Below are 54,882 nucleotides of genomic sequence, written 5' to 3' on the forward strand. Positions count from 1 at the left end.
AGCGACGGCACGAAGAACGCGTTCATCACCGAAGTGGCGGTGATGTGGAAGGCAATGGGCCGGTCCACCGGCGCCGCAACCTCGTTGACCGTGGCAATGCCCTGCTCCGGATACAGGAACAGCCACTTCCAGTCCATGGCCACCACCTGCACCGGCAGCGGCTTGACGTCGGCGGAAACGGGCCGGTTGGCATCGATGCGCGTGAGCGGGCGGTAGGGATCGAGCTGGTGGGTGCTGACCCAGGTCACCGCGCCCAGCGCGATGATGATCAGCAGCGGCGCGGCCCAGATTGCCAGTTCCAGCACCGTCGAATGGTCCCAGTCGGGGTTGTAGGGCGCGTCGGTCGCGCTTTCGCGGTAGCGCCACGCGAACGCCAGCGTGAGGATGATCACCGGCACGATGATCAGCAGCATCAGGCAGGTGGCGATGATGATCAGGTCGCGCTGTCGCACGGCCATGTCGCCGGATGGCGAAAGCAGCACTGCATGACAGCCGGACAGGCATGCCAGCGCGACTACCGCGCCACATCCTTGCAGTAGTCTTCTCGGCGCACGGGAATGCAGTACTGCAGTGTCGAAGTGGCCCATAGTCACAGAAGTGGCGTCTGAGGGATATCGGCATGCACCGATGAATCCACCTTTCGATTTTCTATGGCAGTTTAGGCGCTATTCTTGTGACTGTGCGAGATTAAGTGCAGTATCGAAGCACTCCTGTCGAGAGGAGACTGACGATGGCCAGCCTGTCCCACCAGCACCGAGCGTCGCCGACTGCACCTCCGGCCCCCGGCCACCATGACGTGGCACCTGCCGAAATCGCCACAGGCGTGGTGATCGGGCGGGCATCGGAGTATTTCGATTTCTTCGTGTACGGCATCGCTTCCGTGCTTGTCTTTCCGGCGGTCTACTTTCCGTTCGCGAGCGAGCTGGCCGGGCTGCTGTACAGCTTCACGATCTTTTCCTTCGCGTTCATCGGGCGGCCGTTCGGCACGGCGCTGTTCATGCGCATCCAGCGGCGCTGGGGCCGCGGCATCAAGCTGACGGCGTCGCTGTTCCTGCTTGGCACCGCCACGGTGGGAATTGCGTTCTTGCCGTCGTACGCGTCGATCGGGACCGCATCGATCTACCTGCTGGCGCTGTTCCGCTTCCTGCAGGGCATTGCCTTCGGCGGTTCATGGGACGGCCTGCCGTCGCTGCTGGCGCTGAACGCGCCGGAAGACAAGCGTGGCTGGTATGCGATGGTGGGCCAGCTTGGCGCGCCCTCCGGCTTCATCATCGCCGGGGCGCTGTTCCTGTTCCTGCATACCAGCCTGACGGCGCAGGAATTTATCGAATGGGGCTGGCGCTATCCGTTCTACGTGGCCTTCGCCATCAACGTGGTGGCGCTGTTCGCGCGGCTGCGGCTGGTGGTCACGCACGAATACACGCGCCTGCTCGAAGAAGACGAACTGGAGCCGATCAGCACGCTGCAGATGGTCAATGCGCAGGGCTTCAACATCTTCCTGGGCGCGTTCGCGGCCCTGGCCAGCTATGCGCTGTTCCACCTGGTCACGGTGTTTCCGCTGTCGTGGGCGGTGCTGCACCAGGAGCAGAGCATTTCCGAGGTACTTGCCGTGCAGATCGCCGGCGGCTTTATCGCGTTTATCGGCACGTTGATTTCGGGCTGGCTGGCGGACCGCATCGGCCGCCGCACGACGCTGGCGACGATGGCGGTGCTGATCGGCGTCTTCAGCCTGGTCACGCCATGGCTGCTGGGCGGCGGCGCCACTGGCCAGAACATTTTCATCCTGGTCGGATTCGGCCTGCTGGGGCTGTCGTACGGGCAGGCGGCGGGCGTGGTGACCTCCAACTTCGAACCCCGCTTCCGCTACACCGGGGCGGCGCTGACCACGGACTTCGGCTGGTTGTTTGGTGCCGCTTTTGCGCCGCTGGTGGCGCTGGGGCTGTCCTCGCTGTTCGGACTGGTGGCGGTCAGTCTCTATCTGCTGTCTGGAGTGATCAGCACGCTGGCGGCACTGCGCATCAGCCGGGCGCTGGGGACGCCGGAGTTGTAAGGGCGCGCCCGGTACGCGCCCCCTTTCAGGACAAATCAAAAATCGGCGCTGCGGACGCGGCGACGAACCGCGGCAGCACCAGGCGATTGTCAGTTGCCGATCAGCGCAGGCCGAAGAAGCTGAGCACCGCGAGGATGATGACAACCGCGCCAACTAACCAGACGATATTCATGGCGGCTCCTTGGTGATGTCCATAGGGACGTGGGCGAGGTGACGGGCCGGATGGCTCACCTGCCCTTGTCCAGCAACAAACGTGCCGTAGATCCGTACGCACTTTTCCATGGGGCGGAGGCAGTATGCTGCCCCGCGTTGCGGAGAGCCGCCCGGCGGGCCATGAGCCCGTGCCATTGCGCTGGGTGGTTATTACAAAAAATTTTCAATGCGCGTAACGCTGGAAGGCGATGCCGATCGGCACCAGCGACAGCCGCCTGCCCGAGGCCTTGCCGGCTTCCCATTCGCGTTCCATGGCGTTGTCGAACCGCCGGCGGTTGCCCACACCGCTCGCTATGCCGCCCGCTATACCGCCCGCTATACCGCCTGCGATTCGACACCGCGCGCCAGGCGCCGGATCGCCTGCGGCGGCTGGCCAAAGGCCCGCAGGAACGCACGCCGCATGCGCTCGCGGTCGCCAAATCCGGTATCCCGTGCCACCACGTCGATGGCATGGCGCCCGCTCTCCATCATCAGCCTCGCTGCTTCGACGCGCAGGTGCTCGACGGCCTTCGCCGGCGTCTGGCCGGTCTCATCCCGGAATGCGCGTGCGAACTGCCGCGGGCTCAGGTGCGCCGCCTCGGCCAGCTGCTCCACGGAGAGTTCGCTTTGCAAATTCTGCCGCGCAAAGTCGAGCGAGGCACGGATGCGGTCGGAGCGCGGCTCCAGGTCGAGCAATGCCGAGAATTGCGATTGCCCGCCGGCACGGCGGTGGTACACCACCAGCTTTTTCGCCACGTCGCGCGCGACCGCACCGCCTGCGTCCTTCTCCACCAGCGCCAGCGCCAGGTCGATGCAGGCCGACATGCCGGCCGACGTCCACACCGGGCCGTCGATGATGAAGATGCGGTCCTCTTCCACGCCCACGTTGGGGAAGCGCCGCCGCAGCTGCTCCGCGTAGTACCAGTGCGTGGTGGCGCGGCGGCCATCCAGCAGCCCGGCCTCCGCCAGGTTGAAGGCACCGGTGCAGGTGGCCCCGATGCGCCGCGAGGTGCGCGCCGCACGTTGCAGGAACCTGACCAGCGCCGGCGGCGTGGGCGTGATGTCGTTGTCGCCGACCACCAGCACGGTATCGAAGCGGCGCCTGCCGAATGGCTCGGTGCTGACGGCAAAGCCGCCGGAGCACATCACCGGCCCGCCCTGCTCAGACAGCAGGTGGACCTGGTACAGCGGCGTGCCGAGCGTCCGGTTGGTGAACTCCAGCACCGTGGAAACCGCCAGGTTCATCGCCTGGAAGCCGGGGTACAAGGCGAGGGCTACGTGATGCATGATGGGCGTCCTTGCATGGCAGGAAAGGTGGCATCTATGCCATTAGTGCCGCATCATTGTGCACCGGATTCTGGTTTCAGGCAGGCGGCCAGACAGGCCCAGAGCAAAGTGATTGCCCTGTCATTTTGTACCGCTTTGTATCCGACAGGGGCAACGATACGTGTCTTGACAGTATCGCCGTCAAGTCGCTACAGGGCAGATACACCGGTCTCCTTTAATGCCTCTCATGGCCCGGCGGCGAACGTCAGCAAAACGAAGTCCCGGCCGCGCAGATACACAACCCCAGGCAGATCCACTGAGACATAAAGGAACCGATCATGGCTACCCAATTCACGCAACACATCGTCTTCGCCATCGCCCTCGCCGCTGCCGCCGGCGCACAAGCCGCGCCCGGCGCGCGGGACCCGTTCAGCGAAGGCGCACGCGCCGTCCAGGACGCACGCAACCCCTTTGCCGATGGCGCACGCGGCGTGCAGGACGAACGCTCCCCGTTTGCCGACGGCGCACGCGGCGTGCAGGACGCGCGGTCCCCGTTTGTTGACGGCGCGCGCAATGTCGATCCGTACACCGACGGCGCACGCACGATCGCCGGCCTGGACCGCACCGGCCCCTCCGCCGATCCGGCGCGCGCCATCGATCCCTACCTGGACGGTGCGCACGCTTGAGGGCGCGCATCGCTTGCCGCAGTCGCGGCCCCGCACTACTGCGCGGCCAGGCTCAGTGCCCGCTTCCAGGCATGACAAGAAAGCAGGCTCTCCGTTGCATCCGATGCAACGATGCCTGCGCTGCCCGCTCAGATCATGGGGAATGCCTTCATCACATGCCGCAGCATGCCGCTGGCCACCGGCGACAGGTGCCTGCCCGCCCGCGTGATGATATGGATGCGGCTGTTGTTCAGGATCGGATTGGCGAGCGGCAGCGACACCAGTTGCCGGAACTGCGCCCCCTTCAGCGGCACCGAGCGCGGCGTCAGGATGTAGCCCAGACCCATCGCGGCGAATTCCCACAGCACCTTGAACGAGTTGGTCACCAGCATCGGCTTCAGCGTGATGTGCTCGTCCAGCTCTGCCGCCTGCACGTGCTTGCGCACGCCGAACGACTCCGCCAGCGCCGCGCCCTGATGCGCGGCCAGGTCCGCCAGCGTCAACGCGCGCCGGCGCCGAGCGAGCGGATGGTCCTTGCGCACATGCACGCGGATCGGCGACAGCCGCGAATAGTGCGAGCGCAGGCGCACATCATCGGGCGGCTGGAAGGCGAAGCCAATATGCGCCAGGTCTTCCAGGATATGGCGGACGGTTTCGTCGGTGCCCGCCACCTGGATGCTGCAGGTGACGTCCGGGTGCTTGCCGAGGAACCCTTGCAGCACCGGCTCGAGCACCAGGTCGACAAAGCCTTCGCCGAAGACCAGCTCGACGTGGCCGCGCCGGGCGTTCTTCAGGTTGTTGACCTCGGCCAGGAAGGTGTCGTTGAGATCCTGCTGCCGCCGCGCGAACAGCGCCAGCAGGCGTCCCGCGTCAGTGGCGACCACGCCGCGCCCGCGCCGCTCCAGCAGCGTCAGTCCCGTGTCCTGCTCCAGCCTGGCCACGGCGCGGCTTACCACGGAGGGATCCAGCTCGAGTACCTCGGCCGCGCCGCGCACCGTGCCGGTTTCAATAATCTGCAGCAGGCACATCGCCCGCTTGCGGTCCAGCACGTCATCCATGTTGTTGCTCCCCCTTTCCCTGTTCATGCCGCCGGTCCTGCCGGGGCGTTTTTGGATTGTTGCTATTTATACAACGTTTCTGCCACAACATTGTCATGGATGCGACGACCAAGGGCGTAGAGAATAGGCCGCAAGACTACGCACGCCGACAACCATGACCCAGTCCCCCACCGCCAGCCTGCGGCAGGCCGTTCAGGCCATCGCGCCCGAGTTTGTCCAGATCCGCCACCAGATCCACGCCCATCCCGAACTCGCCTTCGAGGAGCGCTGCACAAGCGACCTGGTGGCCGAACAGCTGGCGGCGTGGGGCTACGCGGTGCATCGCGGCCTGGGCACGACCGGTGTGGTCGGCACCCTGCGCAAGGGCGACGGCAGCAAGGCAATCGGCATCCGCGCCGATATGGATGCACTGCCGATCCAGGAGCAGACCGGCCTGGCCTACGCCAGCACCATCGCCGGCAAGATGCACGCCTGCGGCCATGACGGGCACACGGCGATCCTGCTGTGCGCGGCGAAATGCCTGGCCGAGTCGGTGGATTTCAACGGCACGCTGAACCTGATTTTCCAGCCGGCCGAGGAAAATGAAGGCGGCGCGCTGCGCATGCTGGAGGATGGCCTGTTCGAGCGCTTCCCGTGCGACGAAGTCTACGCGCTGCATAACTCCCCGGGAATGCCGGTCGGCCAGATCGGTGTGATCGCCGGCCCGGCGATGGCATCGTTCGACCGCGCCACGGTCACGCTGCGCGGCCGCGGCGCGCACGGCGCCATGCCGCACCACGGCATCGACCCGATGCAATGCGCGGCCAGCATCGTGCTGGGCCTGCAGTCGATTGTCAGCCGCGAGATCGATGCGTTGAAATCTGCGGTCATCACGGTTGGCTCGATCCAGGCCGGCAGCACCTACAACGTCGTGCCGGAAAGCGCAACCATCAAGATCGGCGTGCGCACGCTGGATCCCAAGGTGCGCACCCTGGTGGAAACGCGCATTCGCGAATTCGTCACGACACAGGCGCAGAGCTACCAGCTCCAGTCCGAGGTAGTCTACGAACGCAAGTACCCGGTGCTGGTCAACCATGCCGCGCAGACTGAATACGCGCGCGAAGCAGCCATCCGGCTGGTGGGCGCCGACAACGTGGTCGAGCGCCCGCCGGTGATGGGCAGCGAAGACTTCGCCTACATGCTGGAGCAGCGGCCCGGCGCCTATGTCCGGCTCGGCAATGGCCTGGGCGAGGACGGCGGCTGCATGGTCCACAACCCCTTGTACGACTTCAATGACAAGGCCTTGCCCGTGGGTGCCGCGTTCTGGGCGCACCTGGCGCAGAGCTATCTGGTTTGAGCATCGCTATTTTCGGGAGTCTTCATGCATTCACTGAACCGCCGCCGCTTCCTGCAACTGGCCGGCTGTGCCGCCGGCAGCCCGGCACTGGGCGCACTCGGCGCATTCGGCACACTACCCGCGCTTGCCGCTGAAACCTTCCCCGCCCGGCCACTGGCGCTGGTGGTGCCATATCCGGCGGGCGGGGCCAGCGATACCTCGGCCCGGATCTTCGGCGAATCGATCAGCAAGAGCGTCAGGCAGCAGGTCGTGGTCGAGAACTACGGCGGCGGCACCGGCCTGATCGGCGCCAACAAGGTACTGGCCGCACCGGCCGATGGCTACACCTTCTTCCACGGTTCGATCAATGAAGTGTTCCTGGCGCCGCTGCTGAACCCGGCCGCGCGCTACAAGCCGCAGGACTTCATGCTGGCCGCGCCGATCAGCGATGCCAATATCGTGCTGATGGCCAGGAACGGCCTGGCCGCCGACAGCCTGGACAAGTTCCTCGACCTGGCGAAGCAGAGCAAGGCCAAGCCGCTGACCTATGCGACCGTGGGCATCGATTCGATCTATCACCTGATGGGCGACGCGCTGGCCGCCAGGCTCGGCGTACCGCTGCTGCACGTGCCGTACAAGGGCGGCGCGCCGGCGCTGCAGGGGCTGGCCGGCGGCGAAGTCGACTTCGCCATCCTGCCTTACCAGTCGAGCTTCGACGCCATGCAGCAGCAAGGCCGGCTGCGCATCCTGACCTGCTTCTCCAGGTCGCTGCCGCCGGCGCTGAAGCATATCCCGCTGATCTCGCAAAGCAAGCAGATTCCCGACTTCGAATACACCATCGGTGGTGGCTACTTCGTCAAGGCCGGCACGCCGGCGGAGCGTGTCACGGTCCTGCGCAAGGCGATCGGCGAAGCGCTGGCCAAGCCGGATATCCTGGGCAAGCTCGAGGCGGAAGGACGCACCGTCGCCAAACCCATCGACAGCCAGGCTCAGGCGGACCAGGCGTTCGACCAGTACATGACGCGGGTTACGCAGTTGATCCGCAGCGTGGGGCGCAAGACCAACGCTTGATTTGCGGCCCCGCCGCTGCGGACCATGGTGGTGTTGGCGGATAATGCGCGATTCGCCAACACCTCTTTCGCCATGCAAGCAAGCCGCGCCGGCTCCGGACGCATTGACTGGGCCACCCTGTTCCTGCTGACCTTCCCGCCGCTGAGCTGGGCCGGCAACGCCATCGTCGGCCGCATCGCCGCCGGCACGATTCCGCCGGTCACGCTGAACGCCGTGCGCTGGGTGCTGGCCGGCCTGCTGCTCGCACCATTCGCCTGGCGCGGTGTGCTGGAACATCGTGCGGCACTGCGCCGGCACGCCGGCGTCATCCTGGCCATGGGCGTCCTGTCCATCGGCAGCTATAACGCGCTGCAGTACCTGGCACTGACCACGTCGACGCCGATCAACGTGACGCTGATCGGTGCGTCCACGCCGCTGTTCCTGATCGTGATTGGCGCCCTGTGCTTCCGCGAGCGGGTCAAGCCGCTGCAAGTCGCCGGCGCGCTGCTGTGCCTCGTCGGCGTGTCCTTCGTGCTGGTGCGGGGCGAGCCCGCGCGGCTGGCCCAGCTCGACCTCGTGCCTGGCGACCTCTACATGCTGGCCGCCACCGTTGCCTGGAGCGCCTATACCTGGCTGCTGCGCAAGCAACGTCCCGATGTACCGCTGCCGGTCCTGCTGTTTGCCCAGATCGTCGCCGGCGTGCTGGCGAGCGCACCGGTGACGGCATGGGAACTCATGACCCAGGACCAGCCGCTGCCATGGAACGGCAAGGTTGCCGCGATCCTGCTCTACGTGGCGACGATTCCGTCGCTGCTCGCCTACTTCGCCTGGGACCGCGCCATTGCTCGCGCTGGCGCGCAACTGCCGGTGTTCTTCATCACCCTGACACCGGTGTTCGCGGCGCTGCTGTCCTCGCTGCTGCTGGGCGACTGGCCGCGGTGGTACCACGGCGTGGGGCTGGCCGCGATCGGGGCGGGGATCTGGCTGGCGCAGCGGCGATAGGGACTGCGTGCCGATTGCGCCAGGACCCATGGCCTGACGTCTATCGACCGCTGGCCTACAGGTGCGCACGGGAAAAGCCGTAGAATTCGCGGTGACCTATCGATCCCACACCGTGAATCCGTTCAGCACCCTGAAGATGAAGAAGGCTCTCCCTCACTGCGCCGCGCTGCTGGCCACCTTTGCAGCAGTTGCCGCGCAAGCCGCGCCGCAGGCAACGGCCAATGCCACCGCCACCACGGCCACCATCACCGCCGCCGCGGCCAACACGGCGGCACCGCTCGGCCTGGAGCTAGGCAAGTCGAAATGCGCGCGGCTCGCCCCAGCCGAAAACCACGCCCGCACCGGCAAGTCTGAATGGGCCGGCGGCGATACGGTGGAACTCAAGCGCCTGGAGCGCTTCCACCTGTCCGGCCTGACACGCGTGACGCTGAACTGCGACACGCAGGATACGGTGGCGTTGATCACCATGACCTTCGACCGTTCGGCACTGGAAGACGTGCGCGGCAAGCTCGACGCGCGCTACGCCTCGCTGCGCAAGACCGAAGCCTCGGCAGAGAACGGCTATGCGGAATGGGCCGCAGCCAATGGCAGCCTGGAACTGCTGTACGGCCGTGACGGCAGGCACTTCACCGTGGCCTACTGGGCCCGCAACGCCAAGGCAAAGTACTTCTCCTACAGCGGCGCCGGCAGCAAGCCGGCTGCGGCGGCCGCTCCTGCCGCGCCGGCAGCGCCGCAGCCCGCGCCGCTGTAACGCAACCCGGGCGCGCGCTCGCTCAGTAGCCGGCCTGCCGGTCCACCCGGTTCAGCAACGGACGCCCGTCGCGCGCGCGGCGCAGGTTTTCGATGCACTGCTGCGCTACCAGCTCATACGAAGGATCGGCGGCGATATGCGGCGTCGCTTCGATGCGCGGGTGGGTCCAGATCGGGTCGTCCGCTGCCGGCGGCTCCTTGGCGAACACGTCCAGCGCCGCGCCGGAAAGATGGCCTTCGTCGATCAGCGCGAGCAGGTCGGCTTCGACCATATGCTCGCCGCGCCCCACGTTGATGAAGTAAGCGCCCTGCGGCAGCCGCGCCAGCGTTTTGCGGTCGAGCATGCCGTTGGTGTGCGGCGTCAGCGGCAGCGTGCAGACCAGGATATCGGTCTGCGCCAGCATGGCAGCCAGCCCGTCGTCCCCGGTAAAGTCCGCCACGCCGGGAAGGTGCTTGGGGCTGCGGCTCCAGCCCGCCACCGGAAAGCCGATGGCCGCGAACATGCGCGCCACCTCACTGCCGATCTCCCCCAGCCCCAGGACGCCCACGCGGCAGCGCGACAGCGCGCGCCCACGATGACGCTTCCATTCGCCGCGGCGCTGCTGCTCGGCATACACACCCAGTTCACGAGTATGGCGCAGCGCCATCGCTAGCACGAAGTGGGCGATGCCGGTCTGCTGGCCGGGATCGACAATGCGCGTGACCGGCATGTCCTGCGGCAGGTCCGGCGCGGCCAGCAGCTTGTCGACGCCGGCGGTGGCGGCGCAGACCAGCCGCAGCTTCGGGTAGGCCGGCAGCACGCCCGGCTTCAGGCCCCAGGCAACGATGGCCTCGACCGCTTCCGGCACGGCGGCTTCGCGGCCGTTCCAGACGGTGATATCCGGCGCCGCCTCGCGCAGCAGGCCGGTGATGGGGACCGCCATGAACGACGGCAGGTGAACAAGGATGGCCATGGTCAGTTTCGGCTCAGTTGCGATAGTCGGGGTTGATGCGATCGAGCCGGCGCAGCAGGCCCGGCCAGGCCAGGTTGGAGCCCTTGCCCTTGGTGGCCTGGCGCGCCTGCTGGCCCATGTTGGCGCTGGCGGATTCCGGCACCCTGGTCAGTGGCGTGCCACCGCTCTGCGCCAGGATCTGGATGCGGCAAGCGGACTCCAGCGTGTACATGGTCAGGAAGGCATCGGACACGGTGCGCCCGCACGTCAGCAGGCCATGGTTGCGCAGGATCATCTGCTTGCAGCGGCCCAGGTCGGCCACCAGCCGTGCCTTCTCGTCCTCGCGCAGCGCCACGCCTTCATAGTCGTGATAGGCCAGGCCGGTCAGCGCGAACATCGACTGCTGCGAGATCGGCAGCAAACCCGCCTGCTGCGCCGAGACGGCAACGCCGTGCGAGGTGTGGGTGTGCATCACGCAGCCGACCTCGGGACGTGCCTCGTGGACCGCGCTGTGGATGATGAAGCCGGCCGGATTGACGTCGTAAGGCGTCTCCAGCACGGGCTGGCCCTCATGGTCGACCTTGACCAGGCTCGAGGCCGTGATCTCGTCGAACATCATGCCGTACGGATTGATCAGGAACTGGTCCGGCGCATCCGGCACCCGTGCCGAGATATGCGTGAAGATCAGGTCGTCCCAGCCGAAGTGGGCCACCAGCCGGTAGGCCGCGGCGAGGTCGACGCGCATCTGCCATTCCGCGTCGGAAACGCGGTCCCTTACTGAATCGACGAGCTGGATCTGCGCCATCTGCGTGGTCTCCCGGGGGTGAGTTCTGTGAAGTAGCCCGGGCATTGTCGCGGCGCATCGTGCCAAAGTCTGTTAAGTATTAGACAATCTCGGCTCTACCGGAACGGCAATGAGAAAGCAGGTGGCCAGCAAAGTGAAGCGCATCGAACCCGTGCGGGCGCTGCCGCGCAGCGTGCTGGCCAGCGGCTGGCTGCGCAATGCGCCGCCGGGCGTGCTCGATGCCGTGGCCGGCGCGGCACGCCGGCTGCGCTTTGCCGATGGCGAAATGATCTTTGCGCGCGGCGATCCGCCGACTTACTTCTGCATGGTGGTGGCGGGGCGCGTGCGCATGAGCCGGGTCAGCAGCGGCGGGCGCGAGTCGGTGTATTCGGTGATCGGGCGCGGCCGGTGGTTCGGCGAGATTTCGCTGCTCGACGGCAAGCCGCGCACGCATGATGCCTTCGCCGTGGGCAATACCGAGTTGCTGGTGCTGGACCGGCGCGCATTCGACCAGATCCTGGCGCAACACCCGGAGGGGATGCATCTGATCGTGCAGCAGATCTGCGCACGCTTGCGCGTCGCCTTTGACCATGCCGAGAGCGCATCGCAGGCACCCGTTGACGCGCGCATGGCGGCGCGGCTGCTGGAACTGGCCGACCGCACCGACCATGTCGTGCATATCAGCGCCGAAGACCTGGGCGACATGGTCAACCGCTCGCGCCAGACCGTGGCCAAATACCTGCAGGCATGGGAAGACGCCGGATGGATCCGGCGCCAGTACCGGCAGATCGAACTAGTGGAGCCGGGGGCGCTCAAGCGGCTGGCGCGGGGCTGAGTATTGCAAACGGATTGGCGCTTGCTGCCGCCCGACATGCATGCCTTCGTGCAAACCCTCGCGCCGGCATTCGCCTTTCTCCCCGGCAAACGAAAATCCTCCCTGCGATTTCAGATTCTTCTATTTCTGATTGCGAACAAAACGAGTCTTTCTTTGGATTCGTCTGATTTACCCAAAAAATCGTCGTTCATACCATTCGACATGCATTGATGCGTCTTAAATGCGGGCGCAGCGATTGCTTTGCAAAATAGCCAATTCTTGGCTGTTTGCGGCAGCCACCAATCCATTCTCGCGGAGCGTGTTCGCATGGGTCACCGATTGCGGTTTTCCATTCGTACCGTCACGGTGTCCGGCGACGGCCTGCCGGAATGGCTGGGACAGCCCCTGCTGGTGTTCTCAAGACTGTCCGGCACCGAAGGTATCAATTCCCTGTTCGAATATGAACTGGAACTGAAAACTCCCGACGACCGCAACGCGCTGTACGGCCCGGCGGGCGACTTCGACATGGAGGCGGCCCAAGGCAAGGAGGTGACCATCAGTATCGAGCTGGATGGCTCCGGCAGCGGCCTGGCTGGCGGCATCGGCAAGGGCAAGCGGGAAATAACCGGCCTGGTGACGGAAGTGCGTGGTCCTTTCCACGAGAACGAACGGATACGCTATCGCCTGACCCTGCGCCCGTGGCTGTGGCTCGCCACCCTCACCAGCACCTTCAGGCGATACCAGAATATGAATGTCCTGGAAATCGCGGAAGCAGTGTTAAGCAACTACACCTTCCCGATCGAGCGCCGCCTGCTGGATATCCAGTACCCCAAGCGCGAATATCAACTGCAGTCCGGCGAGACCGACTACCAGTTCGTGCGGCGCGTTCTCGCGGAATGGGGCATCTCGTTCTTCTTTGAGCATTCGAACGGCCATCACCGCATGGTGCTGACCGATGGCAACGGCGCCTTTCAGAACATCCCCAGCCCCGCCTATCACACCATTCCCTGGTATCCCTCCTCGGACCGGGTCGACGAGGAACACCTCTACCAGTTCGAGACGCAGGACCGCTTAACCACAGGAAAGTGGGCGCATGGCGATCACGACTTCAAGCAGCCGCGCGCCAACCTGAATGTGTCCGCCGACGACCCGCGCAACACCAGTCACGCGAACTATGAACGGTACGCCTGGCCGGGTGACCACGCCGAGCCCATGGCCGGTAGCGAGGCCCGGGCCGAAGGCGACATGCTCGCGCGCATCCGCATGGAAGCCATCCGACAGCACGGCCATCGCGTGCGCGGCAAGGGCAACGTGCGCGCGATGGCGCCCGGCCACACCTTCACGCTCGCCCGCTTCCTGCGCAAGAAAGCCAATTGCGAATACCTGATTTACGATACGCGCCTGCAGATCGATGACGTGGGCGAATTTGCAGGCAGCGGCCAGCAATGGCGCTGCGAGGTCGAATTCGAGGCACAGCCTGCCAGCGAAATTTTCCGGCCGGAATGGATCAAGAAGCCCTACATCGGCGGCTATCACATTGCCAGGGTCACCGGTCCGACCCAACAGGAAATCTGGTGTGACAAATGGGGCCGGGTGTGCTGCGAATTCGCCTGGGACCGCTTCGGCAACAATGACGAGAACAGTTCCTGCTGGATTCGTGTGTCCAATTTTGCCTCGGGCGACCGTTTCGGCAATACGCACCTGCCGCGCATCGGGCAGGAGGTCATCGTGGCCTACCTGGGCGGCGACCCGGACCGCCCCATCATCGTCGGGGTGGTCAACAACCAGCTCAACCTGCCGCCGTGGGACCTGCCGAACCAGCTTGCCCTGTCCGGCTACCAGAGCAAGGAACTGTTCGGCGAAGGCCGCAACCAGACGCTCTATGACGACACGCAGGGCCAGCAGCAGGTTCAGGTGGCCTCAGATCACCAGAACAGCCTGCTGGCGCTCGGTCACAACGTCCGGGTCAACGACTGGGAGGGCCGCAAGGACAAGCGGGGCGAGGGCTTCGAGTTGCGCACCGATGGCAAGGGTGCCATCCGCTCGGACGGGATGCTGATTACTACCGAGGCCCGGCGCAAGGCCGACGGACACGTCCTGTCGATGCAGGAAACAATCCGACGCCTGGAGCAGGCTCTGGCCGACGCGCGCAATGTGCTCGATGCCAGCGTCGCAGCGCTCGCGCAGACCAGCGAGCAGCAGGACGTGGCCGAAGCCATTGCCGCGCAGAACGATGCGATCCGGGGCTCCGGCGAGGCGCTGGGCGAACTGAGCGAACCTCTGTTGGTCATGGCGAGTCCGGCCGGCATCGCCAGCACGACCCCGAAGACAACCCATTTGCACAGCGGCGATCATACGGCATTCACCTCTGGCAAGCACCTGTCGTTTTCCAGCGGGGCCAGCATCGTCGGCAGCGCGGCCAAGGGCGTCTCGCTGTGCGGCCACACCGACGATGTGAAGGTGATTGCGCGCAAGGGCAAGCTCATCGCACAGGCGCAGAACAATGAAATGGAACTCGTGTCGCGCGATACGCTGCGCGTGACCAGCACCGAAAAGAAGGTCGAGATAACCGCCGCCGAAGAGATCCTCTTCAATGTGGGCGGCACCTACTACCGTATGACGCCCAGCGGCATCGAGAGTGGCACCAGCGGGTCGTGGGTGGTGCATGCCGGCAGCCGCGTACTGACCGGTCCGGCAACCAGTTCCGTGCCGATGCCAAGTTTCGGCAAGGGCTACTCGGGCCTCTACAAGCTGCATTGGAAAGGCAGCGACCAGATTGCGCCCTACCACCCGTACCGCATCACGCGGGCCGATGGCAGCGTAATCGAAGGCGTGACCAATGCCGATGGCGAAACTTCGCTGCGCCTGGCCGAATTTGGTGAAACCTTGAAAATCGAACTCCTCTAAGCACCGTATGGCAACCAAGCCCAATACCAAGCCAGCCGCCAAGTCCACCCCCACCCCCACCCTGACCCTGAAGCCGGGAGGTGCCGTGTGCAAGGTAGAACTGCCGCTGCGACCTCTGCGTATCTACTTCCAGCGCTACCCCGGCATGAGCGGCCAGCAATCCGAGCGCGCGCTGGCCGGCATCCCATACAAGCTACGCATCCTCGGCCAGCCCGAGGTCGAAAGCCAGACCGAGCCCAACGGACAGATTTTGCTGCCGGGACTGCGCCCCGGCATCATTGGCGAGCTGGAGATACTTGGCACGCTGATCCACCTGATCCCGCGCGACTACAACGTGAAGGAAATGACGGACGGCAAGACCTTGATGAGCATTGAGGGTGCCAAACGGAGATTGATGATTCTCGGCTACTACGACAGGCCGTACCACTACTTCGCGCCTAACACACGCGTGGAACCCCAAACGCCGAATGACAACCTGGACCATCTGGAAGTTGAGGATGCCATCCTGCGCTTCCAGGTGGATAACGGCCTCATGCCGACCGGCGAAATCGAGCGGCACGAAGTGGTGGGCGGCAAGATCGACCCAAGCCAGAGGTATGGCTTCCATACCGACACGGCAAGCTCAACCATCAAACAGTTTCATCCCGATTTCGTTGCCAAGCTGGCGGCAGGTGGCGCCAGTGCCCCGCCGGACACGATGACGCCGTGCACCGTGCCACCGCCCGCGCAGAGCAAGGTCCAGCCGAACGCCTCGCCGCCGCTGGCTCGCGAAATCTATGAAGGCCACCGGTTTGTGCCGGTACGCTTCATCCGGCAGAACTACAACAAATTCGACCCGCAGTACCCAGAACTGGATGATCGCGGCTATGTCGATACCGGCCTGGGCCGGTCGTGAGCCTAATGAAGGGGCAGACGATTCAGGTCTATCTCCAACGCCTGCACCTGTTCAAGGCCGTGCCATTGGCCGTTATCAGCATGGATGAAAGCGTGGTGACAGTGACCCAGGGTTCTGGTGACCTCTGGAAATTTACGGGCGTCCAAGGTGGAAAAGGAGAAAGTCCGCAAGGCGCCATGATTGAAGTGCATTACCGCAATGCAAGTGGCCCACTTCTGCATCGCCTGTATGTCGAGGTCTATAACCGCATCACGGTCGCGGTGGTGGTGCATGCGATGACGATCGGCCAGATAGATGACGCGTCCATTGCACCAGCCGGACCGAGTTTGTCACGCAGTGACATCGAGACACTGTTCAATGGCGTCAATGATATATGGCGCGCAGCCGGCATTCAGTTCGAGGTCGAAAGCTGGCTGACCGAGCAAATCGAGCTCAGGCAGGCTGGCACGATGGATGCCAGCGAGTTTTCCGCCCTTACAAGCACCAATCGAGTGCCAGATAAGCTCAATATGTACCTGGTGCGGTCCATGACCGGGGCAGGCATTGGCTGGGGTGCACCCAGCACCGCGCTGGTAGTGGGCGAAATGATGGCTGGCGCAACCTATCATCAGCAACCGCCAGAGGTAGTGCAAGCAATCGCCCACGAAATTGGGCATTTCCTGAGCCTGATGCACCCCGGCACATTAAGCTCGAACGGAGACAACTTGCCAAATCCCGCGGCAGGGCAAACAGAGGACTATGCCATGCAGGATTACTGGTCGCGCCGCAGTCTGATGTATGTTGCCACCGCGTTGTGGCCGACTGGCAGCTCACTGCAACCCACCGTTCGTCAGCGGGGGCGCCAAAGCGACGTTGGGTACGGCAACATTCCGTACCCTAGTGGCGGCTTTAAACGTAGCGGGGGAAAAATGTTGTGCTGCAAGATTGTCGGCAGTATCAAATCAAGCGGGAAACTTTCAGAAATTTCCGCCGCGCGTAAGATCGCATTTCAGCACCGATCCAAGTCAAATGAAAACAACAACACCGCATGGAACCAAAACATAGATTCAAAACCGGGGCATGGCGTGTTCGCCTGACTATCGCCTGCGGCATTGTCATGATGCTGCCTACCTTTTTCACTACCCAAGCCGCATCCGCTCAGGAGGTGCAAGCCATGCCAACTCTGGCTCAACTGATTCGCCAGGAAAAATGGGACGAAGCCAATACCTACTGCCGCCTTCAACAGAACGAGGCCATCCCTGAAATCAAGGCGATTCTTGCCAATCCTGATATCTCTGACACCACGGAAAATTTCATCTATGGCTGCCTGAGGCAGTTTCGTACCCTGGAATCGGCCCAGTTACTGGCGAAAGGGCTCACTGAGGGAGGCGCGTACAACAGCGCGTATGGGCTGGTTGAAAACCCTCGCCCTGAGATCTACCCCATACTCAAGGCTCAGCAAAAACCCGTTTCATCGGCAAAGGGAGGCGAACAAGCCAGATTGCTGCTGACGATGGCGCAAATACTGGTGCCCGCTGAGCAGCGTATCGCCGACATCCAGCCATACCTGGGTGCGAAGGACTATGAAGTTCGAACTAGTGCCATCTTTGGTCTCGCATTGCTGGATCAACCCGGCAATATGGAGAGGCTGACACATGAACTTGGCACGGATTCCAGGCAAGGCAAATGGATTCTGCTGCAAGTCTTTTACCAGTTCCGCGCCTGGCGCATTCCCAAGTTCGTGCCGTTGCTGATCCCCGTGCTGAACGACCCGCAGCCGCTGGAGGATATCGGTGTCCGTCTGTACCTGCCGGACGGCAGCGAGCAGTCCATGACGCCCGAGGAACTGCGCTATTGCCGCGCCCGCGACTACGCGCTGAACATCATCGCCAAGACCCTGAAACTCGACCTGCCGTTCAAGCTTGAAGAACATGTCACCTACAACGAGGAGCAGCGCGAATTGGTCAAGCAGAAGCTGCGCGACCTGGGCTACACAGTGACCAATGAACCGTATCCGGTGACGCCGGAAAGTTGAGGAAGCATGACTATGGACCCTCAACAGAAGGCCGAGCCAAGCCTGGCCAATCCATCGGCAGCCAATGAGCCGCAGGCCGGGCCGAACAAAGCGGCCACACCCGCCGCTACGCATTCACCTGTGAGCAAACCGAAGCTGCGCCCCGTTCCGCCGCCCAAGACCTTTGAGCAACGGCTACAGGAAATACTGGCGGCGAAGAACCCGCTGGAAGAAGCGGCCTATCCCCTCATCCGTGCCTACACGGAAATCCCCGCGGAGCTGGACCATGAAGCGGTTCCCCGCCTGCACGAACTGATCTCAGAGGAACTGAGGCGATTCAAGGAACTCACGGAGCGCGCCAACCTCAAGCGCGAGCACATTCTCGCCGTGCAATACTGCTTGTGCACGGCAATCGATGAAGGCGTGCTGCAGTTCGACTGGGGCCAGGGCTGGTGGGCCTCCAACAGCCTGCTGGTGAAATTCCATCAGGACTCCAGGGGCGGCGAGAAGTTCTTCCAGGTGCTGGGGCGGCTCGTGGAGAACCCGGCGGAGAACATCGATGTCATCGAGGTCATGTTCATCCTGCTATCGATGGGGTTTCAGGGCCGCTACCGCAACCATCCGGACGGCGACCGCACCCTCACTGCGGTTCGCCAGCGGCTGTATGACATCCTGCTGAAGAAGCTCGGCCCCGTCCCCAAGGAGGTTTCGCCAAACTGCAAGGCCGCCGCGCCTGGGCGCTTCCATCACCTGCGCGGCATTCCTGTCTGGATGAGCTGGGTCTTGGCTGCGCTGGTGCTAGCCGGCTTAGCCGGCTGGTACAAATACCAGTTGCTGCTCAAAGAGCACGACCTGTTGCAGGAGATTGCCGCCATCGGCAACCTGGCGCGGCCCCCGTCACCCAAGGCGCTGCGCCTCGAAGCCATCGGCAAGGGCGACAGCGAGCCCGTCAACGACAACAAGACTCCCGCCGCACGCGCCTCGAACCGGCGCGTGGAAGTGGTGGCAATCCAGTAACGCAGAAGCTTTCCCGATGCCAGGCACACTGATCAAGAAGGGCGATGCGACCAGCCACAAGGGCGTGGTCATCACCGGGTCCGGAGACGACCTGCTCGACGGCCAGCCGATGGCGCGGCTCGGCGACCTTGTGGACTGCCCCGAGCACTACCCTGACGGACGGCCGCACGGTATCAATCCAATCATCACCGCGACCTCGGGCCTGATGCTGGGAGACCGTGAAGCCGCCTGTGCCGGCGACATGACCGAATGCGGCTGCGTGCTGATAGGCAGTTCCGGCACGCGCGCCGAGTAGCAAATTGATGCGTGTTCCGCTATTTGGGCTGGATTGGCATTGAGTAATTTTGTGGGTAGACCGTGGCATTTTCCAGTTAATCGCCACCAGCAAGACCTTACGGTTTGCTGTTGCGGAACAAGCCGGCAGTGCGCGCAGCGTTGGCGCGTACTGCCGTCCCTTCCATCACTGACCCACTCCCGCAAAGTGGAAGAGTGCCAGCGGAGCTCCTTGATCAACGGGCTCAATCAGCCGTGATCTTGCCCACCTCGATCACCTTCTTCCAGCGCGCATACTCTGACGCCTGGAACGCCGTGAACTGCTCCGGCGTATTGGCGACGATCTCGAAGCCCAGGTCGAGCAGCTTGGGCTTGACTGCCGGGTCATTGAGCGCCGCGACCACGGCGGCATGCAGCTTGGACTTGATCTCGGGCGGCAGCCCCTTGGGCGCGGCGACGGCCTGCCACGAGTAGACCGTCACACCCTTCACGCCCGCCTCATCCATGGTCGGCACGTCAGGCAGGATCGGCGAGCGCTTGCTGCTGGTGATGGCCAGTGCGCGCAGCTTGCCGGCCTTGATATGCGGAATCGCGGTGTTGATGTTCATGAAGGTGGCATCGACCTGCCCGCCGAGCAGGTCGTTCAGCGCCGGCGCGCCGCCCTTGTATGGCACGTGCAGGCCGGTGGTGCCGGTCTGCTGCCAGAACAGCTCGGCAGTCAGGTGGTCGCTGGTGCCGTTGCCCGCCGAGGCGAAGGTCATCTTGCTGGGATGGGCCTTCTCGTAGGCAATCACGTCTTGCAGGCTCTTGTGCGGCGAGCTGGCGGGAACGGCCAGCACATTGGGCGCCTGCACTGCCACGCTGATGTAGTCGAAGTCCTTTAGCGGATCGTAGCCGGCGTTCCTGGTCAGGTGCGGCCCGATCACAAACGGGCCCAGCGACGACACGAACACCGTGTAGCCGTCGGCCGGCGCGCGCTTGACCATGGCGGCGCCGATCATGCCGGCCGCGCCCGGCTTGTTGTCGACAACGAAGCTGCCGCCGAACTGCGACTGCATCCTGGCGCCCAGGATGCGGGCGACGTTGTCGCTGGAACCGCCCGCGGGGAACGGCACCAGCAGCGTGACGGGTTTTTCCGGCCAGGCGGCGTGCGCGGTGGCCATGGCTGCGCCGAGCAGCAGGGATGCGATCAGCTTTTTCATGGGTTGTCTCCTGTATTGCTGTGTGGCTTGTGTCTGGTTAGTCCGGGGTTACGGCTGCTGGCCGAATTCAGCCTGCTGGCGCGTCCAGGCCCTGGCCTGCTCGCTGAGGCTCAGGCCCAGCCCCGGCGCGGTCGGCACCTGGATGCGGCCGTTGCTGATCTGCAGGCGCTCGTTGAAGAGCGGCTCGAGCCAGTCGAAATGCTCGACCCAAGGCTCGCGCGGATACGCGGCGGCAAGATGTACGTGCAGTTCCATCGCAAAATGCGGCGCGAGCATCAGGCCGGCATGCTCGGCCAGTGCCGCCACCTTGAGGAAGGGTGTGATGCCCCCTACCCGCGGCGCATCGGGCATCAGGTAGTCCGCGGCGCGATGGCGGATCAGGTCCCAGTGCTCGGCGGCGCTGGTCAGCATTTCGCCGGTGGCGATCGGGGTGTCGAACTGCGTCGCCAGTGCGGCGTGGCCTTCGTGGTCGTAGGCGTCGAGCGGCTCTTCGATCCACACTAGGTTGAACGATTCAAAGGTGCGGCACATGCGCTGCGCGGTCGGACGGTCCCATTGCTGGTTGGCGTCGACCATGATCGGCACCGTGTCGCCCAGGTGCTCGCGCACCGCGGCCACGCGCTTGATGTCGAGCGCGCCGTCGGGCTGCCCCACCTTCAGCTTGATGCCGCCGATGCCGCGCTCGACCGACGCCGCGGCATTGACCATCAGCTGGTCCAGCGGCGTATGCAGGAAGCCGCCCGAGGTGTTGTAGCAGCGCACCGCATCGCGATGCGCGCCCAGCAGCTTGGCCAGCGACAGGCCGGCGCGCCGGGCCTTGAGGTCCCACAGCGCCACGTCGAAGGCGCCGATGGCCTGCGTCGACAGGCCGCTGCGGCCGACCGACGCGCCCGCCCAGCACAGCTTGTCCCACAGCCGCGCGATATCGCTGGGATCCTCGCCGATCAGCGCCGGCGCGATCTCCGCCGCGTGCGCGAACTGCCCGGGGCCGCCCGCGCGCTTGCTGTAGCTGAAACCCAACCCCTCGTGGCCGTTGGCGGTGCGGATCTCGGCGAACAGGATCGCCACCTCGGTCATCGGCTTCTGCCGGCCGGTCAGCACCTTGGCGTCGCTGATCGGCGTGGCCAGCGGCAGGTAGCTGGAAGACAGACGGATCCAGGCGATGCTGTCGGCGGGCTGGGTGGACGTTGTGGTTGCAGTCATGTTCAGGATCCGATTTCGTGGTTGGCCAGCAGCTCCAGCGCGCGCACCAGCGCTGAATGGTCCCAGCCCGCGCCGCCGTGGCTCGCGCAGGCGTTGAAAAGTTCCTGGCAGGTCGCCGTGTTGGGCAGCGACAGGCCCATTTCGCGCGCATTGGACAGCGCGAGGTTCAGGTCTTTCTGATGCAGCCCGATGCGGAAGCCGGGCTCGAAAGTGCGCCGGATCATGCGCTCGCCATGCACCTCCAGCACCTTGGACGAGGCAAAGCCTCCCATCAGCGCCTGGCGCACGCGCGCCGGGTCGGCGCCGGCCTTGGCGGCGAACAGCAGCGCCTCGGCCACGGCCTCGATGTTCAGCGCCACGATGATCTGGTTGGCGACCTTGGCGGTCTGGCCGGCGCCGTTGTCGCCGACCAGCGTGATGTTCTTGCCCATCAGCTCGAACAGGGGCCGCACCGTCTCGAAGGTGGCTTCGGGCCCGCCCACCATGATCGAGAGCGTGCCGTTGCGCGCGCCGACCTCGCCGCCGGACACCGGCGCATCGAGGTACCGGCAGCCCAGCGCGTTGATGCGGCTGGCGAATTCCTTGGTGGCGATCGGCGAGATCGAGCTCATGTCGACCACGATCTTGCCCTCGGTCAGGCCGGCGGCCACGCCGTCTTCGCCGAACAGTGCCGCTTCCACGTGCGGCGTGTCCGGCACCATCAGGAAGATGATGTCGGCGCCCTGCGCCACTTCGCGGCCCGACGCGCAGCCGATGCCGCCCAGGTCGACCAGGGCCTGCGGCGCGCCGCTGCGGCTCGACAGCCTGACTTCATGCCCGCCGGCGATCAGGTTCTGCGCCATGGGGCTGCCCATGATGCCAAGACCAATGAATCCGAGTTTCACGTTTCGCTCTCCTTGCGTTCGGTACGGTTCGGTGTTGTTTGCAGCCAGGCGCGTTCAGTAGCCGCCGCTGTCGGGCGCCGGCGCTGCGGTCTGCCGTGACTGTCCGGCGCGCATCTCGGCCATGACCTGCTGCGCCCCCGCGGCCATCAGCCGCGCATCGGAACTCACGGTGACAAAGCTGAAGCCTTGGCCGATGCGGCGCAACGCGGCCGTCGGCGCGCCGTTGTGGACGCCCGCGACACGCCCATGCGCTTTGGCACGGGCAACCACGTGCTCGATCGCCTGTGCCACGGGCGGGTCGACGTCGTCGAAGGTGGGCCGGCAGCCAAGCGCGAGCGACAGGTCGGACGGGCCGATATAGACGCCGTCGAGCCCGTCGACCGACAGGATCTCGTCCAGGTTTTCCAGCCCTTGCCGGGTCTCGATCATCGCCAGCACCACCACGGTGTCGTTGGCGTGCTGCGCGTAGTCGGCGCCGCCGTACAGCAGCCCGCGGATCGGCCCGAAGCTGCGCGTGCCCAGCGGCGGGTAGCGCGTGGCGGCCACCAGGCGCTCGGCATCGGCGCGGGTGTTGACCATCGGGCAGATCACGCCGTACGCGCCGGCATCGAGCACCTTCATCAGGATGCCGGGCTCGTTCCACGGCACGCGCACGACCGGCACGGTGTTCGTGGTCGAGATGGCGGTCAGCAGTGCCAGTGCATCGGCGTAGTCGAGCGCGCCGTGCTGTAGGTCGATGGTGAGCGAGTCCCAGCCCTGGTGTGCCATGGTCTCGGCGGCAAAGGCGCTGGGGATGGACAGCCAGCCATTGACCACCGCCTGGCCTGCCGCCCACATCTTTCGGATCCGGTTTTCGCGCATATTGGCTCTCCGCTGACTTTGTGTAATACGTTGTCGTACAACATTTTACGAGGTTGCGGCAAAGATTGTGCTGGGGATTACCCCGGGGGCCGGCAGGCAAAGATGGCGTAATGTGCCATACATTGCCCTTGTTCGCCGCAGCAAGGTCGGGTGTAAACCCTTAACCCAACCAGAATCTTCTTGGCGCGAGTTCTGGCCATGTCATAGGATGACTGATGACAAGCGACGCATCTATCTCTGTCCACGGCCCGTCCTCCTCGCCAGCCATCACTTCCCTATGAAGCCAGACATCCTCCAACTGAACCCGATCCTGATCCCCGCCATCAATGACAAGCTGAACACGCTCTACACCGTGCACCGGCTGTTCGAGCAAGCCGACAAGGACACCTACCTGCGCGAGCACGGCGCGAAGATCCGTGGCGTGATCACCGGCGGCCATACCGGCATCACGCGCGCGATGATGGAACTGCTGCCAGCGCTGGAGGTAGTGGCCGTCAACGGTGTCGGCACCGATGCGGTTGATCTGGAATATGCCCGCTCGCGCGGCTTGCCGGTGACCGGCACCTTCGGCGCGCTGACCGAGGACGTGGCCGACCTGGCCGTAGGCCTGCTGATCGCCACCTGCCGCGGCATGTGTTCGGGCGACCGCTTTATCCGCGCCGGCGACTGGGTGCGCAACCCGCAGCCGGGCGCAATCCCGCTGGCGCGTCGCGTCAGCGGCCTGCGCGTGGGCATCGTCGGCATGGGCCGCGTGGGCCGGGCCATCGCCACGCGCCTGGCCGCATTCGGCTGCCCGATTGCCTACACCGACTTGCGCAGGATGGACGACGTACCGCACGCCTTCGTGCCGGAACTGATCGGGCTGGCGCGCCAGAGCGACGCGCTGATCCTGGCCGCTGCCGCGGACAAGGCCGAAGGCATCGTCGATGCCGCGGTGCTCGATGCGCTGGGCAAGGACGGCTACCTGATAAACGTCGCGCGCGGCCGCCTGGTGAAGGAAGCCGACCTGGTCGCGGCGCTGCAGGCCGGCCGCATCGCCGGCGCGGGGCTGGATGTGTTCGTCGACGAGCCCAACGTGCCCGAAGCGCTGTTCGGCATGGACAACGTCACGCTGCAGGCGCACCGCGCCAGCGCCACGCACCAGACCCGCGCCGCGATGGGCGAGATGGTGCTGCACAGCCTGGCCCAGGCACTGGCCGGCAAACGGCCCGAGTTCAGCCTGACCACCTGATCCCCCAGCCGCCCGCCTGGCGCGGGCGGCCCGCGGCAAACCCACATAACAGACGCATAACAGACGCATAACAGACGCATAACAGACTCATAACAAACACAGGAGACATCATGCGCATTACCCACGTTACCCGCCTTGCGGCCCTTGCCGTGGCGCTGCTCGCGCCCTCCCTGGCCGGTGCACAGACTTACCCGTCCAAGCCCATCACCATCGTGATCGGCTCCAGCCCCGGCAGCACCACCGACGGCCTGGCGCGCGCCGTGGGGGCGCAGATCACCAGGGAAACCGGCCAGCCCGTCGTCGTCGACAGCCGCCCCGGCGCCTCCGGCGGCATCGCCGCGCAGCAGGTCGCGCGCGCGGCGCCCGACGGCTATACGCTGTTCATGACCACCAACACCACGCAGGCAGCCAACCCCCACCTGCTCAAGTCCATGCCCTACAACCCGATCAAGGATTTCACGCCGATCGGCCAGCTGGTGCAGGGCTACATGCTGATGGTGGTGAACCCCAGCGTACCGGCCAAGACCGTGCCGGAATTCGTCGCCCTCGCCAGGAAGGAGCCGGGCAAGCTGACCTTCGGCTCGGGCTCGTCGTCGGCGCGCGTCGCGACCGAGAAGTTCCAGCACATGACCGGCACCAGGCTGACCTACGTGCCGTACAAGGCCAACCCGCCCGCGGTGATCGACCTGGTGGCGGGGCAAACCGACGTAATGATCGTCGACCTGACCACCAGCCTGCCGCAGGTCAAGGCCGGCAAGCTGCGCGCGCTGGGCGTCAGCAGCCCGCAGCGTTCGGCGCTGCTGCCCAACGTGCCGACGATCGGCGAGCAGGGCGTCGCGGGCTACGAGTTCGGCTACTGGAATGCGCTGTACGCACCGGCCGGCACGCCGCCAGCCGTGGTCAACCGCGTCTACGAACTGATGCACAAGGCCATGGCCACCGAGCAGGTCAAGCAGTTCGTGGCCGAGAACGGCATGGAGGTCAGGGTCTCGTCGCCGGCCGAGTTGGCGCAGTTCCAGCTGGCGGAGCTGGACCGCTGGGGCAAGATCATCAAGACCGCCGGCATCCAGCCCGAATGAGAGGCGGCTGATGGCCGCCGAATAACAATCGATTACACCCATGGCCCGGGAGCTCGGCTATGCTCCCGTGGCCCGCACGAAGCCGCGACACATCCGTCTGCCGCGTGCCGTACGGCACCGACGACCGGAACCTTCCATGCATCGCCTCCCCGCCCTTCCCCTTGTTGCCGCCGCCCTGCTGGCCACGGCCTCCGGCATCGCCCATGCGCAGCACGTCACCGGCGGCATGGGCGAGCCCGTCAGGATCGGGGCATTCTCCGCGCCGGCGGAGCGCATCGACGGCGACCGCCGGCTCGCTGCGCCTCGCGCATCCGGGCAGGCCAGGGCCGGCATGACGCGCCGGCAGGGCTCGGCGGGCCAGGCGGCGCGGCCCGGCGGCGCGCCGGCGGCCCCGCTGCCCGGCCGGCACCTGCCGTAGCATCGCGCCTGGGGATGTCCCCGCACGCATCTGCAGCACCCTTCCGGGCGCCACGCGCGGCTTGCCTGCTCACGATTACTTACAATTGACGACAGGCCGAAGCTTTATCCTCGGGCGCATCCAGATCCCCACAATAAGGAGAACTCAATGAAACCAGTCCTGGCCTTGCTCGCTGCCTGCAGCGTCCTGCTTGGCGGCTGCGTGGTTGCCCCGTATGACACCTACGGCGGTGGCGGTCCCGGCTGCCCGCCGGGCCAGGCCAAGAAGGGCAATTGCCGCGTCGATCCGTACGGCAACGAATCCTTCTGTCCTCCGGGCCAGGCCAAGAAGGGCCGCTGCTGATCGTCCTGCGGCACCCGGCGTCCCGGCACGCCGGGGCGCCTGTTGCACCGGCCATCGCACTAGTCGGAGAATGGCGGATGCGGGCATGACACCCGCAGGAGAACGCCATGGAGCTTCGCATGCAACTTCGGCTGGCCGGCCGCCTGTGCGCGGCCGCATGGCTGGCCGGCACGCTCGGGGGCTGCGCCACGCTGCAGCCTTTTCAGACCGGCCAGAAGCTGATCGGCAGCCCGGAAAGTGCCGTGCGCGATACTTTCGGGCCACCCACCGAGACTTTCCGCCTGGCCGACGGCACCACCCGCTGGCTGTGGTCGCGCCAGCCCTTCGGGCATGAGGTCTACGCCGCCGATTTCGATGCCGGCGGCAAGCTCACCAACTACCGCCAGATGCTGACCGAAACGGAGGTTTACCGTGCCCAGGTCAATGTCTGGACCAAGAAAGACATGCAGGAGCATTTCGGCCTGCCCCGCGAACCCATCCAGTACTATCCCCTGATGAAGCGCGAAGCCTGGTCGTGGCGGATGTACAAGGACGGCCTGCAGACCGCGCATTTCAGCGCCTACTTCGATGACGGCGGGGTGCTGCGCCAGACCATGATCATCGTCGACCCGCTCGGCGGCGACTCGCGCCGCTCGCGCTGAACCGGCACGGGGCAGCGCACGGGCGCGTTGCCCCAGGCACGCCTGTATCGACGCCTGTATTAACGCCGGTGTCATTGCCGGCAGCAGGGACTCCCGGGGTCCAGTGCCGTTTTGCGCGCACAATGGAGGCGTATCCATCCCTCCACGCGGAAGACGAACGTGACCACTGCGATCCTGCTCGAGAACATCCACCAGAGCGCCAACGCACGGCTGGCTGAAGCCGGCCTGCAGGTCGAGCGCCGTACCGGCGCACTGGCCGGCCCTGAATTGCGCGAGGTGCTGGCCAGCCACGACGTGGTCGGCATCCGCTCGGCCACGCACCTGCGCGGCGACGATATCCGCAGCGCCCCGGGGCTGCTCTCGATCGGCTGCTTCTGCATCGGCACCTCGCAGGTCGACCTGGAGGCCGCCACGCACGCGGGCATCCCGGTATTCAACGCACCCTTTTCCAACACGCGCTCGGTGGCCGAACTGGTCGTGTCCGAAGCGGTGATGCTGCTGCGCCGGATCCCCGAGAAAAACACGCTCGCGCATGCCGGCAAGTGGGCCAAGGGGGCCAGCGGCGCCTTCGAGGCACGCGGCAAGACCATCGCCATCGTCGGCTACGGCAACATCGGCTCGCAGGTCGGCGTGCTGGCCGAATCGATGGGCATGCGCGTGGTCTACTACGACGTGCTGGCGCGGCTGTCGCACGGCTCCGCGCGTGCCGCGGGCTCGCTTGAAGAAGCGGTGTCGCAGGCCGAGGTGGTGACGCTGCATGTCCCGGCCACGCCGCGCACCAGGAACATGATCGATGCAAGCGTGCTGGCGGCCTTCAAGCCAGGCGCGATCCTGATCAATGCCTCGCGCGGCAGCGTGGTCGACATTGCCGCGCTGGCCGCGGCGCTGCGTGAAAAACGCCTGGGCGGCGCCGCCATCGACGTGTTCCCGCAAGAGCCCAAGACCAACAACGATCCGTTCGTCAGCGAGCTGCAGAACCTGCCCAACGTCCTGCTGACCCCGCACGTCGGCGGCAGCACCGAAGAGGCGCAGGAGAATATCGGCGCAGAGGTGGCGGCCAAGCTGGCGCACTTCCTGGCGACCGGCGGCACCATCGGTGCGGTGAACTTTCCCGAGGTCGATCCGGGGCCGCTGCAGGCACCGGCGCGCCTGCTCAACGTGCATGGCAACGCGCCGGGTGCGCTGGCCGCGCTCAATACGCTGCTGGCGCAGGAGGGGGTCAACATCACCGGCCAGCACCTGCAGACGCGCGGCACCACCGGCTATGTGGTGACCGATCTCGACCGCGTGCCGTCCGAGCAGCTGATGCAGGCGCTGCGCACGCACGCGGGTTTCGCGCGCTCGCGCCTGATCCTGCGGGAAGGCACTGGCCCGGCTGCCTGAAACCATGCAGGGCGCCCTCGCGCCCTGGCCCGCTGCGGGGGGCAATGGTCACAGCATTGTCCCAAATCTCAATAAATCACTATTGCGGCACTAACATCAGGTGGCGCATGTACTGCCCTTCCGGTGGCGCAGTGGCAGCACCGCATCGCTCGGGGGCTTGCATCCGCACTACACCGACAGCGGAGTGATGACATGAGATCCATGAGACAAAGCGGGACAGTTCCCGGCATCACCGGGCAGCTGATAGCGGGTGGAGTCCTGACGCTGGCGCTGGCCGGCATCGCGGCGGCGCAGACGGGTACGATCACGTTTCGCGGCGCCATCGCCAATCCGTCATGCGGCTTCACGCCCGCGGCGGCACACGTGCAGGCGCGCTGCATCGATGCTTCGGGGCGGACGGTCTCGGCGCCGGTGCCGATGCCGCCGGTGCGCGCCAACGGGCACGCGCATGTCGCGACGGCGATGATGCGCGTGGAGCCGGTGTTCCGCAGCCTGCCTGGCTGGCGGCGCGGCAAGCCGGATGGCTTCGTGATGGTGGTGACTTACCGGTAGGCGTGGCACACGGGCGGCGCGGCCGCCCGTTCTTTCGTTCAATCGAGCCGGATATCGGAGGCGCGAATGGCCTCGGCCCAGTAGGCCTGCTCCTGCTTGACCACGCCGGCAAATGCCGCCGGCGATGACCCTTTCAGCAAGATGCCCAGTTCGACCATGCGCGCGCGCAGGTCGGCGTTGGTCAGCACGCGATTGACGTCGACCGACACCTTGTCGACGATCGCGCGCGGCGTTCCCGTGGGCGCGAACAGGCCGATCCATCCCTGCCGCTCCAGGCCAGGCACCCCGCCCTCCTGGAACGTCGGCACGTCGGGCAGCAGCGGCGAGCGCGCCTGTCTAGGACGCAACCCTGAGGCGCGTGGAAGAATCGGCCCGCACTCAAGCCCCGCCCGCGCTCGGGCGGCCCAGGAACGCCTTGCACCCGCCTGCCCTTCACGCCACCTCCGGTGCCGTGCCGCCCCGGCCCGCCCCAAGCTCGCCCCACCGGTGGCGCATGCGGCCATGCTGCACCGCCCGCAGCTGGTAGCGCAGATGGCCGAAGCGCGCGCGGCGCGCGTGATCGTGCTGCGCGCCGCCGCCGGCTTCGGCAAGACCACGCTGATGCAGCAGTACGCCGCGCATTGCGTGGCGCAGCACCAGGCGGTCGCCTGGCTGCGCGTGGATGCCGGCGACAACGACCTGGAGCGCCTGCTGGCGCACCTGGAAGCGGGCCTGGCGCCATTGCGCGGCAAACGCGGGGCGCCGGCCGAACCGGGTGACAGCGGCCCGCGGCTGGCGCACGCCCTGCTCGAGCGGGTGGGCAGCGCGTCACAGCCGTTCGCGATCGTGCTGGACGATCTGGAAACGTTGCATGACGCGCCCGCGCTCGACTTCCTGCAGCAGCTGATCGCGGCGCTGCCACAGTGCGGCACGCTGGTGGTCGGGTCCCGGGCCACGCCGGAGCTGGGCCTGGGGCGCCTGCGCGCGCGGCCAGTTGCTGGAGATCGCGCCGGCGGCGCTGCGCTTTTCGCTGCAAGAGACCAGCAGCAAGGCCCTGATGCCGGTACGCAGGCAAGCGTGCCCGCGGAAGAAGCGCGCGCGGCCAGGGTAGGATCGGCAGATTCGCTGACCGCGCGCGAACTCGAAGTCCTGCACATGCTGTCGGCGGGATACCGCAGTCGGGTTATCGCACAGAAGCTGTTCGTCTCGGAACTGACGGTCAAGTCGCATCTTCGCCGCATCCATGCAAAGCTGGGCGCGCAGAGCCGCACCGAGGCCGTCGCGCTGGCGCGTGCGCGCGGGCTGATTGCCTGAGCCGTTGCACAAGACATTGCATAAGCCGCCAGAACGCCGCACGAGTGCAGTCTTGACACCTTCGACCTTGCTTCCTTTAATGGTTTTACGCATCAGGTGCATTGCCCTGACCATGTTCACCGATTACGTCGAGCCATGATGGAAACCGGGGAAGTCCACGATCCGCAGCGCAAGAAGGAAGAACTGCGCAGCTTCCTGTTCCTGACCGCCGTGATGGTGCCGGTGCTTTCCGTCATCGTCGTGGCAGGCTATGGGTTCATTGTCTGGATGACCCAGCTGGTCAGCGGCCCCCCAACGCACTGAACGCGCGGCGCGCCATTGGCGCGATGTTGCAAGATAAAAACAAGCTGCAGCACAGACTGAAACGGCATTGAACCGGAGCTTCCGCATGCCCGCAGCCAGATGTGCAATCCCCATCCAGCCGCTGCCAGCCAGTGACGAGTGGCACATTGCCGGCATCGTCGTGCATGCGCATCCGGCCAGCGTGGCGCAGGTACGCAGCGCCATCGAATCCCTCACCGGCGCAGAGGTCCACGCCGCCAGCGATGCCGGCAAGCTCGTGGTCACTATCGAAGCGCCCACCGCGCGCGCCATTGCCGCGCACCTCACCTACCTCCACCAGCTCCCCGGCGTGCTGTCGGCTGCGCTTGTCTACCAGCACAACGAAGACGCCGAAGCCATGAGCGAGACCATCTACGAGGAGGGCGCAAGATGAACATCTCCCGCCGCGATTTCATCAAGCAGACCGCCGTCGCCGCGACGGCATCGGTGGCCGGCGTCACGCTGCCCGCGGGGGCCGCGAATTTTGTCACCGACAGCGACATGACCAGGCTGAAATGGTCCAAGGCGCCGTGCCGCTTCTGCGGCACCGGCTGCGGGGTCACGGTGGCGGTCAGGGACAACAAGGTCGTGGCCACGAACGGCGACCCGCAGGCCGAGGTCAACAAGGGACTGAACTGCGTCAAGGGCTATTTCCTGTCGAAGATCATGTACGGCCAGGACCGGCTGACCAAGCCGCTGCTGCGCATGAAGAACGGCAAGTACGACAAGAACGGCGAATTCGCGCCGGTCACGTGGGAGCGCGCCTTTGACGAGATGGAGCAGCAATTCAAGCGCGTGCTGAAAGAGAAAGGCCCGACCGCGGTGGGCATGTTCGGCTCGGGCCAATGGACCGTATGGGAAGGCTATGCCGCGTCCAAGCTCTACAAGGCCGGCTTCCGCTCCAACAACATCGATCCCAATGCGCGCCACTGCATGGCCTCCGCGGTGCAGGGCTTCATGCGCACCTTCGGCATGGACGAGCCGATGGGCTGCTATGACGATTTCGAGGCCGCGGATGCCTTCGTGCTGTGGGGCTCGAACATGGCCGAGATGCATCCCATCCTGTGGACCCGCATCACCGACCGGCGCCTGAGCTATCCGAAGACGCGCGTGGCGGTGCTGTCGACCTTCACGCACCGCTCCTTCGACCTGGCCGACATCCCGATCATCTTCAAGCCGCAGACCGACCTGGCGATGATGAACTACATCGCCCACTACATCATCAAGAACAACAAGGTCAACAAGGACTTCGTCAACAAGCACACGGTCTTCAAGGAGGGCGTGACCAACATCGGCTACGGCCTGCGCCCGGAGCATCCGCTTCAGAAGGCGGCCAAGAACGCGGCCGACCCCGGCGCCTCGCGCCCGATCACGTTCGATGATTTCGCGCGCTTCGTGGCCAAGTACGACGCCGATACCGTCAGCAAGCTGTCGGGCGTGCCCAAGGCCAAGCTCGACCAGCTGGCCGAGCTCTATGCCGATCCCAACATCAAGGTGATGTCGCTGTGGACCATGGGCTTCAACCAGCATACGCGCGGCAGCTGGGCCAACAACATGGTCTACAACCTGCACCTGCTGACCGGCAAGATCGCCACGCCGGGCAACAGCCCGTTCTCGCTGACCGGGCAGCCGTCGGCGTGCGGCACCGCGCGCGAGGTGGGCACCTTCTCGCACCGGCTGCCGGCGGACATGGTGGTGACCAATCCCAAGCACCGCGAAGAAGCCGAGCGCATCTGGAAGCTGCCGGCGGGCACCATTCCCGACAAGCCGGGCTACCACGCCGTGCTGCAGAACCGCATGCTCAAGGACGGCAAGCTCAACGCTTACTGGGTGCAGGTCAACAACAACATGCAGGCCGCGGCCAACCTGATGGAAGAGGGCTTGCCGGGCTACCGCAATCCGGCCAACTTCATCGTGGTGTCGGAAGCCTACCCCACAGTCACCGCGCTGGCGGCGGACCTGATCCTGCCCAGCGCGATGTGGGTCGAGAAGGAAGGCGCCTACGGCAATGCCGAGCGCCGCACGCAGTTCTGGCACCAGCTGGTCGATGCGCCAGGCGAGGCGCGCTCGGACCTGTGGCAGCTGATGGAGTTTTCCAAGCGCTTCAAGGTGGAGGACGTCTGGCCCGCCGACCTGATCGCGAAGAAGCCGGAATATCGTGGCAAGACCTTGTTCGACGTGCTCTACCGCAACGGGCAGGTCGACAAGTTCCCGCTCAAGGAAGTCAACGCCGAGTACAACAACGCCGAGGCCAAGGCCTTCGGCTTCTACGTGCAGAAGGGGCTGTTCGAGGAATACGCGAGCTTCGGCCGCGGCCATGGCCACGACCTGGCGCCGTTCGACGCCTACCATGAGGCGCGCGGCCTGCGCTGGCCGGTGGTCAACGGCAAGGAAACCCGCTGGCGCTACCGCGAAGGCAGCGATCCCTACGTGAAGGCCGGCACCGGCTACCAGTTCTATGGCAACCCCGACGGCAAGGCGGTGATCTTCGCCCTGCCCTACGAGCCGCCACCCGAATCGCCCGACAAGGAGTATCCGTACTGGCTGGTCACGGGGCGCGTGCTTGAACACTGGCATTCCGGCTCGATGACGCGCCGCGTGCCCGAGCTGTACCGCGCCTTCCCCAACGCGGTGGTGTTCATGCATCCCGAGGACGCCAAGGCCATGGGCCTGCGCCGCGGCGTGGAAGTGGAAGTGGTATCGCGACGCGGGCGCATGCGCTCGCGCCTGGAGACCCGCGGGCGCGACGCGCCGCCGCGCGGGCTGGTGTTCGTGCCGTGGTTCGACGCCAGCCAGCTGATCAACAAGGTAACGCTGGACGCGACCTGCCCGATCTCGCTGCAGACCGACTTCAAGAAGTGCGCGGTCAAGATCGTCAAGGTCTAGCGCGGCCGATACAACAGGAGACGCCATGAAACCGAGTCGATCCTGGATGCCACTGCTGGCCTTGTTCACGCTGCTGCTGGCGGTGCTGGCGGCGCTGCCGCCGCCGGCGCGCGCACAGCAGCAGCAGCAGGGGCTGGTGGATGCCATGCGCGGGTCCACGCCCATCGGCAACGAAGCCAAGGCGCCGATCTTGTACCCGACCGAGAACAAGGACATCCGCCGCAACCGCAACTACACCATGCAGCCGCCAACGATCCCGCACAAGATCGACGGCTACCAGGTCGACAAGGACTTCAACCGCTGCATGTTCTGCCACGCGCGCACCCGTACCGAAGAGACACAGGCGATCCCGGTCAGCATCACGCATTACATGGACCGCGACAACAACGTGCTGGCCGATGTGTCGCCACGCCGCTATTTCTGCACGCAATGCCACGTGCCGCAGGCGGACGCCAAGCCGCTGGTGGGCAATACCTTCATCGATGTCGAGCAGATGCTCAAGCGCAAGCCCGGCGCCAAAGGAGCGGCCGACACCAAGGGAGCGGCCAAATAGCAGCGCACGGCCACGACATCAACCTCATTGCGGATGCGCGCCATGCTCGACCTGCTCAAGCGCTACTGGCGGACCATCAACCGGCCCAGTGCGCATTTCAGCCTGGGCTTCCTGACGCTGGGCGGCTTTATTGCCGGCCTGGTGTTCTGGGGCGCGTTCAACACCGCGCTGGAACTGACCAACACCGAGCAGTTCTGCACCGGCTGCCACGAGATGCGCGACAACGTCTACCAGGAACTGCAGGGCACCATCCACTTCACCAACCGCAGCGGCGTTCGCGCCAAATGCTCGGACTGCCACGTGCCGCACAACTGGACCGACAAGATGGCCCGCAAGATGCAGGCGTCCAAGGAGGTCTGGGCCAAGGTCTTCGGCACCGTCGACACGCGCGAGAAGTTCCAGGCACACCGGCTCACGCTGGCGCAGCACGAATGGGCCCGTTTCAAGGCCAACGATTCGCTGGAATGCCGCAACTGCCATGACTACCAGTCGATGGACTTCACGCGGCAGAGCCCGCGCGCGCAGGCCATGCACTCAACCTACCTGGCCAACAAGGAAAAGACCTGCATCGACTGCCACAAGGGTATCGCGCACCACCTGCCGGACGTATCCAAGGCCGAGGAGAAATGACGCGTGCTGCCACCCGCCGCCCGGCCAGATACCGCGCCCGCGCTGAGCGGTGAAGGGCTCGGCCTGTCGCGCGCCGGCCGCCCGGTGCTGCGCGGCATCGACCTGGCGCTGTCGCCCGGTTGCCTGCTGCAGGTTCTGGGCGCCAACGGCAGCGGCAAGACCAGCCTGCTGCGCGTTCTGTGCGGCCTCGCCGTGCCGGACGAAGGCACGCTGCACTGGCACGGCCGGCCGCTGCGCGCCGGCGATCCGGCCTACCTGCAGGCGCTAGCCTATGTCGGCCATGCCAATGGCATCGACCCGGACCTGAGCCCGACTGAAAACCTGCGCTTTGCCGCGCGCATGGCCGGCAGCGACGCGGCCGGCGCGGTCGCGAGTGCCTTGGCCGCGCAGGCGCTGGAGCGTGTCGCGCACGCGCCGGTGCGCGCGCTGTCGCAAGGGCAGCGGCGGCGCGTGGCGCTGGCGCGTTTGTCGCTGGCGCGGCGCGCGCTGTGGCTGCTCGACGAACCGGTGGCGGCGCTGGATGCCGACGCCTGCGCGCGCTTCGACGCGCAGCTCGACGCGCACCTGGCTGCGGGCGGCATGGCGGTGATCGCCACCCACCAGTTGCTGCGCGCCGGCGGCACGGTGCTGCGGCTGGAGACGATGGCATGACCCGCACCCTGGCCGCCATCGTCGCGCACGACGTGTCGCTGTCCTGGCGCCGGCGTGGCAGCCTGCTCGGCAGCGTGGTGTTCTTTGTCATCGCGGCGAGCCTGTTCCCGCTGGCGATCGGTCCCGAGCCGCAGCAGTTGCGCGCGCTGGCACCCGGGATCCTGTGGGTCACGGCGCTGCTGGCGTCGATGCTGTCGCTGTCGCGGCTGTTCGCGCAGGAGCACGCGGATGGCAGCCTCGACCAGCTGCTGCTGTCGCCGCATCCGCTGGCGCTGCTGGTACTGGCGAAGATCGCGGCGCACTGGCTGACCAGCGGCCTGCCGCTGTTGCTGCTGACGCCATTGCTGGCGCAGCAGTACGGGCTGCCGTGGAGTGCATCGCTGCTGCTGTCGGCCTCGCTTCTGGTCGGCACGCCGGCGCTGAGCCTGATCGGCGCGGTGGGCGCCGCGCTGACGCTGGGCGTGCGCGGCGGCGCGGTGCTGCTGTGCATCCTGGTGCTGCCGCTGTGCGTGCCGGTGCTGGTGTTCGGCGCCAGCGCCGCGGCGGCCGCCGACGCCGGGCTCGACGTGGTGCCGCAGTTCTCGTTGCTGGGTGCATGCCTGGCGCTGTCGCTGTTCCTGTGCCCGCTGGCCACTGCCGCCGGGCTACGCATCGCCATGGAGACGCCGGCATGAGCCAGCCGCTGCCATCGCAGCATACTGCCGGGGCGCGGCGGGCGCCGCGGCCACATACCGCCTGGATGGCGTACGCGGCGCCGGTACGGTTCTATCCGCTGGCCGGACGCATGGCGCCGTGGTGCTTCGCCGCGGCGGCGGTGTTCGCCCTCGCCGGCTTGTATGTCGGCTTTGCCGTGGCGCCGACGGACGCGCAGCAGGGCGAGGTCTACCGCATCATCTTCATCCACGTGCCGGCGGCATGGATGTCGATGTTCATCTACCTGGTCATGGCCGGCTACTGCGCGCTGGCGCTGGTGCTGCGCACACGGCTGTCGTCGATGATGGCCTCGGCACTGGCGCCAACCGGCGCGCTGTTCACGGCGCTGGCGCTCTGGACCGGTGCGCTGTGGGGCCAGCCGACATGGGGCACGTGGTGGGTCTGGGATGCGCGGCTGACCTCCGAGCTGATCCTGCTGTTCCTGTACCTTGGCTTTATCGCGCTGGAATCCGCCATCGACGAGCCGCGCCGCGCCGAGCGCGCGTGCGCGGTGCTGGCGCTGGTGGGTGTGGTCAATATCCCGGTGATCTACTTCTCGGTGCTGTGGTGGAACACGCTGCACCAGGGCGCTTCGGTCAGCCTGACGGCGGCACCGTCAATGGCCACCACCATGCTGGCCGGCATGCTGCTGATGACGCTGGCGTGCTGGATGTACACCATCGCCGTGGCGCTGGTGCGCGTGCGCTGCATCCTGCGCGAACGCGGCGAGGCGCCGCTTACCGGAGAGACATCATGACCCTGTCGCTGCTCCCGCATGTGCTGCCATACGGGCACCATGGCATCTTCATCGCCGGGGCGTTCGGCATGAGCGCGCTGCTGCTGGCGCTGGAACTGGTGCTGCTGGCGCGCCGCTGCCGCGCCAGCGCGAAGCAGGCCGGCACGCGCCGATGACGCCGCGCCAGCGCCGCTTCGGCATGCTCGCCGCGGCCCTGGCCTGCGGCGGCATCGCGCTGGCGCTGGTGCTCAATGCCTTCCGATCCAACCTGGTGTTCTTCTTCAGCCCGAGCCAGGTGGCCGCGCAGGAAGCGCCGGTGGCGCGCAGCTTCCGGCTTGGCGGACTGGTCGAACCCGGCTCGATCCGGCGCGAGGGCGACGGCATGACCGTGCGCTTCGTCGTCACCGACACCGCGCGGCAAGTGCCGGTGCGCTACCGCGGCCTGCTGCCCGACCTGTTCCGCGAGGGCAAGGGCGTGGTCGCGCGCGGCAAGCTGGAAGCCGACGGCACCTTCATCGCCAGCGAGGTGCTGGCCAAGCATGACGAGAACTACATGCCGCCCGAAGCCGCCGATGCGCTGAAGCAGGCTGAACAGGTGAACCGCCGCATGGCCGGTGCGCCGGCGCAGGGAGCGCCCCGATGATCGCCGAACTGGGGCACCTCGCGCTGATCGTCGCGCTGCTGGTCGCGCTGGTGCAGACAGCCGTGCCGCTGGCGGGCGCGGCGCACGGCAGGCTGGGGTGGATGGCGGTGGCGCGGCCGGCGGCGCGCGTGCAATGCGCGCTCGTGGCATTGTCGTTCGCGGCGCTGGCATGGGGCTTTGTCGCCAACGACTTCAGCGTGCGCTATGTCGCCGCCAACTCCAACAGCGCACTGCCGCTTGCCTACCGCATTGCGGCGGTATGGGGCGGGCATGAAGGCTCGATGCTGCTGTGGACGCTGATGCTGGCGCTGTGGTCGCTGGCGGTGGCGAGCTTCAGCCGCCAGCTGCCGCTGGCCGCGGTGGCGCGCGTGCTGGGCGTGATGGGCGCGATCAGCGCGGGCTTCCTGCTGTTCCTGCTGTTTGCCTCCAACCCCTTCGTGCGGCTGCTGCCGCCGGCGATGGCGGGGCGCGACCTCAATCCGCTGCTGCAGGATCCCGGCATGGTATTCCACCCCCCGCTGCTCTACATGGGCTACGTCGGCTTCTCGGTGACCTTCGCCTTTGCCGTGGCGGCGCTGCTGGCCGGGCGCGTCGATGCTGCCTGGGCGCGCTGGTCGCGGCCGTGGACCACGGTGGCGTGGGCCTTCCTGACGCTGGGCATCATGCTGGGCAGCGCGTGGGCGTATTACGAACTGGGCTGGGGCGGCTGGTGGTTCTGGGATCCGGTCGAGAACGCCTCGTTCATGCCGTGGCTGGCGGGGACCGCATTGATGCATTCGCTGGCGGTCACGGAGAAGCGCGGCGCGTTCCGCGCGTGGACCGTGCTGCTGGCGATCTTCACGTTCTCGCTGAGCCTGCTCGGCACCTTCCTGGTCCGCTCCGGCGTGCTGACCTCGGTCCACGCGTTCGCGGTCGACCCGAAGCGCGGCATCTTTATCCTGGCCCTGCTCGGCCTGGTCACCGGCATCGCGCTGGCGCTGTACGCGTGGCGCGCGCCGCGCTTGTCGCGGCGTGTCGAGTTTGCCGCGATCTCGCGCGAATCGCTGCTGCTGGCCAACAACGTGCTGCTGGCGGTGGCGGCGGCCACGGTGCTGCTCGGCACGCTCTACCCGCTGCTGGTCGATGTGCTGGGGCTGGGCAAGATCTCGGTCGGCCCCGCCTACTTCGAGCAGGTGTTCGTGCCGCTGATGGCACCCGCGGTGCTGCTGATGGGCGCCGCGCCGCTGGCGCGCTGGCGCCATGCCAGCCTGCCCGACATGGCGCGGCGGCTGCGCTGGGCCGGCATCGCCAGCCTGGCCATCGGCCTGGGGCTGCTGCTGGTGCTGCGCAACGCCTCAGCCATGACCGGACTGGGGCTGCTGCTGGCGGCCTGGTGCGTGCTGAGCGCGGTGGCGAGCCTGGCGGCAAGGCTGCGCCACCAGCAGGGGCGCCGGCTCGGCGCGCTGCGCCAGCTCGCGCCCAGCTACTGGGGCATGCTGCTGGCGCATGCCGGCGTCGGCATCTTCATCGCGGGCGTGACGCTGGTCACCGGGCAGGAAAGCCTGCGCGAACTGCCGATGCGCGCGGGCGATACCGTCAGTGTCGGTGGCTACGACTTCCGCTTCGCCGGCGTGAGGCAGGCCACCGGCCCCAACTACGACGCGCTGCGCGGCACGCTGACCGCATCGCGCGACGGCAGGCGCGTGGCGGTGCTCTATCCCGAGCGCCGCATCTACCGCAGCCAGGACATGCCGACCACCGAGGCCGCGATCGACAGCGGTCTGACGCGAGACCTGTACGTGGCGCTGGGCGAGAATGTCGATGGCAGCGCCTGGGCCGTGCGCATCCACGTCAAGCCCTTCGTCGACTGGATCTGGGCGGGCTGCGTGCTGATGGCGCTGGGCGGCCTGCTGGCCGCGTGCGACAAGCGCTACCGGCTGCGCCGCGGCGTCGCGGCCGACTCCGCTCCGGCGCCGACGACTTCGCCCGCGGCCCCCGCACTAGCCTCCACGCGCGAGGAGACGCCGGCATGACCCGCTTCCTGCTGCCGCTCGCCGCCTTCCTCGCGCTGGCCGTCGCGCTGGCGGCGGGGCTGCGTCACGATCCGCGCGAGCTGCCATCGCCGCTGGTCGGCAAGACCGCGCCCGCCTTCACGCTGCCGCTGCTGGAACCGGAAGGCCGCACACTGGCGTCCGCCGACATGCAAGGCAAGGTGTGGTTGCTGAACGTGTGGGCATCGTGGTGCGCGGCCTGCCGCACGGAGCACCCGGTGCTGGTCGACTTTGCCGCGCGCGCGCCGGTGCCGCTCTACGGCCTTAACTACAAGGACGAGGCCGGCGCCGCGCGCGACTGGCTGCAGCGGCTCGGGAATCCCTACACGGCATCGCTGGTCGACGCCGACGGCCGCGTGGGCATCGACTACGGCGTCTATGGCGTGCCCGAGACCTTTGTCATCGACCGGCGGGGCGTAGTGCGCTACCGCCAGGTCGGCCCGGTCACGCGCGAGGTGCTGGAGCAGAAGCTGATCCCGCTGATCGAGCGCCTGCAGCGACAGCGAGGCAGCCATGCGTAGGCTGGGGCTTGCCCTGTGGCTATGCTGCTGCCTGTCGATGCAGGCGGCTGCCGCGCCGACCGAGGCCGAGCTCGATACGCGCGTGCATGCACTGTCCAACGAACTGCGCTGCCTGGTGTGCCAGAACCAGACGCTGGCCGATTCCAACGCCGACCTGGCCGTCGACCTGCGCCGCCAGATCCGAGAGCAGCTGCGCGGCGGCGCCAGCGACCAGGCAGTCAAGGACTACATGGTGCAGCGCTACGGCGACTTCGTGCTGTACAAGCCGCCGCTGCGGCCGCTGACGTGGCTGTTGTGGTTTGGCCCGCTGCTCCTGGTTGCCGGCGTGGCGGTCGCGATCCTGCGCGCACGTGCGCGGGGCAAGCAAGCCGACGCGACGCTCGACGACCGCGCGCGCAGCCAGCTGGAAAACCTGCTTGATGACGCCGATCCTGCCCGCCCCCGACAACCATGACGACCTTCTGGCTGCTCGCCGCCGCTCTGATTGCCGCCGCCATGGCCGGCTTGCTGTGGCCGCTGCTGCGCCGCCACGCCACGCCTGACCCTGGCACCCCGGAGCGCACGCTGCTGGTCAACCTGTACCGCGACCAGTTGCGCGAACTCGACGCCGACCTGCGCAACGGCACGCTGAACGCAACCCGGCATGCCGAAGCCCGCGACGAACTCGGCCGCCGGCTGCTGGATGAAGCCGCAAATACCGCCACCGGCACGCGCCGCGCCAGCAGCTCGCCGCTGCTCGCCGCAGCGTTGCTGGCGGCGTTACCGAGCACCGCCATCCTGCTCTACCTGCACCTGGGCAACCCCGTCGCGCTCTGGCGCGCCGACGACATACCGCAAGCGAGCGGCAGCCAGCACCAGCTCAGCGGGGCGCAGGTAGAAGGCATGGTCAACCAGCTGGCGCAGCGGCTGCGCGAAGCCCCCGCCGATCCCGAAGGCTGGGCCATGCTGGCGCGTTCCTACAGCGTGCTGGAGCGGTATGCCGACGCGGCCGCGGCCTACGCCCGCGCCGTCGAACTGGCGCCCGAGGTGGCGCCGCTGCGCGCCGACTACGCCGACGTGCTGGCCAGCCTCAACAACGGCTCACTGCAAGGCCCGCCAATGGCGGAGATCAGGCGGGCGCTGGCACTGGATCCGGATGACCCCAAGGCCCTGGCGCTGGCGGCCAGCGCGGCGGTGGAACGCGGCGACACGCAGACGGCGATCGGCTACTGGGAACACCTGCACCGGCTGCTGCCTCCGGACTCGCAGACCGCGGCACGCGTTGCTGCCAACCTCGCCGCGGCGCGCGGCACTTCCGCCGCGCAGCCGGCGAAGATTACCGGCATGGTCACGCTCAGCGAGAAGGCCGGGCGCACGCCGCAGCCAGGCGACACCCTCTTCGTCTACGCCTTGCCCGCCGACGGCTCGCGCATGCCGCTGGCGGTCGTACGCCGGCAGGCGCGCGACCTGCCGCTGTCGTTCACGCTGGATGATGCGATGGCGATGCGGCCCGACCGCAAGCTGTCGGGCCACACGCAGGTGGTGGTGGAAGCGCGCATTTCCGCGAGCGGGAATGCCATGCCGCAGTCAGGCGACCTGGTCGGGCGCAGCGGTCCGCTGGCAGTCGGCAGCGAAGGCGTGCGGATCGCGATCGACGCTGCCGTGCCATAGCGCTCAGGGGGCGAGCGTCGCCCTCAGGTTGGCCAGCATGTCCGCGACCATTTCCTTCAGACCGTACTGCGCCTTCCACCCCCAGTCCGCGCGCGCCACCGAATCGTCGATCGAATCGGGCCAGCCTTGCGCGATCGCCTGGCGGTAGTCGGGTTCGTAGCGGATCTCGAAGTCCGGCACATGCTCGCGGATCGCCGCGGCGATCTGCGCGGGCGTAAAGGTGGTGCCGGCGATGTTGTAGCTGCCGCGTTCGCCCAGCCGTTCGGCCGGTGCCTCCATCAGTTCGATGGTGGCGCGCAGGGCGTCGGGCATGTACATCATCGGCAGGGCCTCGTCTTCCTTCAGGAAGCACGTGTAGGGCTCGCCCTTCACGGCCGCATGGAAGATGTCGACCGCATAGTCGGTGGTGCCGCCGCCCGGCGGCGTCTTGTGCGAGATCAGCCCCGGATAGCGCACGCTGCGCACGTCGACGCCGTGGTTGGCGTGGTACCAGCGGCACCAGCCCTCGCCCGCCTGCTTGGAGATGCCATAGACCGTGGTCGGCTCCATCACGGTCTTCTGCGGCGTATCCACGGATGGCGTGGTCGGGCCGAACGCCGCGATCGAGCTGGGCCAGAACACGCGCTCCAGCCCGGTCTGCCGCGCCAGCTCCAGCACGTTGAGCAGGCTCGTCATGTTCAGGTTCCAGGCCCACTGCGGCGCCTTTTCGCCGGTGGCCGACAGCGCCGCCGCCAGCAGGTAGACCTGCGTGATGCCATGACGCTCGACCACGGTGGCGAGTTCGCCGCGGTCGGTGGCGTTGAGCATCTCGTGCGTGATGTGCACGTGGCGGCCGGTCGGCACCACGTCAGAGGTGATGACGTTGGTGCGGCCGTAGCGCTCGGCCAGCGCCAGTGCCAGTTCCGAGCCGATCTGGCCGTTGGCGCCGACGATCAGGATCCTGGGAGTGCCGTTGGCCATCAGATCAGCCCCAGTTCGCGGCCGGCCTGGCCGAACGCATCCAGCGCCGCCTGCAGCGCGGCCTCGTCATGCAGCGCGCTCATCTGCACGCGGATACGGGCCTGGCCCTTTGGCACCACCGGGTAGAAGAAGCCGACCACGTACACACCCAGTTCCAGCAGGCGCTGCGCGAGCTGCTGCGCCTTCTCGGCGTCGTAGACCATGATCGGGATGATGGGGTGTTCGCCGGCCTTGACGTCGAAGCCCAGCTTGTCCAGCCCCGCGCGGAAGAACCTGGTGTTGTGTTCCAGCCGGTCGCGCAGCTCGGTGCTGCCTTCCAGGATATCGAGCACCGCGATCGATGCGCCCACGATCGCTGGCGCCACCGTATTGGAGAACAGATAGGGCCGCGAGCGCTGGCGCAGCAGCGCCACCACTTCCTGGCGCGCGCTGGTGAAGCCGCCGGACGCGCCGCCCAGCGCCTTGCCCAGCGTGCCGGTGATGATGTCGATCTTGCCGAACACGCCGCGCAGCTCATGCGTGCCGCGTCCGCGCGCTCCCAGGAAGCCAGTGGCGTGGCATTCGTCGATGCCCAGCAGCGCGCCATACTCGTCGCAGATCCCGCGCATCTCGTCGAGCCGCGCGATGGTGCCATCCATCGAGAACGCACCGTCGGTAAAGACCAGCATGAAGCGCGCGCCGTCCGCGCGCGCCTGCGTCAGCTGCACGCGCAGGTCGTCGAGGTCGTTGTGCTGGTAGCGGTAGCGGCGCGCCTTGCTCAGGCGGATGCCGTCGATGATCGAAGCATGGTTGAGCGCATCGCTGATGACCGCGTCCTCGGCGCCCAGCAGCGTCTCGAACAACCCGCCGTTGGCATCGAATGCCGAGCCATAGAGGATGGTGTCCTCGGTGCCCAGGAAAGCCGACAGCCGCGCTTCCAGCGTCTTGTGCAGGTCCTGCGTGCCGCAGATAAAGCGCACCGAACTCAGCCCGAAGCCATGCGTGCGCAACGCCTCGTGCGCGGCCTCGATCACTTGCGGGTGCGAGGACAGCCCAAGGTAGTTGTTGGCACACAGATTGATCACCTCGCGGCCGTCGGTGGTGCGCACCCGCGCGCCCTGCGGCGTGGCGATCACGCGCTCCTGCTTGAACAGCCCGGCCTCGCGGATCGCGTCGAGTTCGGTGCGGATGGATGCGTAGAATGGCTCGGCATTCGACATGGCTGGCTCCGGTGGTGTGCAGTGGCGTGCTGGGGATGTGCTAGGATTCGATCGATAAATCGAACGTGTTCTGTATATCGAACATTTTGCGCAATATAACGAACATCCATCCATGACGCAAGCCCCGGCCCAGACCCCGCAAGCCGAAGGCCCGCCGGCAGTCGGCCTGGCGCTGCAGGCACTGCGCCAGCAGCAGCGGCTGTCGCTCGACGAACTGTCGCGCCGCGCCGGCGTATCCAAGTCGATGCTGTCGCAGATCGAACGCAACCTGGCCAACCCCACCGTTGCGGTGCTGTGGCGGCTGGCCAATGCGCTCGGCGTAAGCCTGACAGACTTCCTCGCCGGCGGCGCCGCGGAGCGGCCCGGCGGTGGCATCACCGTGGTCCAGCCACACGCGATCCCGTCGTTGAAAAGCCCTGATACCCGCTGCGACCTGCGCATCCTTGGCCCGATCGAACTGGCCGGGCGCTTCGAGTGGTATGAACTGACCATCCAGGCCGGTGGCGTGCTGGCCTCCGAGCCGCATGAGGCCGGCACGCAGGAACACCTGACGGTATTGGGCGGGTCGATGACGGTGCGCGCCGGCGCGGACGAGAAGAAGCTGCGGCACGGCGAGACCGCGCGCTATGCGGCCGATGTCGCACATGCGATCTCCAATGGCGGCAAGACCACTGCCACCGCACTACTGGTTGTAGTGCATCCGGGGTAAGGCGGGCAAGGAAGGCCGCGCCTCCCGCCTACCCGGCCAGGGTTGTTCAGCGGGCGCCGAACAAACGTTTCACACGCTCCCACAGCACGCCGAAGAACATTGTCACCGGGTTCAGGCGCACGGCCTGGTTGCGTTCGGCCTCGCTGAGCGTGGGGTCCATCCTGCGCGACACCGACTTGCCGAAGTCGGCGATCATCCGCCGCACGAAGTCGCGCACCAGCCCCGAGCGCGAGAACTGGGCCAGCGGCCCTTGCAGCGAATACTGCAGGTCAACCGCAACTTCGGTCTCGCCGGCGGACAAGGCCTTGAGCGCATAGGCGATATCGCCCGCGGCCTTGGAATTGCTGAGCGAGTCCTGCCCCGCCCCTTTCAGCACGCCGCGCTGGTTTGCATCATCGCGCTGCAGGCGCGCGGCGCCCTCGAACCTCGCCGACATGGGGCCGAACTTGATGGCGATATGGCCCTTGACCTTTTCCCCCGCCACTTCCGTCAGCACCGCGCCCGGCAGGCAGCCCGCCACGGCCGGCAGGTCCGCCATGAAGGCCCATACGTCCTCCAGTGCATAGGGCACTGTAAAGCTGCCTTCAATGCGCGACCAACCCTTGCGGTCGGCCGAACGTTCCGGCTCGGCACTGCCCGCCGCAGCCAGGTGCGCCTGCGTGCCGAGCGCTTCAGCCGCGACGGTGAAACCCGCAAACGGCATCGTGGCGGCGGCCGCGCCGGCATGCCGTGCAATCACGCCGGCGGCTGTGCGGCGTGCATCCAGTACCGAACGGATGGCGGCAACGATGCCCATATAGCCGGTGCAGCGACACAGGTTGCCGGACAGCTCATGGCGGATGGTGGCCTCGTCGGCATCGGGCAGGCGCAGCACGATATCGCGCGCGGTGGCCAGCATCCCCGGCGTACAGAAGCCGCATTGCAGCGCGTGATGCCGGTTGAAGGCGGCACGCAGGTCGGCCATGACCGCGTCGTCCTCGTAGCCCTCCACCGTGACGATCTCGGCGCCCTGGCAGGCGGCGGCAAAGGTGATGCACGAGCGCACCGGCTTGTCGTCCACCAGCACGGTGCAGGCGCCGCACACGCCGTGCTCGCAGCCAAGGTGGGTGCCGGTCAGGCGATGCGTGTCGCGCAGGTAGTCGCCCAGATGCGTCCGGTCCGCGCACGCGCCGGACACCCGGCGGCCGTTGACAGTGAATTCGATGGTCTGCACGGGACGCTCCTCAGTTCAGCAGTTGCGTGACGCAGCGCGTCACGACGGTTCGGTACAGCTTGCGGTCGATGGCGTCCTTGCCCGGCGCGGCCTGCGCGACGGCTTCGGCAACGGCATCGGCCGTCAGCGCGGCCGCGCCCTGCGCCGCCACGGCGCGCGTCAGGCCGGGCAGCACCATGGGCGGACCGTCCAGCGCGCCGAGCACGATGCGGGCGAAGCGGCGGCTGGCGTCGAAGTAAGCGGCGCAGCTGGCCTCGGCGAATTCGCCGGTCTTGCGGCACAGCTTCTGGTAGCCCCAGCGGCTGTGCGCGGTCTTCAGCGGCACCCGCACTGCGGCGATCAGCTCGCCGTCGGCCAGCACGGTGGTGTAGGCGCCGATCATGAACGACTCCATCGGTACTTCGCGCATGCCGGCCGCGGATGCGATCTCGATGCGCGCGCCCAATGCGGTCATTGCCACGACCCAGTCGGCCGCCGGATCCGCATGCGCGAGGCTGCCGCCTACGGTGCCACGATTGCGGATCGCCCGATAGGCGATGCCGCCGGCAACGGCCTGCAGCATGGTGCCGCGCAGCGGTTCGAACACGCCGTCCTCGATCTGCGCGTGGGTGACGCAGGCGCCGATGCGGATGCCGTCAGCGGCTGCGGTCACGTCGCGCAATTCGCGCAGCGCCGACACATCGACCACCGTATCGGGCCGGGTCAGGCGCAGGTTCAGCATTGGCCCCAGCGATTGCCCGCCGCCCATGGCCTTGGATACATTGGTGGTCGCGCCCAGGCGGGACAGCGCCTCCGGCAGCGAGCCGGGTGCGTGGTAGGAGAATGCAACGGCTTTCATCGGTCAGGCAGCCTTCCGGTTATGCGCATCGGCCTCGGCCGCCTCCAGCGCTTCCAGGATCTTGCGCGGTGTCAGCGGCGTCTCCTTCAGCTCGACGCCGAAATCGCGCAGCGCGTCGTTGACGGCATTGAAGATGGCCGCTGGCGGCGCGATCGCCCCGCCCTCGCCCATGCCCTTGGCGCCGAACTCCGTATGCGGCGAGGGCGTCTCGAAATGATGGATGCGGATCGACGGGATCTCTGTGGGTCCCGGCAGCATGTAGTCCGCCAGCGTCGACGCCAGCGGCTGGCCATTGCCGTCGTAGTGCATGGCTTCGAACATCGCGGTGCCGATGCCCTGCGCCACGCCGCCGTAGGTCTGCCCTTCCACCACCATCGGGTTGATCATGGTGCCGCAGTCCTCCACCACCACGTAGTCGAGGATCCCGACGTGGCCGGAGTCGATATCGACTTCCACAGCCACGGCATGCGTGGCGTAGGTGAAGCTGCCGGTATCGACGGCGGGCTTGAAGCCCATCGTGACTTCCAGCCCCTGCGCGTCGACGTCCGGCGGCAACAGGTGCGGGTTGATGTACCAGGCGTTGGCGATGCGCGCGATATCGGCGGTGTCCGCATCCCCGGCGGCCACGGCCCCATCGCGGAACGCCACGGCGTCCTGCGGCTGGCCGAGCAAGTGCGCGCCAATCTTCAGCAGACGCGGCAGCAGTGCCTTGCACGCACGCGATACCGCCCCGCCTGACATCACCAGCGAGCGCGAGGCATACGTGCCGGTCGAGAATGGCGTCAGTCCGGTATCCCCGTGCACCACCTTGATCCGCGCGATATCGATGCCAAGGATCTCGTTGGCAATCTGCGCAAAGGTGGTTTCCATGCCCTGCCCGTGCGAATGCACGCCCACGCGCACCTCCAGTCCACCGTCCGGCGTGATGCGCACCGTCGCAGAATCGAAGCCCGGGATCACCGGCGTGCCCCACGCGGCGAACACCGACGTGCCGTGCGCAGATTGCTCGGTGTAGGTGCCGAAACCCACGCCGACATAGGTGCTGCCCTGCGGCCCCGCCTTCTGGCGCGCACGGATCGCGGGCAGGCCGATCATCTCCATGGCCTTGCGTACGCTGGCCGGATAGTCGCCGCCGTCGAAATGCTTGTTGGTGACGTTGACATAGGGCATGGCCTCGGGCGGCACCAGGTTTTCGCAGCGCACTTCCCACGGCTCGCGTCCCACTTCGCGGGCGATGGCGTCGACCATCAACTCCATCGCAAAGCAGACGCCGGTGCGCGCCACGCCGCGATAGGGTACGAAGCCCGGCTTGTTCGTCGCCACGCAAGTGGTTTCGCAGCGGTACCCGTCGAAGGCGTACGGCCCCGGCAGGTTTCCGATCGCCTGCCCCGGCTCCAGGCCGATGGTAAACGGCCAGACCGAGTAGGCGCCGCCATCGATCACGATCTTTGCATCCAGCGCCAGCAAGCGGCCGCGCGCATCGGCATACGCGGTCAGGTCGTAGTGGTGTTCGCGCGAGTTCGCGCCGGCGGTCAAATGCTCGCGCCGGTCCTCGATAAAGCGGAACGGGCGCTTGTAGGTCAGCGCCAGCCACGCGATGCACAGCTCTTCCTGCTGCAGCACGCACTTATAGCCGAAGGCACCACCCACGTCGGGCGAGATCACCCGCACGCGCTCCTGCTCCAGCCCCAGGCAGTGCGCCAGGATCGTGCGGATCATGTGCGGCACCTGTGTCGCGCTGTAGACCACCAGTTGGTCGAACTGGTGGTCCCAGTAGGCCAGCACCGCCTTGCCTTCCATCGGCACCATGCACTGGCGCGCCAGATCGATCTTGCGGCGCACTACGACCGTGGCCTCGCGCTGGCGCGTCTCGAAGTTCTTTTCGGCGGTCAGCGTCAGGAAGGTGTTGTCGCGCCAGTGGTCATGCACGCGCAGCTCGCGGGCAAGCTGGCGGGCCTGGGTAACGTCGGCCAGCGCGGGCAGCTCGTCGAACGACACGGCGACCTGCTCGGCGATGTCTTCCGCCTCGGCGCGCGTGGGCGCGAACGCCATCGCCACTGGTTCGCCAACGAAGCGCACCTTGCCGCTGGCCAGTGGCGGCTGTGCCGAGGGCTGGTAGGACGGGAAGGCCGAGTCGGCGACGATGTCGCTGGCCGCCGTCATGTCTTCACGCACGATCACCGCGGCGGCGTGCGGGGACGGCTTGGTCACCGACAGCAGCCTGGCATGTGCGACCGGGCTGCGCAGGAACGCCACTTCCTGCAAGTCCGGCATGGCGATGTCCGCGACGAAGCGGCCCTTTCCGTGCAGATGACGGGCGTCCTCCTTGCGCGCCACGCGCGCGCCGACTCCCTGGCCGCGCGCACTTTCCGGGTGATCCGGTTCGATCGACGATGTCATTGCCCTGTCCGTTCCGATGATAAGCGTGGCTTATTCAGCATACTGACCAAAATCCTATGAAAATGCGGGCGGCCCTGTCAATTGCGGCTTTACCGCATCCCGGCAGGCCGCCATGCCCTTGCGGGCGCCTATTCCCGCACGCCGATGGCGGCAAGCCCCTCCGTCCGCGTGACGACCGTTGCGTACTTTTGCGCCATGTCGAACAGGTTGGCCTCATGCGGTCCCAGCGCGCGGTCACCCACGCAGTCGGACAGCACCAGCGGGCGGAAGCCGTATTGCATCGCATCGACCACGCTGGCCCGCACGCATCCGCTAGTCACGGCACCGGCCACCACCAGCGTGCGCACGCCGCGCTGCGTCAACCACGCCGCCAGCGACGTGCCGAAAAACGCCGACGGCACGGTCTTGCGCACCACCAGTTCGCCCGGGTGCGGCGCCAGCTCTTCGACGATGGCGCTGTTGAAGGCATGCTCCTTCAGCGTCAGCATGTTCGGCACCTTCATCGAGAAGACGTTGTGGTCCGCGCCATCGTCCGCAAACACGATGCGGCTGTGCGCGACCGGCCAGCCTTCGCGCCGCGTCGCTGCAAGCAGCGGCACGGTATTGGCAATGGCCTCGCGGATATTGCCGCCGCCGAATATCGCCGGATCGGCGAATCCGTTGACGAAGTCCACGATCAGCAACCCGAAGGGCCCAGTCAGCTCCAGCGCATTGCCGAAGCCCTGGCGCTGGTACGCGTCGATTTCCTTGTGCATCACGACATGTGCTCCGGGTAGCGGAAACCGTCGGTCACCTTGCCCGCGGTCACCACGTCGACACCGTCCAGGCGCACGGTGCAGCGGCGCACCGGGATGTCGATATGGCAGGCCGTGGTGCGATGGCCGCCGGCCTCGTTGTTCGGACCGAGCGAGAACAGGAAGTTGCCCTCGAAAGCGCGCGCATCCATGCCGATGGTGGCCTCTCGGTCGTACAGGCCCAGCGTGGACCAGTGCGCGCGCGGCTGCAACCCCCAGCCGATATGCGAGATGGCATAGGCTTCGGGATCGTTGAATGACGCCATGTATTCGCTCAGCAGTTCGGCATGTAGCCCGCCTTCGATGCGCGTCGCAAAGCCTGCTTCTACCGTCAGACGGATCGGTGCGGTGACGTAGGTCTTTTGCGGCAGCAGGATGTCCCCCTGGTCCAGCACGATGGTCCCGTAGGCGGCGCCTTCGTTCGGCCAGGTCAGTGCGAAGCCGCTGGGCCAGTGGTCCCAGCGCCCGGGCTCGTCGACAAAGCCGTACTCGCTGATGGCGGGGAATTCACCCAGCGGGCAGCGCAGGTCGGTGCCGGCGGGCGAGACGACGTGCATTTCCTGCGCGTTTGCCAGCCGCTGCGAGGCCGCCTTCACGCGTTCGCGATCAGCTTCGCAGGGCACCATGCGCGCAAGCACCTCGGGCGGCTCCACGGCCAGCAGGATCCTGGTTCCGCCCTGCAGGATCTCGTGCTGCTCGGGCGAGAACAGCAGTGTCATCAGGTCCAGCACCAGGTCGCTCGCCTTCAGCGCAGCGATGGCCGCCGGGTTGCCGGTCAGCGGCGTGGTGCCGAGGTAGGCGAGCGCATCGCGGCTCAGTGCCTTTTCGCCGTTGACGGGCGGCAGGTCAAGCCGGTTGACGATGGCGCCCATCGACTGCGTGGCGGTGAGCGCGGTGGACAGCGTCTGCGGGTGGGTGGCGGCACTGGTCAGGATGGTGACGGTCTGACCCGGCTCCAGCCGGGACAGCCGCAGCACCTTGCGCCAGGCCTCGATCATCTGGTGGTCGCTTACCGGCATGTCGGTTCCTTGTTCGTCATTGCAACAGCGGCGCGCCGAGGAAATCCTCCAGCGCCGCGTAAAAGCCCGCTTCGTCGTCCCACGGGACCATGTGGCCCGCCTTGGCGACGTGACTGACCAACACGCCTGGCAGCAGCGTGCGAATCTCCGCGACATCTTCGGGCCGCACCACGTCGCCGCGGCCGGCGGTCATCAGCAACGTGGGCACCCTGACCCGCGGCATGTCGGCGTGGATGTCGTCACGATGGAAATCCTCGAAGCTGCGCACCACCGCCTCTTCATTGCAGGTGTGCAGCCATTCGGCGCGCAGGCGCAACTGCTCGTCGGTCCAGGTCGGGCAGAAGCGGCGCATGCCATCCAGGTCGGTGCTTTGCCGGGACAGCCTGATCGAATCGACGTACCACGGAAGCTGCGCCGGATACGGGCGACGGCCGGGCCCCGAGACTGGCGGATCGACCATCACCAGCCGCGCCAGCCCGCTCGGCTGCCCCGCCGCGGCACGCAGGCCGATCCGTGCGCCCATCGAATGGCCAACCACGCTGTAGCGCGGCAGGCCCAGCGCTTCGGCAAAGGCCGTTATGTCGCGCGCCTGTGCATCCAGGCCGTAATCGAGCTCCGGCTCCGCCGACGACAGCCCGCGGCCGCGCACGTCGAGGATGTAGGTGTCGAAGCGCGTGCCGAAGCGCTCGCCGACAAAGCCCCACGTGATCGCGGGGCTGGTGATGCCCGGCACGACAATGACGGCATCACGCGCGGCACGCTCCCCTGCATTGCCGCCGTAGCGCAGGTAGTGCTGCCGGATGCCGTTGGCGTGGACGTGGCCCCCGTAAAGGAAGGTGCTCATGGCCGCTCCTCAGTAAGCGCCGGACAGCAGCGCGCCCGCGCCCGGCACGACTGGCTCCAGATCCAGCGCACGGAGCATCGCGTAGGTGGTAGCAATGGCGGCGGTGAGCACCGGCTTTCCGGTCATCGCCTCGACCCTGGCCACAGCCGGGAGCGACGGCATCTGCACGCAGGCAGACAGCACGATCACGTCGGCGTCCTGCGTGTTCATCTGCGCAACGATGCCCGGCAGGCGCGCGGGATCATGGCGGCCGACTTCCAGGTTGTCGGGAATTTCCAGCGCGCGGTAGTCCACGACTTCATAGCCCTCGTTGCGGATGTAGTCCACCACCAGTTCGGTCAGTGGCTTCATGTAGGGCGCGACCACCGCAATGCGCTTCGCGCCCATCACCTTGAGCGCATCCACCAGTGCGCCGGCACTGGTGATGACAGGGGCATCGCCGCCGTTGGCCGTGGTGTGCGCCTTCAGGCGCTGTTCGGACTGCCGGTGGTAGCCATGGCCCATTGCCATGATCGCGACCAGGCACGCATAGCCGAGCACATCGACGCGGGCATCGCTTAGTTCCACCGCGCAGCGGTCGGACTCGGCATCCATTGCCGCCAGCTCTTCCTTGACCACCTTCTTCATCCGCATGCGGCTCGAGTGGAAGGTGAAGCGCTCCGGGCGGATCTGCTGGCGCGCCATCAGCATGGCGGGGATTTCAGTTTCCATCGTCGTGTTCGAACTGGGGACAATCTGGCCGATACGAAGGACTTTTTGCATTGGGGGTTCCCGGTGGGTGCGATCAGAGCTTGAGCAGGCGTTGCGCGTTGCCGTGGCAGACCAGCGCGCGCGTGGTGTCGTCGAGCGGTGCGCTGTCGATGAACTTCGCGGCCGCTTCGGTGGATTCATAGGGATAGTCGACCGAGAACATCACCGCCTCCGGTCCCAGTTCGGCAATGGCGCCCATCAGCGCGCCGTGCGAACACACGCCCGAGGTGGTGATGACAATATTGCTGCCGATATACTCGGACGGCGCGCGCTCCAGCTTGACGCCGTGCGAATAGACCGCGAAGCGGCTGTCAAAGCGCCAGCGCTGGTACGGCAGGCCCTCGCCCATATGGCCGAGGATCAGCTTCAGGCGCGGGAAGCGGTCGAACACGCCGCTGAACAGCAGCCGCAGCGCATGCGATGCGGTTTCCACGCCCCACCCCCACGCCGCCCCGGCCAGCTCCGGATGGCCTGCGAGCACTTGCGGCGACACGAAGGCATCGGTGGGATGCAGGTACATCGGCACATCCAGCGCCTGCATGCGTTCCCAGAAACCGTCATAAGCAGGGTCATCGTAGTAGCGACCATGCGTATGGCCGTTCACCAGCGAGCCCTTGAAGCCGAGCTGCTGCACGGCGCGCTCCAGTTCGGCCGCCGCCTGCCCGGGATCCTGCATCGGTAGCGCGGCAAAGCCGGCATAGCGCGTCGGATGGCGGGCGATCTGCGCCGCCAGGAAGTCATTGCTCTCGCGCGCCCGTGCCAGCGCGAGGCCGGCGTCAGGCTCGCCCTGCACGCCCGGGCCGGTTTGCGACAGCACGGTGATGTCGATGCCGCACCGGTCCATCTCGGCAAGCCGCTCTTCGTCGAAATCGGCAAGGCGGCGACCGAGCTCGGCGAACACCGCCGGATCGATATGCTGCGTGAACCCTTTGGAATAAGCCTGGAAACCAGGGGTCATGAAATGCTCTTCCAGGGCGATCTTCTTCACGTAGTTCATGCTGGTGGGGGCTCCTGATGGATGGAATCGCTGCGTGCCGAGCTTGTCCCGCGTGCGCAAACGCGTTGCTTCGCTAATTGCTCAGTACACTGATTAGTTTCGGATTCTAGTCAGCGACATTTCAAAAGTCCAGACGCGGCGCGAAGGGTTAACACCTATAACGATGGGCAAAGTCGCTCAGTACACTGATTCGCAGATGATCAGTATGCTGACGATATGAAATAACCGTTTAAATCGGGCTTTCCGGCGCCTTTGCAAGACAGCGGGCGGCGTCGGCACTGGCCCGCATTTTGCTCAGCATACTGCGCTTCTCATCAGCATACTGACTGATGCACCGGCAGCATGCAGCGCTGCACAGCGGCAAGCCATGAACGAGCCGCGCCACCGGCGCCTGCACCACCGGGAAGCAAACAAACAACAGAGACAACGGCCTGACCAAGAGGACCCCCGCCATGACGATCAGCCTGACCCGCGCCGAGACACGCGCCCAAGCCTCCGGCATGACTGCTGAAGAACGCAAGGTCATCCTTGCCTCATCCTTCGGCGCCCTGATGGAGTGGTATGACTTTTACATCTACGCGGCGCTGGCCGTGTACTTCGGTGCTTTATTCTTTCCGCCGGGCAACGAAACAGCCGCTTTCCTGGCGAGCCTGGCCACCTTTGGCGCCGGCTTCCTGATCCGCCCCGTAGGCGCGCTGCTGTTCGGGCGCCTGGGCGACCTGATCGGCCGCAAGTACACCTTCCTGGTCACCATCCTGCTGATGGGGGTGGCCACGGTGGGCGTGGGCGTGCTGCCGACGTATGAGCAGATCGGCATCACCGCAACGGTGCTGCTGGTTTTGCTGCGCCTGCTGCAAGGCCTGGCGCTGGGCGGCGAAGTGGGCGGCGCGGTCACGTACGTCGCCGAGCACTCGCCGGCAAGCAAGCGGGGCCTCTACACCAGCTCGCTGCAGACCACCGCCACCCTGGGGCTGCTGGCCTCTCTGTCCGTGGTGTATCTGCTCAAGACCTTCCTGACTGAGGCGGAATTCCGCGCGTGGGGCTGGCGCATCCCGTTCATCGTGTCGCTGGTCATGCTGGTGATCTCGGTGTACATCCGCGGCAAGTTGCATGAATCGCCGGTGTTCGCGCGCATGAAGGCGGGCAATGCCACCTCGAAGTCCCCCATCCGCGAGAGTTTCACTCAGTGGAAAAACCTGAAGTCGGTGCTGCTGCTGTTCGTGGTGGCCGCCGGGCTTGGCGCGATCTTCGGCACCGGCCACTTCTACAGCATGTTCTTCCTCAACAAGACGCTGCAGGTGCCGATCGAAACCGTGCACAAGCTGATCGCGATCGCACTGGTGGTAGCCACGCCGTGCTACCTGTTCTTCGGCTGGCTGTCGGATCGTATCGGCCGCAAGTACATCATGATGGCGGCGTGCCTGCTGGCTGCGCTATGCACCCAGCCGGTGTTCAAGGGGCTGACCCACTACGCCAATCCGGCGCTGGAGCAGTTCCAGCGGCAAGGCACGGTGCAGGTGACCGCTGGCGGCTGCAAGGCACGCCTGTTCGGCGAACCGGTGTCGGCCTGCGACAAGATCCGCGGCTACCTGACCGACCTCGGCGTTGGCTACACCTTCGTGCCGGCCAGCGACCCGGCCCAGGCGGAAGTGCGGATCGGCGAGCGCACGCTGCAGGGCTTCGACCGCGCCGCCATCAAGGGCGCACTGGTCGATGCCGGCTGGCCGGAGCGCGCCGATCCGGCCAGGATGAATACGCCGATGGTGTTCATATTGCTGCTGGTGCCGATCCTG

The 54,882-nt window shown here is 66.5% G+C and carries 57 protein-coding genes (2 of these 57 cut by a window edge); 37 read left to right on the forward strand and 20 right to left on the reverse strand.

What is annotated here, in order from left to right; all coding sequences use genetic code 11:
- Window positions 1-587: the 5' portion of a ubiquinol oxidase subunit II gene (gene cyoA / locus ACIP1U_RS14280; protein WP_400316097.1), read on the reverse strand. It extends 463 nt beyond the left edge of the window; the window shows 587 of its 1,050 coding nt (coding positions 1-587); the start codon lies at window positions 585-587; its stop codon lies beyond the left edge, outside the window.
- Window positions 588-730: 143 nt separating this feature from the next.
- Here cyoA and ACIP1U_RS14285 point away from each other — a divergent pair, with 143 nt between their 5' ends.
- Window positions 731-2,050, forward strand: coding sequence for an MFS transporter (locus tag ACIP1U_RS14285; protein ID WP_400315896.1), 1,320 nt, complete (start codon window positions 731-733; stop codon window positions 2,048-2,050).
- Window positions 2,051-2,578: 528 nt separating this feature from the next.
- On the opposite strand, the gene ACIP1U_RS14290 is transcribed toward ACIP1U_RS14285, so the two are convergent.
- On the reverse strand, window positions 2,579-3,529 hold the full coding sequence (locus tag ACIP1U_RS14290; RefSeq protein WP_400315898.1) for a GlxA family transcriptional regulator: 951 nt from the start codon (window positions 3,527-3,529) through the stop codon (window positions 2,579-2,581).
- Between the two features lie 317 nt (window positions 3,530-3,846).
- Between ACIP1U_RS14290 and ACIP1U_RS14295 the strand changes: the two genes are divergently transcribed.
- The gene (locus ACIP1U_RS14295; RefSeq protein ID WP_400315900.1) at window positions 3,847-4,194 is read left to right on the forward strand and encodes a hydroxyquinol 1,2-dioxygenase; all 348 of its coding nucleotides are present in this window, start codon (window positions 3,847-3,849) and stop codon (window positions 4,192-4,194) included.
- A 128-nt stretch (window positions 4,195-4,322) separates the two neighbouring features.
- Here the strand turns inward: ACIP1U_RS14295 and ACIP1U_RS14300 are convergent, their stop codons facing one another.
- Window positions 4,323-5,231, reverse strand: coding sequence for a LysR family transcriptional regulator (locus tag ACIP1U_RS14300; protein ID WP_400315903.1), 909 nt, complete (start codon window positions 5,229-5,231; stop codon window positions 4,323-4,325).
- Window positions 5,232-5,385: 154 nt separating this feature from the next.
- Between ACIP1U_RS14300 and ACIP1U_RS14305 the strand changes: the two genes are divergently transcribed.
- From ACIP1U_RS14305 to ACIP1U_RS14320, 4 genes are all read left to right on the forward strand, one after another.
- A complete protein-coding gene (locus ACIP1U_RS14305; protein WP_400315906.1) occupies window positions 5,386-6,567 on the forward strand; it encodes a M20 aminoacylase family protein in 1,182 nt (393 codons plus the stop codon).
- Window positions 6,568-6,591: 24 nt separating this feature from the next.
- On the forward strand, window positions 6,592-7,617 hold the full coding sequence (locus ACIP1U_RS14310; protein WP_400315908.1) for a tripartite tricarboxylate transporter substrate-binding protein: 1,026 nt from the start codon (window positions 6,592-6,594) through the stop codon (window positions 7,615-7,617).
- 72 nt (window positions 7,618-7,689) lie between these two features.
- Window positions 7,690-8,598, forward strand: coding sequence for a DMT family transporter (locus ACIP1U_RS14315; RefSeq protein WP_400315911.1), 909 nt, complete (start codon window positions 7,690-7,692; stop codon window positions 8,596-8,598).
- 91 nt (window positions 8,599-8,689) lie between these two features.
- Entirely contained in the window at window positions 8,690-9,349 is a 660-nt protein-coding gene (locus ACIP1U_RS14320) for a hypothetical protein (protein WP_400315913.1), read from the forward strand.
- A gap of 22 nt (window positions 9,350-9,371) precedes the next feature.
- Here the strand turns inward: ACIP1U_RS14320 and ACIP1U_RS14325 are convergent, their stop codons facing one another.
- On the reverse strand, window positions 9,372-10,301 hold the full coding sequence (locus ACIP1U_RS14325; protein ID WP_400315915.1) for a 2-hydroxyacid dehydrogenase: 930 nt from the start codon (window positions 10,299-10,301) through the stop codon (window positions 9,372-9,374).
- A gap of 13 nt (window positions 10,302-10,314) precedes the next feature.
- Window positions 10,315-11,085 carry a class II aldolase/adducin family protein gene (locus tag ACIP1U_RS14330; RefSeq protein WP_400315917.1) on the reverse strand — a complete coding sequence of 257 codons (771 nt, stop codon included), beginning with the start codon at window positions 11,083-11,085 and terminating at the stop codon, window positions 10,315-10,317.
- A gap of 109 nt (window positions 11,086-11,194) precedes the next feature.
- Here ACIP1U_RS14330 and ACIP1U_RS14335 point away from each other — a divergent pair, with 109 nt between their 5' ends.
- The 7 genes from ACIP1U_RS14335 (at window position 11,195) to ACIP1U_RS14365 (ending at window position 18,985) form a co-directional block, all read left to right on the forward strand.
- A complete protein-coding gene (locus tag ACIP1U_RS14335) occupies window positions 11,195-11,899 on the forward strand; it encodes a Crp/Fnr family transcriptional regulator (RefSeq protein ID WP_400315919.1) in 705 nt (234 codons plus the stop codon).
- A gap of 240 nt (window positions 11,900-12,139) precedes the next feature.
- Window positions 12,140-14,785 (forward strand): type VI secretion system Vgr family protein, encoded by a 2,646-nt coding sequence (locus ACIP1U_RS14340; RefSeq protein ID WP_400315921.1) that lies wholly within the window; start codon window positions 12,140-12,142, stop codon window positions 14,783-14,785.
- Between the two features lie 7 nt (window positions 14,786-14,792).
- Entirely contained in the window at window positions 14,793-15,680 is an 888-nt protein-coding gene (locus ACIP1U_RS14345; RefSeq protein WP_400315924.1) for a hypothetical protein, read from the forward strand.
- A gap of 5 nt (window positions 15,681-15,685) precedes the next feature.
- Window positions 15,686-16,756, forward strand: coding sequence for a hypothetical protein (locus ACIP1U_RS14350; RefSeq protein ID WP_400315926.1), 1,071 nt, complete (start codon window positions 15,686-15,688; stop codon window positions 16,754-16,756).
- 20 nt (window positions 16,757-16,776) lie between these two features.
- Window positions 16,777-17,694: a hypothetical protein gene (locus tag ACIP1U_RS14355; protein WP_400315929.1), complete on the forward strand. Its 918-nt coding sequence runs from the start codon at window positions 16,777-16,779 to the stop codon at window positions 17,692-17,694.
- A 12-nt stretch (window positions 17,695-17,706) separates the two neighbouring features.
- The gene (icmH, locus tag ACIP1U_RS14360) at window positions 17,707-18,690 is read left to right on the forward strand and encodes a type IVB secretion system protein IcmH/DotU (protein ID WP_400315931.1); all 984 of its coding nucleotides are present in this window, start codon (window positions 17,707-17,709) and stop codon (window positions 18,688-18,690) included.
- A gap of 16 nt (window positions 18,691-18,706) precedes the next feature.
- Window positions 18,707-18,985 (forward strand): PAAR domain-containing protein, encoded by a 279-nt coding sequence (locus ACIP1U_RS14365; protein WP_400315933.1) that lies wholly within the window; start codon window positions 18,707-18,709, stop codon window positions 18,983-18,985.
- Between the two features lie 223 nt (window positions 18,986-19,208).
- Here ACIP1U_RS14365 and ACIP1U_RS14370 read toward each other — a convergent pair whose 3' ends face one another.
- Genes ACIP1U_RS14370 through ACIP1U_RS14385 form a run of 4 tightly spaced genes read right to left on the reverse strand, consistent with a single transcriptional unit; the run spans window position 19,209 to window position 23,113 of the window.
- The gene (locus tag ACIP1U_RS14370) at window positions 19,209-20,165 is read right to left on the reverse strand and encodes a Bug family tripartite tricarboxylate transporter substrate binding protein (RefSeq protein ID WP_400315935.1); all 957 of its coding nucleotides are present in this window, start codon (window positions 20,163-20,165) and stop codon (window positions 19,209-19,211) included.
- 48 nt (window positions 20,166-20,213) lie between these two features.
- Window positions 20,214-21,368 carry a mandelate racemase/muconate lactonizing enzyme family protein gene (locus ACIP1U_RS14375; protein ID WP_400315938.1) on the reverse strand — a complete coding sequence of 385 codons (1,155 nt, stop codon included), beginning with the start codon at window positions 21,366-21,368 and terminating at the stop codon, window positions 20,214-20,216.
- Between the two features lie 2 nt (window positions 21,369-21,370).
- Window positions 21,371-22,252, reverse strand: coding sequence for a 2-hydroxy-3-oxopropionate reductase (glxR, locus tag ACIP1U_RS14380; protein WP_400315941.1), 882 nt, complete (start codon window positions 22,250-22,252; stop codon window positions 21,371-21,373).
- Between the two features lie 54 nt (window positions 22,253-22,306).
- On the reverse strand, window positions 22,307-23,113 hold the full coding sequence (locus ACIP1U_RS14385) for an HpcH/HpaI aldolase/citrate lyase family protein (protein WP_400315942.1): 807 nt from the start codon (window positions 23,111-23,113) through the stop codon (window positions 22,307-22,309).
- Window positions 23,114-23,390: 277 nt separating this feature from the next.
- Between ACIP1U_RS14385 and ACIP1U_RS14390 the strand changes: the two genes are divergently transcribed.
- The 7 genes from ACIP1U_RS14390 (at window position 23,391) to ACIP1U_RS14420 (ending at window position 28,759) form a co-directional block, all read left to right on the forward strand.
- Window positions 23,391-24,344, forward strand: a complete 954-nt coding sequence (locus tag ACIP1U_RS14390) for a 2-hydroxyacid dehydrogenase (protein ID WP_400315945.1) — start codon at window positions 23,391-23,393, stop codon at window positions 24,342-24,344.
- 110 nt (window positions 24,345-24,454) lie between these two features.
- Window positions 24,455-25,423, forward strand: a complete 969-nt coding sequence (locus ACIP1U_RS14395) for a Bug family tripartite tricarboxylate transporter substrate binding protein (RefSeq protein ID WP_400315947.1) — start codon at window positions 24,455-24,457, stop codon at window positions 25,421-25,423.
- 136 nt (window positions 25,424-25,559) lie between these two features.
- Complete coding sequence (locus tag ACIP1U_RS14400; protein WP_400315950.1) at window positions 25,560-25,841, forward strand: hypothetical protein; 282 nt, start codon at window positions 25,560-25,562, stop codon at window positions 25,839-25,841.
- A 147-nt stretch (window positions 25,842-25,988) separates the two neighbouring features.
- A complete protein-coding gene (locus tag ACIP1U_RS14405) occupies window positions 25,989-26,183 on the forward strand; it encodes a hypothetical protein (RefSeq protein ID WP_029044690.1) in 195 nt (64 codons plus the stop codon).
- Between the two features lie 119 nt (window positions 26,184-26,302).
- On the forward strand, window positions 26,303-26,824 hold the full coding sequence (locus ACIP1U_RS14410; protein ID WP_400316099.1) for a hypothetical protein: 522 nt from the start codon (window positions 26,303-26,305) through the stop codon (window positions 26,822-26,824).
- Between the two features lie 159 nt (window positions 26,825-26,983).
- Window positions 26,984-28,207, forward strand: coding sequence for a phosphoglycerate dehydrogenase (gene serA / locus ACIP1U_RS14415; RefSeq protein WP_400315953.1), 1,224 nt, complete (start codon window positions 26,984-26,986; stop codon window positions 28,205-28,207).
- A 192-nt stretch (window positions 28,208-28,399) separates the two neighbouring features.
- On the forward strand, window positions 28,400-28,759 hold the full coding sequence (locus ACIP1U_RS14420; RefSeq protein WP_400315956.1) for a hypothetical protein: 360 nt from the start codon (window positions 28,400-28,402) through the stop codon (window positions 28,757-28,759).
- Window positions 28,760-28,797: 38 nt separating this feature from the next.
- Here the strand turns inward: ACIP1U_RS14420 and ACIP1U_RS14425 are convergent, their stop codons facing one another.
- Window positions 28,798-29,106 carry a tripartite tricarboxylate transporter substrate-binding protein gene (locus ACIP1U_RS14425; protein ID WP_400315959.1) on the reverse strand — a complete coding sequence of 103 codons (309 nt, stop codon included), beginning with the start codon at window positions 29,104-29,106 and terminating at the stop codon, window positions 28,798-28,800.
- Window positions 29,107-29,260: 154 nt separating this feature from the next.
- Here ACIP1U_RS14425 and ACIP1U_RS14430 point away from each other — a divergent pair, with 154 nt between their 5' ends.
- The 15 genes from ACIP1U_RS14430 (at window position 29,261) to ccmI (ending at window position 41,366) form a co-directional block, all read left to right on the forward strand.
- Entirely contained in the window at window positions 29,261-30,052 is a 792-nt protein-coding gene (locus tag ACIP1U_RS14430; RefSeq protein ID WP_400315961.1) for a LuxR C-terminal-related transcriptional regulator, read from the forward strand.
- A 138-nt stretch (window positions 30,053-30,190) separates the two neighbouring features.
- Window positions 30,191-30,355 (forward strand): periplasmic nitrate reductase, NapE protein, encoded by a 165-nt coding sequence (napE, locus tag ACIP1U_RS14435; protein ID WP_029044694.1) that lies wholly within the window; start codon window positions 30,191-30,193, stop codon window positions 30,353-30,355.
- A gap of 85 nt (window positions 30,356-30,440) precedes the next feature.
- Window positions 30,441-30,767 carry a chaperone NapD gene (locus tag ACIP1U_RS14440; protein WP_400315963.1) on the forward strand — a complete coding sequence of 109 codons (327 nt, stop codon included), beginning with the start codon at window positions 30,441-30,443 and terminating at the stop codon, window positions 30,765-30,767.
- A complete protein-coding gene (napA, locus tag ACIP1U_RS14445; RefSeq protein WP_400315965.1) occupies window positions 30,764-33,259 on the forward strand; it encodes a periplasmic nitrate reductase subunit alpha in 2,496 nt (831 codons plus the stop codon). The genes ACIP1U_RS14440 and napA overlap by 4 nt, the downstream gene beginning before the upstream one ends.
- A gap of 25 nt (window positions 33,260-33,284) precedes the next feature.
- The gene (locus ACIP1U_RS14450; protein WP_400315967.1) at window positions 33,285-33,812 is read left to right on the forward strand and encodes a nitrate reductase cytochrome c-type subunit; all 528 of its coding nucleotides are present in this window, start codon (window positions 33,285-33,287) and stop codon (window positions 33,810-33,812) included.
- Window positions 33,813-33,854: 42 nt separating this feature from the next.
- Entirely contained in the window at window positions 33,855-34,442 is a 588-nt protein-coding gene (locus ACIP1U_RS14455) for a cytochrome c3 family protein (RefSeq protein ID WP_342914671.1), read from the forward strand.
- Between the two features lie 3 nt (window positions 34,443-34,445).
- Window positions 34,446-35,093 carry a cytochrome c biogenesis heme-transporting ATPase CcmA gene (ccmA, locus tag ACIP1U_RS14460; RefSeq protein ID WP_400315969.1) on the forward strand — a complete coding sequence of 216 codons (648 nt, stop codon included), beginning with the start codon at window positions 34,446-34,448 and terminating at the stop codon, window positions 35,091-35,093.
- On the forward strand, window positions 35,090-35,767 hold the full coding sequence (gene ccmB, locus ACIP1U_RS14465) for a heme exporter protein CcmB (RefSeq protein ID WP_252681180.1): 678 nt from the start codon (window positions 35,090-35,092) through the stop codon (window positions 35,765-35,767). Before ccmA ends, ccmB begins: the two co-directional genes overlap by 4 nt.
- Entirely contained in the window at window positions 35,764-36,543 is a 780-nt protein-coding gene (locus tag ACIP1U_RS14470; RefSeq protein ID WP_400315972.1) for a heme ABC transporter permease, read from the forward strand. Before ccmB ends, ACIP1U_RS14470 begins: the two co-directional genes overlap by 4 nt.
- Window positions 36,540-36,698: a heme exporter protein CcmD gene (locus tag ACIP1U_RS14475; RefSeq protein WP_209757788.1), complete on the forward strand. Its 159-nt coding sequence runs from the start codon at window positions 36,540-36,542 to the stop codon at window positions 36,696-36,698. The genes ACIP1U_RS14470 and ACIP1U_RS14475 overlap by 4 nt, the downstream gene beginning before the upstream one ends.
- Complete coding sequence (ccmE, locus tag ACIP1U_RS14480; protein WP_400315976.1) at window positions 36,695-37,165, forward strand: cytochrome c maturation protein CcmE; 471 nt, start codon at window positions 36,695-36,697, stop codon at window positions 37,163-37,165. Before ACIP1U_RS14475 ends, ccmE begins: the two co-directional genes overlap by 4 nt.
- A complete protein-coding gene (locus tag ACIP1U_RS14485) occupies window positions 37,162-39,177 on the forward strand; it encodes a heme lyase CcmF/NrfE family subunit (RefSeq protein WP_400315979.1) in 2,016 nt (671 codons plus the stop codon). The genes ccmE and ACIP1U_RS14485 overlap by 4 nt, the downstream gene beginning before the upstream one ends.
- Entirely contained in the window at window positions 39,174-39,716 is a 543-nt protein-coding gene (locus tag ACIP1U_RS14490; protein WP_400315981.1) for a DsbE family thiol:disulfide interchange protein, read from the forward strand. The genes ACIP1U_RS14485 and ACIP1U_RS14490 overlap by 4 nt, the downstream gene beginning before the upstream one ends.
- Window positions 39,709-40,170 (forward strand): cytochrome c-type biogenesis protein CcmH, encoded by a 462-nt coding sequence (locus ACIP1U_RS14495; protein WP_400315984.1) that lies wholly within the window; start codon window positions 39,709-39,711, stop codon window positions 40,168-40,170. The genes ACIP1U_RS14490 and ACIP1U_RS14495 overlap by 8 nt, the downstream gene beginning before the upstream one ends.
- Window positions 40,167-41,366, forward strand: coding sequence for a c-type cytochrome biogenesis protein CcmI (ccmI, locus tag ACIP1U_RS14500; protein WP_400315987.1), 1,200 nt, complete (start codon window positions 40,167-40,169; stop codon window positions 41,364-41,366). Before ACIP1U_RS14495 ends, ccmI begins: the two co-directional genes overlap by 4 nt.
- A gap of 3 nt (window positions 41,367-41,369) precedes the next feature.
- Here the strand turns inward: ccmI and ACIP1U_RS14505 are convergent, their stop codons facing one another.
- Complete coding sequence (locus ACIP1U_RS14505; RefSeq protein ID WP_400315990.1) at window positions 41,370-42,326, reverse strand: L-threonine 3-dehydrogenase; 957 nt, start codon at window positions 42,324-42,326, stop codon at window positions 41,370-41,372.
- Window positions 42,326-43,525 (reverse strand): glycine C-acetyltransferase, encoded by a 1,200-nt coding sequence (kbl, locus tag ACIP1U_RS14510; RefSeq protein WP_400315992.1) that lies wholly within the window; start codon window positions 43,523-43,525, stop codon window positions 42,326-42,328. The genes ACIP1U_RS14505 and kbl overlap by 1 nt, the downstream gene beginning before the upstream one ends.
- A 112-nt stretch (window positions 43,526-43,637) precedes the next feature.
- Here kbl and ACIP1U_RS14515 point away from each other — a divergent pair, with 112 nt between their 5' ends.
- On the forward strand, window positions 43,638-44,234 hold the full coding sequence (locus tag ACIP1U_RS14515; protein WP_209757806.1) for a helix-turn-helix domain-containing protein: 597 nt from the start codon (window positions 43,638-43,640) through the stop codon (window positions 44,232-44,234).
- A 46-nt stretch (window positions 44,235-44,280) separates the two neighbouring features.
- Here ACIP1U_RS14515 and ACIP1U_RS14520 read toward each other — a convergent pair whose 3' ends face one another.
- The 8 genes from ACIP1U_RS14520 to ACIP1U_RS14555 form a co-directional block, all read right to left on the reverse strand.
- Window positions 44,281-45,447: a 2Fe-2S iron-sulfur cluster-binding protein gene (locus ACIP1U_RS14520; RefSeq protein ID WP_183299760.1), complete on the reverse strand. Its 1,167-nt coding sequence runs from the start codon at window positions 45,445-45,447 to the stop codon at window positions 44,281-44,283.
- A 10-nt stretch (window positions 45,448-45,457) separates the two neighbouring features.
- Entirely contained in the window at window positions 45,458-46,285 is an 828-nt protein-coding gene (locus ACIP1U_RS14525; RefSeq protein WP_400315995.1) for an FAD binding domain-containing protein, read from the reverse strand.
- Window positions 46,286-46,288: 3 nt separating this feature from the next.
- On the reverse strand, window positions 46,289-48,685 hold the full coding sequence (locus ACIP1U_RS14530) for a xanthine dehydrogenase family protein molybdopterin-binding subunit (RefSeq protein WP_400315997.1): 2,397 nt from the start codon (window positions 48,683-48,685) through the stop codon (window positions 46,289-46,291).
- 128 nt (window positions 48,686-48,813) lie between these two features.
- Window positions 48,814-49,440, reverse strand: a complete 627-nt coding sequence (locus ACIP1U_RS14535) for an N-carbamoylsarcosine amidohydrolase (RefSeq protein WP_400316101.1) — start codon at window positions 49,438-49,440, stop codon at window positions 48,814-48,816.
- Window positions 49,440-50,498, reverse strand: coding sequence for a 2,5-dihydroxypyridine 5,6-dioxygenase (locus tag ACIP1U_RS14540; RefSeq protein ID WP_400315999.1), 1,059 nt, complete (start codon window positions 50,496-50,498; stop codon window positions 49,440-49,442). The genes ACIP1U_RS14535 and ACIP1U_RS14540 overlap by 1 nt, the downstream gene beginning before the upstream one ends.
- 16 nt (window positions 50,499-50,514) lie before the next feature.
- Window positions 50,515-51,342 (reverse strand): alpha/beta fold hydrolase, encoded by an 828-nt coding sequence (locus ACIP1U_RS14545; RefSeq protein WP_400316001.1) that lies wholly within the window; start codon window positions 51,340-51,342, stop codon window positions 50,515-50,517.
- Between the two features lie 9 nt (window positions 51,343-51,351).
- Window positions 51,352-52,104: an Asp/Glu racemase gene (locus ACIP1U_RS14550; RefSeq protein ID WP_116384643.1), complete on the reverse strand. Its 753-nt coding sequence runs from the start codon at window positions 52,102-52,104 to the stop codon at window positions 51,352-51,354.
- A 22-nt stretch (window positions 52,105-52,126) separates the two neighbouring features.
- A complete protein-coding gene (locus ACIP1U_RS14555) occupies window positions 52,127-53,089 on the reverse strand; it encodes an amidohydrolase family protein (RefSeq protein ID WP_400316003.1) in 963 nt (320 codons plus the stop codon).
- A 452-nt stretch (window positions 53,090-53,541) separates the two neighbouring features.
- On the opposite strand from ACIP1U_RS14555, the gene ACIP1U_RS14560 reads away from it, so the two are divergent.
- Window positions 53,542-54,882, forward strand: the 5' portion of a protein-coding gene (locus tag ACIP1U_RS14560) for an MFS transporter (protein WP_400316005.1). It continues 264 nt past the right edge of the window; the window shows 1,341 of its 1,605 coding nt (coding positions 1-1,341); it begins with the start codon at window positions 53,542-53,544; its stop codon lies off the right edge, out of view.

Source organism: Cupriavidus sp. NPDC089707 (assembly GCF_044748965.1).
GTDB lineage: Bacteria > Pseudomonadota > Gammaproteobacteria > Burkholderiales > Burkholderiaceae > Cupriavidus.

Excerpts from the sequence above, each read along its gene's own strand:
- ACIP1U_RS14285 (WP_400315896.1), top strand. The coding sequence starts at position 731 with ATGGCCAGCCTGTCCCACCAGCACCGAGCGTCGCCGACTGCACCTCCG.
- ACIP1U_RS14290 (WP_400315898.1), bottom strand. The coding sequence starts at position 3,529 with ATGCATCACGTAGCCCTCGCCTTGTACCCCGGCTTCCAGGCGATGAAC.
- ACIP1U_RS14295 (WP_400315900.1), top strand. The coding sequence starts at position 3,847 with ATGGCTACCCAATTCACGCAACACATCGTCTTCGCCATCGCCCTCGCC.
- ACIP1U_RS14300 (WP_400315903.1), bottom strand. The coding sequence starts at position 5,231 with ATGGATGACGTGCTGGACCGCAAGCGGGCGATGTGCCTGCTGCAGATT.
- ACIP1U_RS14305 (WP_400315906.1), top strand. The coding sequence starts at position 5,386 with ATGACCCAGTCCCCCACCGCCAGCCTGCGGCAGGCCGTTCAGGCCATC.
- ACIP1U_RS14310 (WP_400315908.1), top strand. The coding sequence starts at position 6,592 with ATGCATTCACTGAACCGCCGCCGCTTCCTGCAACTGGCCGGCTGTGCC.
- ACIP1U_RS14315 (WP_400315911.1), top strand. The coding sequence starts at position 7,690 with ATGCAAGCAAGCCGCGCCGGCTCCGGACGCATTGACTGGGCCACCCTG.
- ACIP1U_RS14325 (WP_400315915.1), bottom strand. The coding sequence starts at position 10,301 with ATGGCCATCCTTGTTCACCTGCCGTCGTTCATGGCGGTCCCCATCACC.
- ACIP1U_RS14330 (WP_400315917.1), bottom strand. The coding sequence starts at position 11,085 with ATGGCGCAGATCCAGCTCGTCGATTCAGTAAGGGACCGCGTTTCCGAC.
- ACIP1U_RS14335 (WP_400315919.1), top strand. The coding sequence starts at position 11,195 with ATGAGAAAGCAGGTGGCCAGCAAAGTGAAGCGCATCGAACCCGTGCGG.
- ACIP1U_RS14345 (WP_400315924.1), top strand. The coding sequence starts at position 14,793 with ATGGCAACCAAGCCCAATACCAAGCCAGCCGCCAAGTCCACCCCCACC.
- ACIP1U_RS14350 (WP_400315926.1), top strand. The coding sequence starts at position 15,686 with ATGAAGGGGCAGACGATTCAGGTCTATCTCCAACGCCTGCACCTGTTC.
- ACIP1U_RS14355 (WP_400315929.1), top strand. The coding sequence starts at position 16,777 with ATGATGCTGCCTACCTTTTTCACTACCCAAGCCGCATCCGCTCAGGAG.
- icmH (WP_400315931.1), top strand. The coding sequence starts at position 17,707 with ATGGACCCTCAACAGAAGGCCGAGCCAAGCCTGGCCAATCCATCGGCA.
- ACIP1U_RS14365 (WP_400315933.1), top strand. The coding sequence starts at position 18,707 with ATGCCAGGCACACTGATCAAGAAGGGCGATGCGACCAGCCACAAGGGC.
- ACIP1U_RS14370 (WP_400315935.1), bottom strand. The coding sequence starts at position 20,165 with ATGAAAAAGCTGATCGCATCCCTGCTGCTCGGCGCAGCCATGGCCACC.
- ACIP1U_RS14375 (WP_400315938.1), bottom strand. The coding sequence starts at position 21,368 with ATGACTGCAACCACAACGTCCACCCAGCCCGCCGACAGCATCGCCTGG.
- ACIP1U_RS14385 (WP_400315942.1), bottom strand. The coding sequence starts at position 23,113 with ATGCGCGAAAACCGGATCCGAAAGATGTGGGCGGCAGGCCAGGCGGTG.
- ACIP1U_RS14390 (WP_400315945.1), top strand. The coding sequence starts at position 23,391 with ATGAAGCCAGACATCCTCCAACTGAACCCGATCCTGATCCCCGCCATC.
- ACIP1U_RS14395 (WP_400315947.1), top strand. The coding sequence starts at position 24,455 with ATGCGCATTACCCACGTTACCCGCCTTGCGGCCCTTGCCGTGGCGCTG.
- ACIP1U_RS14400 (WP_400315950.1), top strand. The coding sequence starts at position 25,560 with ATGCATCGCCTCCCCGCCCTTCCCCTTGTTGCCGCCGCCCTGCTGGCC.
- ACIP1U_RS14405 (WP_029044690.1), top strand. The coding sequence starts at position 25,989 with ATGAAACCAGTCCTGGCCTTGCTCGCTGCCTGCAGCGTCCTGCTTGGC.
- ACIP1U_RS14410 (WP_400316099.1), top strand. The coding sequence starts at position 26,303 with ATGCAACTTCGGCTGGCCGGCCGCCTGTGCGCGGCCGCATGGCTGGCC.
- ACIP1U_RS14420 (WP_400315956.1), top strand. The coding sequence starts at position 28,400 with ATGAGATCCATGAGACAAAGCGGGACAGTTCCCGGCATCACCGGGCAG.
- ACIP1U_RS14430 (WP_400315961.1), top strand. The coding sequence starts at position 29,261 with ATGCTGCACCGCCCGCAGCTGGTAGCGCAGATGGCCGAAGCGCGCGCG.
- napE (WP_029044694.1), top strand. The coding sequence starts at position 30,191 with ATGGAAACCGGGGAAGTCCACGATCCGCAGCGCAAGAAGGAAGAACTG.
- ACIP1U_RS14440 (WP_400315963.1), top strand. The coding sequence starts at position 30,441 with ATGCCCGCAGCCAGATGTGCAATCCCCATCCAGCCGCTGCCAGCCAGT.
- napA (WP_400315965.1), top strand. The coding sequence starts at position 30,764 with ATGAACATCTCCCGCCGCGATTTCATCAAGCAGACCGCCGTCGCCGCG.
- ACIP1U_RS14450 (WP_400315967.1), top strand. The coding sequence starts at position 33,285 with ATGAAACCGAGTCGATCCTGGATGCCACTGCTGGCCTTGTTCACGCTG.
- ACIP1U_RS14455 (WP_342914671.1), top strand. The coding sequence starts at position 33,855 with ATGCTCGACCTGCTCAAGCGCTACTGGCGGACCATCAACCGGCCCAGT.
- ccmB (WP_252681180.1), top strand. The coding sequence starts at position 35,090 with ATGACCCGCACCCTGGCCGCCATCGTCGCGCACGACGTGTCGCTGTCC.
- ACIP1U_RS14470 (WP_400315972.1), top strand. The coding sequence starts at position 35,764 with ATGAGCCAGCCGCTGCCATCGCAGCATACTGCCGGGGCGCGGCGGGCG.
- ACIP1U_RS14475 (WP_209757788.1), top strand. The coding sequence starts at position 36,540 with ATGACCCTGTCGCTGCTCCCGCATGTGCTGCCATACGGGCACCATGGC.
- ccmE (WP_400315976.1), top strand. The coding sequence starts at position 36,695 with ATGACGCCGCGCCAGCGCCGCTTCGGCATGCTCGCCGCGGCCCTGGCC.
- ACIP1U_RS14485 (WP_400315979.1), top strand. The coding sequence starts at position 37,162 with ATGATCGCCGAACTGGGGCACCTCGCGCTGATCGTCGCGCTGCTGGTC.
- ACIP1U_RS14490 (WP_400315981.1), top strand. The coding sequence starts at position 39,174 with ATGACCCGCTTCCTGCTGCCGCTCGCCGCCTTCCTCGCGCTGGCCGTC.
- ACIP1U_RS14495 (WP_400315984.1), top strand. The coding sequence starts at position 39,709 with ATGCGTAGGCTGGGGCTTGCCCTGTGGCTATGCTGCTGCCTGTCGATG.
- ccmI (WP_400315987.1), top strand. The coding sequence starts at position 40,167 with ATGACGACCTTCTGGCTGCTCGCCGCCGCTCTGATTGCCGCCGCCATG.
- ACIP1U_RS14505 (WP_400315990.1), bottom strand. The coding sequence starts at position 42,326 with ATGGCCAACGGCACTCCCAGGATCCTGATCGTCGGCGCCAACGGCCAG.
- kbl (WP_400315992.1), bottom strand. The coding sequence starts at position 43,525 with ATGTCGAATGCCGAGCCATTCTACGCATCCATCCGCACCGAACTCGAC.
- ACIP1U_RS14515 (WP_209757806.1), top strand. The coding sequence starts at position 43,638 with ATGACGCAAGCCCCGGCCCAGACCCCGCAAGCCGAAGGCCCGCCGGCA.
- ACIP1U_RS14525 (WP_400315995.1), bottom strand. The coding sequence starts at position 46,285 with ATGAAAGCCGTTGCATTCTCCTACCACGCACCCGGCTCGCTGCCGGAG.
- ACIP1U_RS14530 (WP_400315997.1), bottom strand. The coding sequence starts at position 48,685 with ATGACATCGTCGATCGAACCGGATCACCCGGAAAGTGCGCGCGGCCAG.
- ACIP1U_RS14535 (WP_400316101.1), bottom strand. The coding sequence starts at position 49,440 with ATGCACAAGGAAATCGACGCGTACCAGCGCCAGGGCTTCGGCAATGCG.
- ACIP1U_RS14540 (WP_400315999.1), bottom strand. The coding sequence starts at position 50,498 with ATGCCGGTAAGCGACCACCAGATGATCGAGGCCTGGCGCAAGGTGCTG.
- ACIP1U_RS14545 (WP_400316001.1), bottom strand. The coding sequence starts at position 51,342 with ATGAGCACCTTCCTTTACGGGGGCCACGTCCACGCCAACGGCATCCGG.
- ACIP1U_RS14550 (WP_116384643.1), bottom strand. The coding sequence starts at position 52,104 with ATGCAAAAAGTCCTTCGTATCGGCCAGATTGTCCCCAGTTCGAACACG.
- ACIP1U_RS14555 (WP_400316003.1), bottom strand. The coding sequence starts at position 53,089 with ATGAACTACGTGAAGAAGATCGCCCTGGAAGAGCATTTCATGACCCCT.